The following is a 41,921-nucleotide window of genomic DNA, read 5'->3' as shown; positions in this document are numbered from 1 at the left end:
TACAGCGCAAGTACAATAATGCTAAAACTCAACAACATGATCATATATATTTGAGGTTCAATGGCTAGCTCTCCTCAATAATCAACCTATTTTTTAAGTTATGATGATCACCGAAGTGCAATCCACTTCGGCTTAAATGTGATTTATTTCTTTACTTGGTAAGCCTTAAATTTAGCACGTTGCTCATTCAAGCTATCTGCCGCATCTTGTTTAATATCATCAATTCCAATCATGGCAACATCATATAAAACATCTTTCTGAGCCTTAGAGGTACGTTCAGCATCATAAGTCATCCAGTTATCTGCTGTAGAATATACAGTGACATCTTGCTCCAAATACTCATTCGCCAGTAAACGAATGGATGTTGAAGCAGAAGTTTGATGGGGTGTAATTTGGTAAGCATACTGAATATCAATCGTGGCATTGGCTGCTTTCAACAATGCACATGTCTTGTCGTAATCTTCGAGCTCAAGCCCTCTATCTATAATCATATTGTCCAGTTCTTGATTAGTAATGTAGGCAATTTGACACTCTTCTTGCGCAAATACATGCGTTGAAATGAATAAAGCTGGCAAAATTGCCAAGGTACTTTTGATTAAGCCTTTCATGAAACCACCCCCTGAGATAAAAACAAAAAGCCAATAAATCGGCTAAAAAACATCATTGTATAGATAGTTTCACATTTGTAAAAATCAAAAATTATGACGGGTTAGACCATCTCCCCCATAGATGCTTATTTGAGCATTTTTGAAATTGACGCTCAGTCAGCAACACGTTATGGTTGGACTTCATACTCTGCAGGGCTCTTATCTTTTATTAGATTGAATAAATGTAAGAGATGACTTAGCAAAAAACATGGAGGATTCTGTCACGGCGCTAAGGCAACAAAGGAGAAAAATGATGATCAGATGATGACAAGAATCACAAATATAACAAGTACACCTAGATTGGTGCCATGAATAAGGACTGTAGAACACCCCTTCCCTAAATAATTACTTCATCGCTTTCAGAATGGTATAAGGAATTACAATGCCTGAAATTATAGATCAAGACAGAATTACAGCTTTAAACTCAATTACATGGGCAAAATCATTTGAAGAGAATGATTTCTTATATTTAAAACATGTAATTAATGGATTAATAGACAGTAGTAGTAATGACTCTATATCGGTTCAAGTCGATCGAAATAAAAAAATAATACATATCTTTGAACCCTTTGCTGCACTCAATGACTTAGGTTATGGCTCCCCATCCGTTGTTTCAATCGATGTCGCTACCGAAGGAAAAGTTAAATTTCTAGGCGGTGATGACAATGGCATAGAAATCAATTCTGCCCGATTATTTGACATCACCATTGTCAACAAGCCACAAAACCTCACGGCAGATATATGTTTCTGGCATTTTGTCGATGCGATAGGCTGTGCATGTACAGAACTTTGCGAGTCATGAGTATTTTAAGGCTCTCATTGAGAGCCTTTGCCATAAAATGCTCTTCCCTTAATTTCTAATGTAACTGCTTTGAGCCATTGCCTTACATAAAAAGATTCAGTTTGCGAATAGTCTCGCATAAATTCTCATTCTCCTTTGCATGTTGACCTGAGTCTTACTCCATGGTTTTTAATCTAGGGACTGACTTTAGAATGAGAAATCACGATGGAAAAATACCTGAAAGCGACTCCCTTATTGGACTTTGATCATCCACGAATAAAAGAGCTTATTGATCAAAAAGATTGGAATCGACTGAATGAGGTGGAGAAAGTCAAACAGATTTACAACTTTGTACGGGATAAGATTAAGTTCGGCTACAACACCAGTGATGTAATCAACGCATCCGAAGTATTAACGGATGGCTATGGACAATGTAATACCAAAGCCACCCTACTGATGGCACTATTAAGAGCTGTAGGCATTCCTAATCGTCTACACGGCTTCACGATCGATAAGAAATTACAAAAAGGTGCGCTTGATGGGATCTGGTACGCACTATCGCCAGATAATATTTTGCATAGCTGGGTCGAAGTCTTCGTGCATGACAATTGGTACATTCTAGAAGGTATCATTCTAGATCAGCCATACTTAGCACAACTTCAAAAAATGAATAAAAGTACTTCAAACGTATTTTGTGGTTTTGGAGTTTTCACAGAGAATTTTGATCATCCACCTATCGACTGGAATCTCAACAATACCTACATTCAAGACAAAGGGATTAATCAAGATTTTGGATTGTTTGATAGCCCTGATGATTTCTACAAAACGCATCAGCAACAACTGAGTTACCTAAAGGGCGTACTTTTTAGGAATTGGATCAGGCATTCTATGAATAAAAATGTTAATACGATTCGATCGACAAAAATGTCTTAACAGAGGATTTACATTATAAAAACGACCCGTCGACATGAAACAGCATTCATGATCATTACTGATCTAGATGGTTCATTACTCGATCATCGTCATTATGATTGGGTTGCAGCAGAACCCTGTTTGAGTCAGTTAAAAAATAAAGCCATTCCAATTGTGTTTTGTACCAGTAAAACCCAATCCGAGATTGAAACCTTGCAAAGGCAAATTGGCTTACTGGGTCAACCCTATATTGCTGAAAATGGTGCAATATTGTCTGTAAATCATGAGATCCAGATTATTTCTGAGGCAGCTTCTGGTCTAAGCTATCCTCAAATTACAGAAATATTAACTCAGATTAGAACATCTTATGGCTTTCAATTCCTTGGATTTCATGATGTTAACACTACTCAAGTTGTACAGTTAACAGGGTTAAGCCTTGAACAGGCACGATTTTCGCAAGAACGTATCGCATCTGAACCAATTTTATGGAAAGACACCACTGAGAATTTAGCGCTTTTTCAGCAATTATTGGCTTCTAAGCAACTAGATTTGATTCAAGGTGGTCGCTTTTGGCATGTGATGAATGCTGGCAGTAATAAAGGCGCAGCATTCAACGCATTTATGCAACACGAACTACAACAACAGAGAGCGTGGAAAACAATCGGTCTAGGTGACAGTCCGAATGACTTATCTTTTTTAGAACTAACTGATTATGCAGTCATTATTCGTTCTGCCTTAGACAAAACGATGCACTTAAAACGTAAAGACATGCACAATATTTATCACAGTCAATATCAAGGTCCCCAAGGATGGTGTGAAGGTATTCGACATTTTTTACTATAGCAATGTACTTTAAAAAAGGAGGGCGATATGTCTGATTTCCATCAAAATGGAATGTTCACTAACTTTCACAATCTTACCCGTCGACCTGTAGAAGACTTAGAAAAAGAATTACTGACTTTTTCTAAACGCCGAAAAATGGGCTTAATTTTACCTTCCTTATTTAGCGAACTTGAAGGACCCGCTTTAAATCGCATTATTAATGAACTCACCAAAGTCCCTTATTTAGAAGAAATTGTGATTGGGCTTGATCGGGCGGATCGGGAGCAATTTTTATATGCAAAAGAGTTTTTTGGACGACTACCGCAACGCCATCGCATTTTATGGAATGATGGTCCTCGTTTAAAAGCCATTGATGAAAAATTAAAGGAGAAAGGACTTGCTCCATTAGAAGCAGGTAAAGGGCGTAATGTCTGGTTTTGTATGGGTTACAACTTAGCATCAGATCGAACCGACTGCGTCGCTTTGCATGACTGTGACATTTTAACCTATGACCGCTCATTACTTGCACGGCTGATCTACCCTGTTGCCAATCCCTCTTTCCAATACATTTTTTGCAAGGGTTATTATTCTCGTATAGCTCAAGATAAACTCAATGGCCGTGTTTGCCGACTGCTTGTGGGTCCTTTATTACACTCTTTGCAACTGGTATATGGTCATCATGATTTCCTAGCGTATTTGTCCCATTTTCGCTATGCGTTATCTGGGGAGTTCGCAATGCGCACCCGCGTCCTAAACAACATTAAAATCCCTTCAGACTGGGGGCTAGAAATTGGAATATTGTCGGAAATCTATCGAAACTACAGCCCGAAACGCAGCTGCCAAATCGAAATTTTAGATAACTATGAACATAAACATCAACTCTTAACACAGGAGGACGGAACTGGCGGCTTAAAACGTATGAGTCAGGACATCATTTTATCGTTATTACGTAAATTGGCGATATTGGGTGTAAATGTAACCAGCGACTCCTTTAGAGTCTTGAAAGCAACCTATTATCGTAGTGCGCTAGATATGATCGAAATTTATCATCATGATGCCGTCATGAATGGGCTAAAATTCGATCAAAATGTTGAAGAGATTGCCGTTGAGTTATTTACCCAGTCCATTTTAGAAGCTGGTCAAGCATTTATAGACAGACCGAACGATCAACCCTTTATTCCAAGTTGGAATAGAGTGCAGTCCGCATTCCCAAATATCTTTGAGGAAATCTATCAGGCTGTTGAACAGGACAATCTCGGAAGCATCTAAAGCTTTTAATCTTAAAAAGTGTAAACAAATACAGTGAAGAGCCAGTGACTTTATAAAAAGCACAACAATGATTATTTTATTCTGATGCTCTCTCCTAAGACTCCTTAAACCTACCAATCTGACCTATTTATAGATAAATTTTTATGTGGTATATCAAAAAGAAAGGCCTATATTTATCGAGTCGAAACGTGGTCTATCAGCATGATTATTGGGAGCCTTCAGAGATTGAGACTCAATTTATGACACGTTATACATGGATGAAAGATCATGCGCATGCTATGACATTTATTGATCGAGTCAGTGCTCAAGGCTATTTGGCAAGAAATCATGGGAAATTTTGGCGGGATGCTGAGGTTTTTGAAGAATAAAGTTGTTAATATAAACAATTATATAATTACAACGAGAACATCATGTCAGTAGAGACGTATTCCAAACAAGAACTTGCAGAAACAACCTTAGCTGCTCTTGTAAATTTATTAAAATTAGATGGTTATGATCTGGATCAGCTTTTACTCCATTATGTCGATCATATTTTAGATAATAAATTTTCCAATGCAGATGCCAGTGTAAAACTAGCAAGTATTGATCACCTCAAAGCGTGCATTGATGATGCAAAACAAAATCCATTACTTGAAACCAATCCTAGAAATCTGAAGTAATCCGTTTTCGATCATTTTTCAATTGATGCAATTTTATGCTATAAGGTTGGCGCTTTTTTTACTTTTTTGCCATCTGGGCTTTTTATGAAAAATACATCATCTTCTAATGACACTGAATCAACCGTATTGGGTTGGAAATTTGTTGTTATTGTCGGAATTATCACGACCATCTTTTTTACTTTTTTATATTTGGCGATGTCTAGCGATCCAGAGTATATGCCTAACCGTGAACCAAAAGTTGCAACGCAGCCAGCGGCAGTGTCCCCAGCACAGCCTACCACAGAATCTCATGCAGTTACTCCTGACGGTGAAGACGGCAAAGCGCATTAATTGATTGAACAAAAGCCCTCACCTGAGGGCTTTTGTTCAGATGTACTTCATTCTTATCAATAATATGAAACTAATCAAAATATGAGAGATGAACTAAAACAAATTTTTATTCGCGGCTGCAATGAAAAGATTGAGAAAAAAGGCGACAACGTGGGTTTATCTTTTTATGCTTTTTTTAAAAATAAAAATGACAATCCTGAACTGTTGATGGAAGCAGCACATTGGTGGATCATGCAGCATAAACTAGATCACTTTGAAAAAGCCGTGAAGATTAAGCAGCTTGTTTTAAATGAGTCATAGCCTATTGTCTAGTAAGTCATGATACAAAGCTCTTCAGCATTTTGATATGCGTTTACGATTCGGATCAACATTATTCTTAGTTAAGGGCTTATCTCTTTATGTATTTACAAAGATGCTCAACGTAGAACCTAAAACTTGGTACTCGTTTTAAAGAAGGAAGATATACAAAACCATTTGAGGATTATAGAAAGAATTTTTGACTACTTATGCTGCATTTGTAGAATATCTTTCACAATGCAAATAAATATAAGCGACCAAAAAAATTAAACTTTTATAATTCTACAGATCAAAAAAAGGGATGATTGATGATCATCCCTTCGATAATAGTTTTATTCAAAACTATTATGCACGTTCTAAGTATTCACCCGTACGAGTATCTACACGAACGCTTTCTTCTTGCTGAACGAATAATGGAACACGTACAACAGCACCTGTTTCCAACTTCGCAGGCTTGCCGCCACCGCCAGAAGTATCACCACGAACACCTGGATCAGTCTCAACGATCTTTAATACAACGAAGTTCGGAGCGTTTACATTCAAAGGCACGCCATTGAACAACATGATTGTGCAAAGTTCGTTAGAATCGTCTTTTAACCATTTTGCAGCATCGCCCATTGCATTTTTGTCTGCCGCGATTTGCTCAAAAGTTACAGGATCCATAAAGTTCCACAACTCACCGTCGTTGTACAAGTAGTTCATTTCTACTTCTACAATGTCAGCACCCTCAAGAGAGTCACCAGACTTGAAGGTTTTTTCTAATACTTTACCTGTTTTAAGGTTACGTAATTTAACACGGTTAAACGCTTGACCTTTACCAGGTTTAACGTATTCGTTTTCCATGATTGAACATGGGTTACCGTCAAGCATTACCTTAAGGCCTTGCTTGAAATCATTTGTAGAATAATTGGCCATGACTGGCACACTCCAAACTTGCTAACTTAAAATCTGTTAATGCTAGAATAGTCGATTAATGCTAGACTAGCACTATTTTTAACACGTGGCATGATAAACTATTTGTATCAAGAGCAAAACTGGCAATCTCAACTGAGTGACTTAATAACAGACCCTTTAGAGTTGCTTGAAACGCTCCAGTTATCACCAGAGCAATTATTATCAGGGGCAATCTTGGCTTCTGAACAGTTCAAATTGCGTGTTCCACGTGCGTTCGTCGGAAAAATGAACATTGGCGATAGCTTTGACCCGCTTTTATTGCAAGTTTTACCGCATCATCTCGAATTAAATGATCATCCTGAATTTGTGACTGACCCCTTGGGTGAAGAGCAAGCCAACCAGCAACCTGGTGTATTACATAAATACAAATCTCGTTTTTTACTGACGCTGACGGGTGCCTGTGCCGTACATTGTCGTTATTGTTTCCGCCGTCATTTTCCGTATCAAGAAAACTTACCGAAAAATGAAGATTGGCTCAATATTCGAGACTATATTGAAAGTCAACCAGAGGTAAATGAGGTGATTTTAAGTGGTGGAGATCCACTGACCCTCACCAACCGCAAGTTAAAACTCTGGATTGAACGATTAGAATCATTACCGCAAATTAAATTTTTGAGAATTCATTCACGGGTTCCTATCGTAATCCCCAACCGTGTCGATGAAGAGCTTGTTTCTTTATTAAAAAACAGTAGGCTACGCATTATTCTGGTGGTACACTCAAATCACGCAGCAGAATTGGATGATTTTACTTGTGCCAAACTTGCAACTTTGGTTCAAAATCAAATCACCGTTTTAAATCAGTCAGTCTTATTAAATGGGGTTAATAATTCTGCACAAGTTTTAGTCGATCTAAGTTATCGACTGTTTGAAGCTGGTGTCATGCCTTACTATTTGCATGTTCTCGACAAGGTTAAAGGTGCACAGCACTTTGATTTGGCTTCAAATGAAATTGATGAAATTTACAAAGAGGTTTTAGCGAACTTGCCAGGATATTTGGTACCTAAACTTGTCAGGGAAATTGCGGGCGAAAAAAACAAAACACCGCTTTTTGGAGTTTCAACTTTCTGAGTTAAATAACAATTATGAATATGAGCACCGCAGAAATGTTTCAAACACCAACTGAATTAAAGTTGGATAAATTGAGCTTTTGCCAAAGCACGGTGACGGACATTCAGGATTGGGTGTCCAATTTATCTATTTTGCAATTAGGTGATTCTTCCCGCGCGCTTTTCAATGCCCTACTCGAAATTTCTGAATTGCAATGCAGTGAAACTTTACGTTTTGATCTTATTCATGCCATTCATCCGACCATTGAAAATGTATTAACCAGCTTAGAAAAACATTTTTTCAATCAGGGACTCATTACCACTGACCGTAATGATCATATTATTGAATTGGCGATGTTGTTGCGTAGCTGCTTTGCCAAAACGTATATTGATATTGCAAAACGATGCGATCAGTTACTCAATCAGCAGAAGTTTTCAATCTTTGCCTTTAATCAAAAGAAAAATCTGCAAACTGCTCGTATTCTGGCAAGTTACTATGGATTGCAACAACTTTCTCAACTGTTATATCAACAGCAAATCCTATATACCAATCCCTTATCAGGTCAATGGCTAGTAACCCACCAGCTGATGCAAAGTGCCATACAGCAAAACTTCAGCCAAACCAATATCAATCAATTGCAAGGCACACAACACCAACTTCAGACAATCAGTCAGGTCTATGCACAAATTATTTTGTTGGATATTTTGAACCCTCATCAGATTCGACCTTCCGAAATTCAAGGGCTGTTTCTATGTAGCAATGATTGGGCAAAACTGATTCAAATTCTGCCTAAAGAAACCACTTTATCACGCTATGTTGTAGATACTTCTTTGGATTTACCACCTGTATTTAATGCGCATCAGAATAGTAGTTTTAAGCCATCGATTTATATCTCCACCCAAAATTTATTAGACCATCTTACTGAAGCACAAGGTAAACATGGCGAATACCTGTCTCGCAATGAGAAAATTTTCCTAACGCCTGCCTTACACTTCCATATTCATAGCCTACTGACCAGTAATGCAGAACGTCGTCATGAACGTTATGAATACTCGGCTCAATTGCATATTTGCTTTGGTCTAAGCGTGGCTCACTTTTATTTGTCCAAGGGACGGAACTTTAACGAGACCTTAGCGCTAGATGCCCACTATGGTTTGCAGTCTGAGAGTAATATTTTTAGCTCTATGAGTGACAATAATTTACTCAGTACCAATAACATTAAAACCCTAGATCGAGAAGCGAAGCAAATTTATCCTGCTGAAGTACTCGATATCAGTGTCAATGGTTATCGTATTAAGTGGTCAGGCAATACGCCGAAACATTTAAAAACGGGCGAATTTATTCTGGTGCAAGAAAATGCACAAAGCGAATGGCGTGGTGGCGTAGTCCGTTGGATCAAGCAATCTACCGAAAAAAGTCTCGAACTTGGTTTGGAAATGCTCGCTCAGGATATTTTCCCTTGTGCAGTTTATGTCAAAAATGACCGTAATACAGGCAATTACTACCCTGCTTTACTGGTTCAGACTTCGGAACTCAATGAGGTATCAACAACGCTGATCCTGCCAGGCTCACATTTATTTAGAGAAAAACAAACCATCCATTTACGTTTAGGACAAGACGAACTAAAAGTTTATCTACTAAAAGCACATTTAATAACACAAAGTTTTATGCGATTTGATTTTGAATTATTGAATGATCAGCAAGAGCATCTGGTCGAAAACTATATTCAGAAACAATCCAATGAAATAAAAAATCATGATTTATGGGAAGCATTGAAGTGAGAAATCCACTATTGTCCAAAAAGTTAAAACGTACGGAAACTCGTTTACTCATTATCGATGATAACCAAATTCGTTTTAATAAAATTTGTGAGCTTTTAACCGCAAGCGAACATCAAGTCCATGCATTTTTGCTAGATGATCTTCAGACCTTCGAAAAACAATTACATTTAAATTGGGATCTTGTGATTTTTGGTCGTGCATACGATTTAAAGTATGAGCAAGCATTAAGTCTAATTCGCTTATCTAAACAACCTGAACTGCCACTGATTTTGCTCAAACCTGATGATTATGAACCAGATCAATATGTGACGTATATTCGCAAAGGAATTTACGATGTCACTAACTTAGATTATCCTGACCGCTTCTATCTATCTTTATTACGTGCACTTTCCTTTAGCCGCCTAAACCAAGGGCAACAGCATTTAATGCAGGAATTGGAAAATGTACAAACGCAAGCGCAGGCTCTAGTTGCTGAAAGCAATAAAGCGGTTGCGATTATCCAAGAAGGTATTCATATTGAAGCCAATCAGGATTATCTCGACCTATTTGGTTTAAAAAGTGAAGATGAGATTATTGGCTTGCCTTTACTCGATCTCTTACAACCCAAAGATTTGAATGATTTTAAAATACGCTTCAAAAAGATCTCGCAAGGTCAATTTGATCAAGCACGTTTAGAAATTACGACGCTGAATGATCATGTAAAACTGAATCCACTCAAGATTGAATTTTTACCAGCAAGTGAAGATGATGCTTTACAAATCACCATTGAGTTAGCAGCAAATGAAGTCATTGCCACTCCATTAGTCAGCACACCAGTGGCCGAAACAACTCCTCAAAAACCCAATACCTATCAACAAATCAACCGCACTATTACAAAACAACCTTCTGATTTTAATGCCTTGGTTTTGTTCTCTCTCGCTGCTTGCCCTGAATCAGTCTTTCAGCAAGATTGGTCTACGTCAAATGCCTATTTTGCGAATATTCAAAACTTCCTTAAAGAACAAACCAATGTTCCATTATTTAAAATCAATCATGCCTTGTATGTGGGGCTATTCCAAGGTGCAAGCGAAGATGTGCTTCAGTCTAAACTGATCGGCTTAAGCCCATTAAGTAAACCGCAATTATTAGGTGTCAATCAGCAAACGTTTCCATTAAATTTGCGCATTGGCTACACCCTCATCAATAAAGAAATTAAAGATGAGCAGCAATTTGAGCAATATACGGAACGTGCATACAACACACCTTTACCTGAACAGCAAGAAAATAGTATTGAACTAGCTGCATCTTCAGCGGGCAAGATCGAGCTAGTTGATCATAGTCTAGACCTTTCCCCTCAAGGAGAGACTAGCCTGCTCAATGCCTTACAGAAAAGCCTGGAACGTGGTGAGATTCATCTGAAATATCAACAGCTCTATGACAAGCAAGATAGCAACTTATACACTTACGAAGTTACCAGCGGCTTCATTTACAAGAATACATGGCAAGATATTACAGCGATTCGAGAGTTAGCTGATGATCCTGAGTTTTCAATTAAACTGGATCGTTGGATTTTGGTTGAAGCATGCAAACAATTGCATAACTTTATTACTCAATATCCAGATGCCAAAATTATAGTCAATTTGAACAAAGAAATGCTCTTCTCTGACCGTAGCTTCCCTGAGTTTATTGCCAAATTAATTACGATTGTAGGCAGTAAGCAAGCTCATCCTTTAGTGCTCCAGTTCTCGGAAGAAGATATTTCCAAGAATCTGAATGATGCGCAGAAATTTACCGCTCAATTAATTCAAAGTGGTGCAGAAATTTCATTACGTGATTTTGGTCATTCGATCTATAGCGAATCTATTTTGAATCAAATGAACGTCCACCAAGTCACCCTGCACTCACAACTAGCAAAAATGCTGGATTCAGACAAATCGACGGAAGATTTACAGGAACGAATTAATCACTTCCATGAAATCAAGCCAATGCAGATGCTGTTACGTGAACTGAACAATATGACCATGTTTGCGAATGCTTGGAACGTTGAAGCGCGCTATCTTCAAGGGGATTATTTCCAGAAGAAACTGGATCATTTGATTGATGTACAAGACCAATAGGTCTTGTACACTGCAATAAATTGCTACTTTTAAGCATCTACAGATATAAAAAAACGAGCCAATGGCTCGTTTTTTAACAACTGGGGTATTAGTCGCGTTTGATAGAACGAGACATACCAGAGAAACGTTGTTTGAATTTGTCGATACGACCACCAGTGTCAACGTTCTTTTGCTTACCAGTGTAAAATGGGTGGCATGCAGAACATACGTCTAAGTAAAGAGTTTCTTTACCAACAGCTGAACGAGTTTCGATTACGTTACCGCAAGAACAAGTAGCTACTAATTTTTCATATTTTGGGTGAATATCGGCGCGCATCGTCGATTACTCCTAAGTGTAAGAAGGGCTTATGCTGTCATCGCAATTGACCACTCTTGCAAATTGCAAGGAACGCTACTAAGCAGGTCAACACCACAACAGACCATTCTTTTGGCCCACCGAGACGGATACCGTCAGAGCTAAGCACAACAAGTGGGCGTTATTATACGTCAAATAAATCAAGATAGCGAACTATTCTGTTCATTCCTCTGGATTTTGTTTCGACCAACGATTTGCAATGATGCCACACACCATCAACTGGATTTGGTGGAAGATCATAATCGGTAAAACAATCATTCCTAAAGGCTGACCAATAAACAAAATCTGTGCCATTGGAACACCACTGGCAAGTGTTTTCTTAGAACTACAGAAAAAAATCGCGATTTGATCTTTGCGGTTAAAACCAAATAGCTTCGGAAGATAATAGGCCAACAACATAATTACGGTTAAAAAGACCGAACATGCCAGCACCAAAAGCAATAAGGTCTGCCAACTCACTTCGTTCCACAACCCCGCAACAACGGCGCTACTAAAAGCACCATAAACCACCATCAAAATAGAGCCTTGATCAAAACTTTTAACCAAGCGTGGCACTTTCATCATGTGTGGGTAAACCAGCGGACGAAACAATTGCCCTAACACAAACGGCAACAATAACAGCAAGGTAATTTGAATAATCGAGGATGTCGGATCAAACTCATGTTCCGACTTACCCAAAATAAATATACTTACCAAGACTGGGGTAATAAACATCCCAATGATATTGGAGAATGAGGCACTACACACCGCACTAGCAACATTACCCTTGGCAACTGAGGTAAATGCAATGGAAGATTGTACTGTGGAAGGTAAAAAACACATGAACAAGAAACCCCAATAAAGTTCTTGCCCCAGCATGGGTAACAGTACAGGTTTTGCCAACAAGCCTAAAATTGGAAATACTGCAAAGGTAAAGGCAAAGACCAGTACATGAAATTTCCAGTGCGTAATCCCCTGAACAATTGCTTCACGAGACAGTTTCGCACCGTGTAAAAAGAAGAGAATGGCAATCGCAATGGTGGTGATGACATTGAAGGCATGTGCAGCAGAACCAGATACAGGGAGAAAAGATGCCAAGAGAACCATGGCAACCAAGAGTAAAGTAAAGCGATCCAAGGCAAGAAGCTTGAGCATGTTCATTGCTTAACATCCTGTTATATATATTTTAAAAAAGTAAAGATGAAATAAAACCCAGTAGAGAAATTTTACCCGCAGGTCAACTTCATCTTACTGGGCTGTTCAAATATTGCTAGCTTTTCAAGGGCTATATTCAATATTTAGTTAATCAATAACACGAATCTTAGTTATTACGTGCATTTGAATCTTGCTGAATCAACTCAACTTTATAACCATCTGGGTCTTCTACAAAAGCAATAACGGTGACACCACCCTTCATAGGACCTGCTTCACGTACCACCTTACCCCCACGTGCTTTAATCTCTTCACAAGCTTTGTAGGCATCTTCTACCCCAATCGCGATATGACCGTAAGCATTGCCTAAATCATACTGATCTGTATCCCAGTTATGCGTCAATTCAAGCACTGTGGTGCTATCTTCATCACCATAACCAACAAAAGCCAATGTAAAACGACCTTCTTCATAATCACGTTTACGAAGCAAAGTCATACCCAGCACTTCGGTATAGAACTTTAAAGATTGTTCTAAATTGCCTACACGTATCATGGTATGGAGCATTCGCATATTATTCATCCTTCTGTTGAAGTTGTGTGTGTTGATGATCACGGAGTAATTTCGCGACCCAAACCACCAAAATTAAAATCGGAATTCCAATTAAAGTGGTCATGAGGAAAAAGTTTGGATAACCAATATTGGTCACTATCGTACCCGAATAACCCCCTAAAATTTTAGGTGTCAGGGTCATCAATGAACTAAAAATAGCATACTGCACTGCGGTAAATGAAACGCTAGTCAGACTCGACAAGAACGCAATAAATGCCGCACCTGCCAAACCTGATGCCAAATTATCCACAATAATCGCAAAATATAACCACAAAGAACTATATGGTTTAATCACCTTACCTGTAATCAATACCTCTTGTTGAGCATCAGTAGGTGCGCTAATTGGATCAACCATCAACTCCAAAGCAGACTGTTGGTCAGATACCTGATACACATGGCTGACCTTGAGCGATGAATCCGCATGCAGTTCATTTAATTGGGCTGTAAGTTGTTTATTTTTTGCATTTTGCAATAATTTCCCATCTATCGCAGCACTAAAAATGCCCTGTGCATCAAGTTTAGCTGGAAAAGATTGACCATCTAACCAAACGCTGACAGGCTGATCTGCTTGTAATTGAGCAACATCAACACCCTGAACTTGACCTTTGACAACCACCGATTGCTGCGCTTCTTTAGGACTTAAGGCATTATCTGCGGTCAAAGGGAATAAGATCATCGACTTAGCAGTAGAACCCGTTAAATAAGGCATATCCACCGATGATTTATCTGTAGGATTGTCCGTATACGCAACCGAAGCCTGAACTTGATTGGACTGATGCAGCACCTGAGCGGGAACATGCAGCTTCCAATACCCTACTTCATCCGCCTGTACCTGATAGTGCTGTGTCCCAATAGCGACGTCAACAGACTGCAAAGGCTGACCAGATTTCACCAAGCCAATGAAGATCAAGTTAGTCGAACTTGCAAGAATGGCACCGACAAACATCAGTTTCATGATGTTCATGCGCTGCGCCAGCAAACCACCTAAGAATCCACCTAAAAGACTAAAAATCACCCCGTAAATTTTGACAGCTTCTGCAATCTGCTCTTTGGTGAAGTTTAAGTCCTGATAGAAAACATTAGAGATCACACCCGCGATGATGTCAGAAATACGATAAAATCCAATCAACAACAACAGCACTAAAGCCAGCTTCACTCCATAGCGTTTAAAGAAATCTGCAATTGGATTAACCCAAGTCTCAAACGCCATTTGCTTATTCACAGCACCCATTTTTACCAACAGCGTACCCATCAACAGAGCAGCCGCAGCTGAAGCAATAAAGCGCAATGCTTCAAAGCAAAACAGCAAAAATGAGTCTTTTATGGCTAAGGATGCTTTTAAAGCGTCGATTAAGGTCCCTGAATAGATATACGACAGTACAAAACTGATCACCGCAACAAAGAACACCATGACTAAACGGTAGTAATCCGAACGTTGATAATCTTTGTAGACCCGATTGACCTTCGGCTCCCGAATGATCAAGGTAGTAACAATACCCACCAACATCACTGCCGCCATTGCGAGATAAGTGGTTTTCCATGCAGTGTAAATATAATTGCCTTTTGCTGTGCCTAATGAGGCTGCCAGAAAAAGTGCCCCTGCACCCGCCACAATCATGCCGATCCGATAGCCTGCATTATAGGTGGATGCCAAAACAGTTTGCATTTCGGTTTCCGCCAATTCAATCCGGTAGGCATCAATCACAATATCTTGCGTTGCGGCAGAGAAACCCAACAACACCGCCCCTGCTGCCATTTGATATAAATAGCTCTGACCTAAAGCAGGATCTGAAAATGCCATGATACAAATGGCACAAATAATCAGACACTGCGCGATCAACAACCACGCACGACGACGTCCCAAACGCTGAGTCAAAATGGGAACGGGCAATTCATCAATTAAAGGCGCCCAAACAAACTTAAAGGAATAGCCAAGTGCTGCCCAGCTAAAAAAAGTCACCGCACTTTTATCAATACCCGCTTCACCTAACCACAATGAAAGGCTGGAAAAGATGAGCAAGATTGGGATACCCGCAGAAAAACCGAGGAACAGCATAATTGCCGCTCGCCGATCTAGAAATGCCTGAAATGCAGCTTTCCATCCATTTGCTTGAGTTGTCATTCGGTTATTATTTTCTACAAAAAAATCATGTGTGCTATTCAACCGTTTAAGTACTCGGGTTTCAACAGTATTTATGAAATCATTGCGCTATTTTGATGAGAAAAACAGCGGCATTGCTTGAATTTTTATGTCAAACCTGTATACCTTAAATCTCTACCGCAATATTTTGTTTTGGATTTCACAGTGACCCAAAAACTTGAACAGATGAATTCTTCTTTATCCACCAACCTTTCAAATAATAATTCACGAGATCCGCAAAACCACTTGATTACCGCCTTCGAACAAACAGAAATTCAAAATACGCTGAATCAAACACGTCTAAAACCAGAACAACTCACGCATATCCCGAATTTAACCAATATTCCAACATCGACCAAACGCATTAAACCGCTGAATAATTTTCTGGGTCAAGACCGTGCCCGTGCTTCCGTTGAAGCTGGGATTGCCTTACCTTATTCTGGCTATAATATTTTTGCGGTTGGAACCGCGGGCTTAGGTAAACGCACCATGGTCAAACGCTTGTTACAACAACATGCCAAGACCATGCCGACACCAAATGACTGGATTTATGTCAATAATTTTAAGTCACCACGCCAACCGATTGCACTGCAACTCCCTGCGGGACAAGCACCAAAATTCCAAACCATGTTGCATCAAACATGGCAAACCATCTTGAAGCAACTGGAACGTCGCTTTACGGCGGAAACCTATCACAATCGTATTGAACTGATTCAGCAACAAACAGGTGATGAACAGCAACAAGCCTTGGTCGACTTAACCAAAGAAGGTGCAGAACTCGACCTTAAGCTGGTGACGCGTAACGATGAGCACTGCTTTATTCCTGTTCATATCAAAGATGATCAACTGGTAGAGATGTCCCAACAAGACATTGATGCCTTGAGCAGTAAGCAACGCGCTGAAATTGTCTCCCATATGCGCTATATGGATAAAAAACTTGAGCGTTTAGGATTGCATTTGGGCGATCTGGAAGATGATGCGCGTGACAAAGTTCAAGAACTGAATCGCGAAATCGCCAATCAAGTGGTCATGCCACGCATTGATCTGCTTTTGAATAAGTTTTCAAAAGTTGAAGGCCTGGCAGATTACCTGAAATATTATGCCGAAGACATTATTAACAATGTCGAAATTGTGCTTGAACAAGAAGAAGATGATTTCAGCCCAGGTCTGTTCAGTCGAGTGCCTGCACGCTATCAAGCCAATATTATTGTCACCTACAAACCGAACAGTGGTGCCCCTGTTATTTTTGAAGACTTCCCTACCCATTACAACCTGTTGGGACATGTGGAACAACTGACACAAAATGGCACCATCACCACAGACTTCACCCTGATTCGCCCAGGTGCACTGCATAAAGCCAATGGTGGCTTCTTGATGCTAGAAGCGGAACAGTTACTTGAGCAGCCTTATGCATGGCAAGGTTTGAAACGTGCGCTGAAATCTGGAAAACTCAAACTCTCCTCTTTAGAACATATGTTGACCCTCACGGGCAGCATTTCGATTGAGCCTGAATCAATTCCGCTGAATATCAAGGTCATTTTACTGGCTGAACCAGAAGTCTATTACGAAATTCTGGAACTCGAGCCAGAACTGGGCAGCGTGTTTAAAATTCGTGCCGACTTTACCGATACATTGCAACGCAATGACGACAATGAACAAGCCTATATGCAGCTCATTGCCGACTACGTGCAAGCCGACAAGTTGTTGCCATTTGACCGCTCTGCCTTAGCTGCGCTACTCACGGATTCTAGCCGCCAAGCGGAAGACCAGAGTTCATTGTCTCTACATGCCTTAACTTTGGGTGACTTGATCCGCGAAGCACATCATCATGCTGCACAAGCAGGTGACAAAATGGTGGCAGACCAGCACATTAATACTGCGCTACAGCATCGCCAATATCGTTTGGGGTATTTGCGTGAATTGTATTGGCAAGATCTTTCACGTGGTACACAGCTGATTGAAACTCGCGGTCATCGTCTCGGACAGATTAATGCCCTGTCTGTCATTCACTATGCCGATGTCGAGTTTGGTTTGCCATCTCGCCTGACTGCCTCTGTATATCAAGGCGGTGGTGATATTCTCGATATTGAACGTAGCGTAGAACTTGGCGGTTCATTACATGCCAAAGGCGTATTGTTAATGTCGAGCTTCTTAAAAGCACATTTTGGTCGTGAACAGATTCTGCATTTCTCTGCAGCACTTGCCTTTGAACAAAGCTATGGTCAGGTCGATGGTGACAGTGCAACGGTGGCAGAACTCTCTGCACTCATTTCTGCGATTAGCCAATTACCAATCGATCAGTCATGGGCCATTACAGGTTCGATGAACCAATTGGGTCAGGTACAACCGATTGGTGGTGTAAACGCCAAAATTGAAGGCTTCTTCGATGCCTGTAAATTACAGGGTCTTACAGGCAAGCAAGGGGTTATTATTCCGCGCCAAAACATGCAACATTTGATGTTACGTCAAGATGTGCGTGAAGCTGTAGAACAAGGTCAATTCCACATTCATGCGATTGAAACCATTGATCAAGCGCTTGAAATCTTAATGGCACGCCCAGTTGGAATACTGGATAAAAAAGGTCGTTATAGCAAAGGCTCTATTTACGCTGGCGTCATGGAACAACTTGAATACTGGCAAGCCATCGAAGATGGCGCGGAAATTGAAGAAGAGCCAAAGAAGAAAAAGAAAAAATCCAAAAAGGACAAGAAAAAAGTCAAAGCACCCGCGGAATTAACCGATGAACTCTTGAAAGAAGGGAGTGAAGCAGTCGAAGTGTCGGCAAGTCAACCCAATCTGAATCGCTAATTCTCTACCATGTTGAATATGAAACCAGCCCTCGTGGCTGGTTTTGTGTTTTTAAACACACGACTACAAAATATGCAAACAAGCAATATACAATCGATAAGCTATTTTTTTTAAACATTTTTTTGTTATTGTAGAATGCGAAAAAATTCAAATGAAACTTGAAAATAAAATGTGCATGAATACGGCTAACAATGCACATCACCAACATATGACTGCATAAAATGGGGCAAGGATGCGCGAAACTGATCACGAAATTATTCAATTATTCAAACAACATATGCATCCTCTATCCTCCAAACTGACGGATATGTTGAATGAACATTTTTCCCATCAAACGGAGCGCAGAGGTTGTGGCTATACTCAAGCGACCCGCGTACTGGCTGACTATATCAATACGGCCAGACTCCCTCAGGATTTTAGCGATTTAAAATTATTTGACCAGTTTGATAGCAAAACCCTGAAAACTCTTCTAGAACAATCACAGTTCCAGATCTCAGATTGGCATAATCTCGATCAAAACCCTGCAGCTCAAGCACTGCCTGACTCAACGACCTCAGAACTTAAATCTGAAGTCCAACAGCACATTGTACTACAGCAACAACTACGTAATATTTCTGCACATGCACAACTGGAAGAAAGCAAACTGCTGTGCGACCTGATTAGCGACATTATTTTGCCAAGAAGTACCACGCAGACAGGCTTGGTTGCATTAACCGCCTTACCCGAGAAGCCGAAGGTTGGTTCATGCCCGATGGCGGAAAATTTTTTCCTGAAAATTGCCCATGGTCGTATGCTCAGACAAGGTGAAATCAATATTTTTGTCGATGAACAACAGCAGCCTATTTTATTGGAAAAACTGAATATGGGGGATAACCACTCCTGTATCAGTTTAAAACCTGTATTAATGAATGGCGTGTGTTTACCTGCGGGTTCTTTGTTTTCTGTGGATTACGACCGTGACTTGATTACAGACAAGACACCAAACCAGAAGTTTAAAGGTTTTGTAATGCCCTATTCTGCGATTAATGGTTTCTGGTTTTTACGCCTGACCACGCTTGCAATATCTCCAGAAAATCGTGCACGCGCATTTACCACACATTATCAACAACAAGTCGACAATGGATTGTTTAGCCCAGGAACAACCCAACTTCAACAATTACAGGATATTGCTTTAATGCAAATCCAAGGTTAACCCCATGCTTCAGGTCTGTTACTCTCCTCAGTACTATGCACAAACTCATACCAACAGTATGGAAAAATTAACTGCGGTTGCTGAAGCATTAAAACCTTTGGGCATTGCACAGTTTCATGTCCCTGAGCATTTACCGTTAGAGATTTTTAAGCAGTTGCATGCCCCTGAATATGTCGATGCCTTTCATACGGGTACACCTGAAAAAATGGCAACTTTTCAAGGCTTCAAACCTTGGAATACGCAACTCCGTGATGCAGTTTATCAAATCAATTCGGGGCAAATTCTTGCCGCAGAACTGGCGTGGAAACACCAAATTTCTGCCAATATTGCTCAAGGATTTCATCATGCCGTGTATGAGTTTGGCAGCTCATTTTGCACCTTTAATGGTTTAGCCCTGATTGCAGAGCAATTCCCAGACAAACGCATCTTTGTCTTGGATTGTGATCAGCACGGCGGAAATGGTACGGCGGAATTCACCAAACGCTATGACAATCTATTTAACTACAGTATTTATGGGCTTGCCTTTGGTTGCCCGACCTATGAACGTGCCGAGACAAGTCACGTACATAAACATAGAGGGAACTTTAGCCAGTATATTTTAGCGATTCATGATGCGTTCAAACGCGCTATGGAATGGAATGCAGATCTGATTGTCTATCAGGCGGGCATGGATTGTCATCAGGATGATCCTTGTGGATCTTCTTGGTTTAGTACTGAACTGATTGAAAAACGCGATGAAATGATTTTTCGGCTGGCAAAAAAGAACAATATTCCCTTGATGTTTGTCTTAGCGGGTGGCTATCAGGCTTTGCCCGAGTTGGTCGAACTGCATGTCAGTACCTTTAAAACAGCATATGAAACCTACTATTCCAAAACCTAAGCTACAAATAAAAATGCCAATGTGAAATCACATTGGCATTTAAAAAGTTCAGATTCTATTAAGAAAAATCTAGGCCTTTTTCAAAACCTTTTAATTCATAACGCGCCATCGCCAAGTTTGATTTAGAGCGATCAAGAACCAAATACAAGAATAAAGTCTCATTGGTATCTAATGGACGGATCAAGTGGTATTGCTTGCCTAAAGTAATCAAAATATCTTCAATATCATCATTCAGTTGCAAAGCTTTCGCTACTTTACGCTTAGAACGAATTACTTCTGTATTACCAGCCGCAGCAAGTTCTAAATCTACGCCATTCCCCTGAGTAGCTAAAGCAAGACCACTGTCGCTGTCTACCAGCGCTGCTGCTACAAAACCATCTAAACTTGTTAAAGCATCTAGACTAACACGTGCCATTTCTTGCTTCCTCTTGATATGGGAATTACCCCGTTAAAATTATTGCTAGGCGCAGATTTTTTATAGGCCAAGTTTTTTTCGTAATTTTCCAATAAAACTACGCAATTTGTGACGTTGACCAGATTCTACTTGTTTTGTATCTTCCTGAAACTTCACTTCATTTTGATCTACAAAACGCCCCAATTGCAGTAGAACAGCACAAGATACAAAATTCAATATCCGATCATGACTTAAATCTAAAAACTGTTTTACATCGCTTATTTTTGCACCATGCGAGAAACAAGCTGCCATTTTTAGGTATTCTTTACGCTTCAAATCACGTTCAAATTGTGGCCAAATCTCCAGTTTAAAATTTTGCTTCAGCGCTACATGAGGTAATTCCAAAGCGTTAGATTGATTGACCACTTTCCATAACCACGCTCTTAAATCATGCACCTCTTTGTTCAGCGTGACTTCTTGCACAAATTGAGCGGTCGCATAAGTCTGATTCAGCGTTGCATTAAATTGAATGCTTTTACCCGCTTCTACCCAAACACGCTCAGTCCGCGTATCAATCAGTGCCAGAAAACCTTGTGCATCATACAACTGAATAAATCCATTTCGAGGTGTGAAAATTTCAGTCATCACCCGTTCAAGCGAAACTTCAGCTTGAGGCTTATAGGACGGTGATATGACTGTTTTTCTCGGCTCCATCATCGGCATGGCAAACTTCATAGCACCTTCAGGCAATAACTTATCAGACAACCACTCATGTAAATGTTCTAAATCTGAAAAGGGGTAAAATAACTGATCACCAATAATACGCCCCGCATGTTCAACTTTTTTGACGAGACGCAAATACGCAATGCGCTGATCATTGAGCACCTTTTGAATGCCAGGTGCATTGAAGAACACATCATTGACCAGCAATAAATCAATTTTATTTTCTGCCAGATTGACCCATTTCACCTGAATCGAAGAAGGAAGTGCGAGTAATACCTGCGTTTTAATCTGATCTAATGTACTTAGACTTAATCCGAATACTGCAATATTTAAGATGTTCTTCATTGCCAATTAACCATAATTTTCAAGATTTAAAAACACATCCATGCACTACTGAACCCATCTTTGGGTACATCATTCATCTCATTCAAATAGATGCCACAGCGAAATCCATTTGAGCCAACGCTTCACTTAATTTTTGGAAGTGATAGCGCATTTGCCCAATTAACAAATCATTGTCCGTCACTGCAATTAACACCATTGGAAATTGAGGATGGTTCACCGCAGAAAGGAACACTTTTCCATTTTCTGCATCCAGTGTGATGGCTTGACAACCGACCAATTTAATTTCGGAAATAAACGCTGTAACCATCGCCATAATCGAACTACTGACTGCCGCAATTTTGCCGTGATTATCCAAATTCTTTTTTGAAGCTGTTGCCAACTCAAAGCCATCGGAAGAACACAGCATGACAAATTCAATTCCACTTATTTCATGCAAGAAGTTTTGCACTTGCACACGGCATTGCTCTTTAATTGCTTGCGGTATTTCACGTGCAAAGGACATGACTACTCCCCTTAATTCACAGCCAGCGTTTGGCATTCAAGCATGGCAATCAAGGATTCGATTAGCAGTAAAACATCATCTTTTACACGTGCATCTACAGCAAAAACAGGATAGTTTTTATGATGAATTTGCATCCAGTCACGATAAACCTTGAGCTTTAAGTCATCTACCTGATCCATATGAGTAATACCAATCACAATATTGGAACCATATTTTTCAAATGCACTTAAATAGAATTCGAGATCTAGCAATCGTTCTGCTCGACTATGATCGATTAACACCACAATGCCAATCGCACCTTTACAGACAATTGACCACATAAAATCGAAACGGTCTTGCCCTGGGGTGCCATAGAGACCTATCAGGGTGCCATCCTCTAAAGCAATTTCGCCATAATCGATGCCGACCGTCGTCAAAAGCTTAGAGTGTGCTTCAATATCGGTATTGACCGCTTCAGTACTAATGACATTTACGTCAGAGATCGCCTTAATTGCAGCCGACTTCCCTGCTCCCATCGTCCCACCAAAAACAATTTTGTACTGTTGCAAGATCATGAATCAGCTCAATTATTAAAATGTGATTTACCTCACATTATATATAAAATAACTTGCATAAAACATCAACAATCCAACATTTATTAAATTTTTTGTTACATATTCCCTTATTTTTTATAGGGTTTTTATCTTTACTATTTGAAGAAAAATTCTTCAAAAATTTAATAACCATCTGTTTTTAATAAAATTTTAATTTAAGAAATCTATTCCATAAATTTTATATTGGATTGGCATTTTTGTTCACCCTAAAGAAACACCATTTTTTCGACATAAATCACTGTATTCATTAGATTAATTTAATTTTAAAAAGGTTTATTTAATCCTATTTAATAATCATTTAACTGTATGATCGACTTTTATTACATCATATCGAATCAAGACCATCATTGAGCCTTATTATAAATAGGTTGGAATACTCATATTTTCCTACTTTTAACGATCAAGTCTAATTTGCATTTTCTTATATTTTTTTACTAACAATTACATATACTTAACATTTTTAGATCATTATTTCGTCATTTTTACTTTATATTTTGTCTATCCCTATGCGGATAAAACAACTAAAAGGAAACTTCTTATGAATAAATTACTTGTTGCTTTAGGTCTTGCTGCTGCTGTTACTTTGGTTGGATGTAGTAAAGAAAAACCACCTGAAACGGGTGCCACCACAGGTGAACATTTAGAAAATGCCGCTGAACAAGCAGGTCATGACATGCAAAATGCTGCAAGTGAGGCTGCTGCACAGACTGAAGCTGCGGCAAATGATGCTGCAAACAAAATTGATGCCGCAACAGACGAAGCTGCTGCTAAAACTGAAGCTGCTGCGAATGATGTAAAAGATGCTGCCAAAGATGCAACCGCTCATGTAGCGGGTGCAGTTGAACAAGGTGCTGGTGATGTGAAAGAGAAAGCACAACAGTAAGCTGACTGAACTCAAAAAACACCCTTTTATAGGGTGTTTTTTTATGATGAATCGTTAATACTTACAGAAGAATAATCAAAAGAAACCTAAGCCAGAACAAACTCATCATGCGTATATTAATTGCCTTAATTCATATTTCTCGATTAAATAATGAATATTATTTGCATATTTTTAAGCGCTTAGGCACAGTGAAATAAACATAAGGAGCCTAAGCATGTCATTATTAGAACGACTAGAAATTAAACATCCCATTTTTTTAGCCCCTATGGCAGGCGTTTCCACACCGGCACTCGCAGCTGAAGTTTCTAATCAAGGTGGATTGGGTTCTTTAGGCTTAGGTGCGAGTAGCATTTCTGCTGCACGCGCGCAAATACTCGCCACTCAAGCTTTGACTGATGCACCTTTCCAAGTCAATTTTTTCTGTCATCACAGTGAAAAACTAAATCCTGAGATTACAGCACAATGGCTCAACTACTTAGCGCCACAATTTGAGCACTTCAATGTGCCTGTTCCAGAAAAACTAGAATGTATATATCCAAGTTTTTTAGACCATGATGATTTTTTAAATCTTGTACTGGAAACTCGCCCCAAAGCGGTGAGTTTCCATTTTGGAATTCCGCATGCACATCAAATTGCTGCTTTAAAAGCGGCAGGTATTCTGACCATGGTCTCTGCCACCAACTTACCTGAAGCACAAGCCATTGAAGCTGCTGGTATAGACATGATTATTGCCCAAGGCATTGAGGCAGGTGGGCATCGTGGGATATTCAATCAGCATATTGATAGTGCAATTAAAACTTCCGATCTGGTTCAATTGCTCAGCAAAAATTGTGGTATTCCCATTATTGCCGCGGGTGGCATCATGAAAGGGCAACAAGCCCGCCAAATGCTACAACTCGGTGCCCAAGCCGTACAACTGGGCACGGCCTTTGTACAATGTAAAAGCTCAAATGCCAATACTGTGTATCGCAAGGCTTTATTTGACTCACCAATTACCCAAATCACGGACAGTATTTCGGGTCGTCCCGCACGTGGCCTAATTAATCAATGGCATACCGAAATTGATCTACCACTACGCCCTACTGTTCCTGCCTATCCCTATACTTATGATCTCGCTAAGCAATTACATGCTGCTGCCAGCCAACATGGCGAACATGGCTATGGCGCATTTTGGGCAGGCTCTAATGTGGCGCAAATTCGTGAACTGGAAGCGGCTGATCTCATCAACCAACTGGTCTTAGAATTGAGCCAAACTTTATAAAGAAAAGCCCAGCGAACGCTGGGCTTTGAATATGTGATGACTTTTAAACATCAAGTAAGTTAATTTGCTCGACTTGCACATCATGCATGGTTTGTCCTTCGTTTAAGAGCAAATTGAAATACTCTTCAACCACTTTAGCCTGTGCTGCTGTGGTTTCAACTTTATACATATTTTGACGGAACTCATTGCTTGCGCGTAGACCTTTGGTGTACCAAGCAATGTGTTTGCGCGCGATTCGGCACCCCGAATATTCACCATAAAATTGATACAACTCAGTAAGATGTCCGAGTAGAACCTCTTTCACTTCAGCAATTTGTGGCGCAGCCATGTGCTGTCCAGTTTTTAAATAATGTGCAATTTCTCTAAAAATCCAAGGTCGTCCTTGCGCGGCACGTCCAATCATAATCGCATCGGCACCAGTATAGTCCAACACGTATTGTGCTTTCTCTGGGCTATCAATATCACCATTAGCAATTACTGGAATACTAAGTAGTTGTTTAACTTCCTTAATTAAGCCATAACGTGCAGTATTTAAATACATATCTTCACGGGTACGCCCATGCAACGCCAATGCTGCAATTCCCGCCTGCTCAGCTCTTTGTGCCACGCGCATAATATTTTCATGACCGTTTAAGAAACCTAAACGTGTTTTCAGCGTGACAGGCACATCAACTGCTGCAACAACTTCATCTAAAATCCGTGCCACCAAATCTTCATCTTGCAGCAACGCCGAACCAGCGAGCTTATTACAGACTTTCTTGGCAGGACAGCCCATATTAATATCAACAATTTGCGCCCCATTGGCGACTTGATATCGTGCTGCTTCAGCCAAATCTTTCGGATCTGAGCCCGCGATTTGTGCCGATATTGGTGCCAGTTCCCCATCAAAATTCGCCCGATACAAGCTTTTTTTGCTCATACGCAAGGTTTTATCTGCCGTCATCATTTCACTGACCGCGTGTCCTGCGCCAAAGTATTTACACAGAGTACGAAATGGACGATCCGTCACACCTGCCATCGGGGCAACAAAAATAGGGGAATGCTTTGATTTATCAAACAATTCTTCAATTACGTTGTTTTTACTCAATTTTCACTTTCCCATATTCTCAAAGGTTTTACATCATTTTCAATCATTCTTAACTATTCTTTACGCCTTATTTGCGCCATAATCACCATCGTGGCGTAAATCTAACTTTATGGCGTAAATATGGGAACAATTGCAGAACGAACTACAGCTGATGGTAAAACTCGATACAGAGCTCAAATACGAATAACTCGTAAAGGCTTACCACCATTTATTAAAACAAGAACTTTTGCAAAAGAGTCGTTAGCCAAAGAATGGATTAAACGACTTGAAGCAGAGATTCTGGTCAATCCTGCTATTCTAAATCCAGAAGCTAAGGTTGTGTCAAAAACTTTAGAACAATTCATCATTCAATATTTAGATGAAATTAGTGATGAATTTGCCGATACCAAGTCTGCAGCACTTAAAAATATCTGTAATTATGATATTGCCCATAAAGATGCTTACACCCTTTCACGTCAAGATTTTTCATCATTTGCCATTGAACGACGCAAAGGCAATCCAATTGAAATGATAGATGGCGTTGCCCCAGCAACTGCATTAAAAGATTTATCCCATATTTCATCAGTCTTAAATCATGCAGAACTTGTATGGGGTGAAGATGTTGCTCATGCTAAGAATGAATTATCTCACTCACTTATCGGTCTAAAAAAAGCACGTATTGTTACTAAATCAAAGGAACGTGATCGTTTAATCACATCAGAAGAACTTCATATTCTGACCAATCACTTTTATAAAGGCTGGAAGCGAGTTCGCAATGCCATTCCTATGCACCTGGTCATGTGGCTTGCGATCTATACAGGTCGTCGTGAAGGCGAACTATGTGAAATGCGTTTAGATGATTTTGACAAAAAAAATAGTCAATGGAAGATCAGGGACGTTAAAAATCCAGATGGATCCAAAGGAAATCATAAGTTTGCACATTTAGAACCTAATGCCCTCCTCATTATTGAGGAATTACTTGAACCTTCTACTCGAAAAAGAATGCTCGAGCTGGGTTATAGTGATGAACTTTTATTGCCTGTCAATGTGCAGACAGTCAGTGATTATTTTCGTAGAGCATGTCGTTTAAATGGAATTGAAGATTTAAGGTTCCATGATTTACGCCATGAAGCTGCTACACGCTATGCAGAGGATGGCTTTACGATACCGCAACTACAAACGATTACATTACATTCATCATGGAATAGTCTTAAACGGTATGTAAATCTAAGAAAACGTGGCGAACGTTTAGATTACCAGACAGCTATTCAATTTGCTCGACAACAATATGACGATAATTATTCTAAATTTGCTTTAAAGCAAAGGTATGTATCAGCAGCTGATATTGCGGATGCAGAGGAAGCTTATTCTCAAGTTCAAACACCTGACGTTATAAATACTGAATTTTCTTTTATTAAAGAACAGTTGGAAAGATTTATGAAATCATTCCGCCCGACTAAAAGTGTTAAAGATATGTATAAAGAAAAATCCAATATACAGAACATATTTGCATGGAATGATGTGCAACAGTCTTTTGTGGTCCCATACATACAAAATGCTTGGGAAAATTGGTTTAATGATAATGGGACTATTGATTGGAAACAGCTTCCAAATGATACGACTCACTTTAGCATCAAAGGGTTAGACGTATTAAAAATTGAAGATGAGCGTGTGTACAAATGGGAAAAAGAAATAGAAAAATGGTTTGATATTACTAAATATTTTGATGCTGATATTTCAAATCTTATCAAAAAATAAACCCTCAATTGAGGGTTCCATTTTGTTCTGGCCAACTTTCATTTAATCGCCTGACATCAATGACGTGTCCATCAGCTTTTTCTGCCAAAAGCCTATATTCTGTTGTGCAACTTTCGAGTAATTCTGAGTTGGCAATGGTGTAGTTAATGATGGTTTGCTTGGGAGCACTGGACAAACGTTTGTTGGCTTCACTGAGTTGCTTTGACATGCTATCAGCTGAAAACTGAGCATTACGAGCATCAATATTGGCAGCTTGGATTTGTTTAATTGCATTTTGTTCAACCTCTATAATCTTAGCTGACCATGTTTGCATTATGGTTGCTTTTTCCACTTGAGCCTGATCAATTGCATCTTGATAAGGCTTAATAGCATCTGCTACTGCTTTAATTTTAACTTTTTCAGCATTTGCCAGTTTTCCAGCAAGAGAATTGGCATAAAAAGCATATCCAAAAATAAAGATCATCAAGACTAAAATGATGTATTTGTAAAATTTACCTAGCACGGCATCAATCATTTAAACCACCCCTTAATCATGGAAAGTTTATTTTTACGATCTTCAAAGCCGTTGTATCCACCATTGATGCGGCGCGTAATAGTTCTTAAATCATCTTGATCTGCCAATACGTTCAGCCCATTGTCAGCCCAGAACTTGCAAGCGACCATCAACCCGATGCTTGGGATTGCCACAATTTCAGGATTGTTCTCAAAGTCGATGCCAAGCTGTTGACCGTATTTGCGGTAGTTTGCACGGCCAGTCAATTGAATTGGTCCTCGACCTTTATAACGCACACCGTCGCCTTTGTTTACATTACCTAAGTCTTTTCGACCTTCATAAGCTGCACCTGAAGCAATTTCTTCCATATAGCGAAAATTTCCGCTTTCATGAGCAAGTTGAGCAAAGAAATGACAAAAGCGTAACTGCGTCTTGATTGAATATGTCTCTAAGTGCACATTTGCTGCTAATGCTAATTCAGTAGCTCGTGCAGGATTAGCACCAAGTTTTTGAAATACAGCTGTTAAAGTATTACGCCCAAGAATTCCATCAGCTTTCACGCCAACGGCTTTTTGAAGTTGTGTAATATCAAGAGTATTCATCAATTTTTCCCACCTTTACCATTACTAAGTATTGAAATAAAGGCAGCTTTGACCTCACTAATAACCTCGGATAAAGGCTTACCCTGCATCAGTGCAATGGACTGATAAAGAATGCCAATCCCTAATAATCCAAAAACTGCAAACATAAGCATCACAAAGCCTTGAGCCATGTGAGAATATTTTGATAATTCGTAATATTCAATAAATGCTGAACCGCCATAAAGGCTGACTGAAACGCTGAATAAAAACTTGCCTATAACACCCAAAGAAACTTGAATTTTTCCGTTTTTATCAATGTCACCACTTAATACCAGGGCAAGAATAGCCCCCACTACGGCAGGCACAACTTTGATGATCCATGGAATTGTGTTTTCTTGCATAACTTGCCCCGAAATAAAACTCTACTTTATTTCGTAGAGTTTTATTTAAAGGTGGTTATTTAGCGAACCTTACAGGGGGTTGATACTGCTCTAAAATTAATCTATCGTAATTTCATATAATTATTATCTTTGAGATGCGCATGAGTGTATTAAAAATTACAACATTTATTTTACTGTGTATTCCAGTAAATCTATATGCAGGGGTTTACAAATGGGTTGATGCAAAAGGTAATGTTACCTATTCAAGTAAGCCACCACCTAAGGGTGCTAAGCAACAGAATATAGAAACTTTACGATCGTTGGGTACAACCAGTACACCAGCACCTAAACAAACTTATCGCTCTAATTCATCCATTCCTGACACGTATGTAAATCACTATCAGGGCACTCGTCAAAATACTTATACTGTGCCTCGTCAGCCTACACGCTCTGCTGAAGATGAAGCATTAAGACAAAAAATTATTCAGGAAGCCAGCACACCTTATAAAGGAGCTGGTGGTAGATTAACGGCTAATCAGCAACGAACTTTAGCAGCAATGAATGGTGTAAATGTATCGAGTGGTGATAGTTATTCAAACTCAAATAGCTCCTACTCAGCACCAATGCCTCAACGTCAACCATCCACAATAACCAACTGTGATGGCGCAGGATGTTGGGGTTCAGATGGCACACGCTATAATCGTGGTGCAGGTGACACTTATTTCCCTTCTACTGGTGGCTCATGCCAAAATGTCGGCGGACAAATGCAGTGTAATTAAATTTTCTTATAATTAAAGCCGACTTAATGTCGGCTTTTTTTACTTTTGTGCTTTGTAATTAGTGGCTTTAACAAGCTCATCAATATAATTATCTATATCGGGTGGTAATTCTAACTCGACCCCCTTGTTTGATTTAATAATCGAAAAAAGCATATTCATAGCTAAAGCAAATGCACGGTCATTACTAGGTTGATCTTGCTCAAAACTTTTCTCAAGGCGAGCGACAATCTCCGCATTAAGGGAACGGTTCATATCTTTAGCAGAAGCAAACAATTTTTCTTTTAATTCTGGTGGCATACGCAACTTGTGTTGTGTCCCAGTATCTCTTGTTTCCATTGTTTTAAGACCTTTAAAAATATTTTTATATGATAGTCACCCAAATGGTTATTGACAAGTCACCAAAAGGGTGACAACATCAAGTCACCCAAATGGTGACTTGTGAGGTGTATAGTGGGTGACATTACAACAGAATGCTTAAAGAGAGAGCCAAGAGGTGAGCAAGCGATAAAAATTCGTTTCCCACCAGAAATTCATCAGTGGCTTAAAGAAACTGCTAAAAAAAATGATCGTTCAATGACTTACTTAGTACAAAGAGCAGTCAAGCTAATGAAACAGGAAATGGAGCTTTAAAAATGAATGCTTTAGTAAAACCAGTAGTACAAGTTGCAGAAAAGCAAACTGCAATTATTGAATATAACTCTATGCCAGTAATGCTAACTGAGCAATTAGCAAATGTTTATGGGACGGATGTTAAGAATATTCAAATGAATTATTCTCGTAACAGTGACCGATTTGTTGATGGAAAACACTTCTATAAAGTTGAGGGTAATGAACTTAGAGAGCTTAAAAAATCACTAACCCACTCTGAGTTGGTCAGTCCTAATGCACGCTCTATAATGCTTTGGACAGAAAAAGGGGCTGCACGTCATGCCAAAATTCTTGATACAGATACGGCTTGGAACGTATTTGAGCAACTTGAAGATTGTTACTTTGCTGTTAAATCATTTATAGAGTCACCAATCAATACCACTGACAAGAAATCAAATGTCCGTGAAGTTAGTAGTGCACTTAAATGTTGTTTGAGCATGGCAAAAATGATAGGACTAGAAGGTAATCAGGCAATTTTATCTGCCGATCGAGCTGTTCAAAAGATAACTGGTGAATCACCCTTGCAATTGTTAGATGCCACACATTTACATGCACCAGTGCAAGAACAGGTATTTACGCCAACCCAAATTGGTAAAATGTTAGAACCTAAATTAAGTGGTCAAAAAGTTAATAAAGTGCTTGTTGATTTAGGTTGTCAAGTAAAAGAAGGTGATATTTGGTTAATGACTGAAAAAGCCCAAGGCTTAGGTGAATTGTTTGATACAGGTAAAAAACATAATGATGGTGTACCAGTCAAGCAACTCAAATGGTATCAATCTGTGGTGCAGTTGGTCAAAGAATCCATGGTTTAAGTTTTATGATTTGGAATTAAACAATGATTAATTTTGACAACAAAAAAGCCCAGAACTTTGGTCGGTCGGGCTTGGATGTTAGTCATAACAGTGAGAAATGAACTATGAATAATATAACCCAATTCACCCAAGACAAGCAAGTTCAAGTCAGTGAGCAACAATTACGAAGTTTGCTTGAATTTGTACGTATCGCAAATAATCGTTTTGATGAAATTTCAGCATTAACAACTGTAATTGCTGAAAAGTCAGAACTATCTCCAACAATTAAAACTTTGGCACATTTAGCTTCATCAATAGCAAATAACTTTCAAGATATTTGTGTTGAAGAATTTGATAACTTCAAAGAACGCTCACCAGATTTGGTAAAGTTTTTTGCAGAGGAGTTGGCAGCATGAATGCGATTGTTCCTGTACAAATTAAAACGATGACAAGTTTGGAAATTGCTGAACTTGTTGAAAAACGCCATGACAATGTTAAGCGTACTATTGAAACGCTTGTAAACACTAGCGTTATTGTTCAACCTCAAATTGAGGATGAACAATCTACTGATAAAATGGGTCGTACTCGTACTACTCAAGTTTATGTATTCACAGGTGAACAAGGTAAGCGTGATTCTATTATCGTGGTTGCCCAACTTTGCCCAGAATTTACAGCTCGCTTGGTAGATCGTTGGCAAGAACTTGAAGCTCAAGTTGCTCAACCAGTATTTGATATTTCAAATCCTTATCACCTACTACAAGCAATTGAAACTCAGGCAAAACAAAATATCGAGCTGACCCAAAAAGTTGAAAAACTTGAGCCCAAAGCGCAAGCACTCGATACCATTGCTGAAACAGTACATACCTACTGTATCCGTGAATGTGCCAAAACAATTGGAATAAAAGAAAAGGATCTCATTAATCTTTTACTTCAAAAAAAATGGTGTTATCGAGATGCTGAAAAGAAATTACAACCACATGCACAGTATGTGTTGAATGGTGTTTTTACCAATAAAGCATCACCAGTAATCAAAAATCAAAATGATGGTCAAGAGCGTGTATTTTTACACATGCGAGTGACAGCATTTGGCTTGACTAGGATTACAGGTTTAGTAAATAAGGAAAAACTCAAATAAAATCCAATAAAGAAGCCACCGCAAGGTGGCTTTTCCCTTTAACGATTAAACGCAAACCCACCTTGCTCCTCAGCACCTTTCTGCCGTTTAGTAAGGTATACACCTCCATCACCAGTTTCTTTTGCTTTACGCTCAGTAGCTTTATAGCTTTGCATAAGGTTCATGCGACTAATTCGCATCTTTGGATTTTTCTCGGCAGTTTTTGCATTAAATTCCAAAATTTCAGTCCATACTTTATTCATGCCATCACTGTCATCTTCTTGTCGAGCCACCACCCACTTGCGCATCAACTCACGTCGATGATCTTCCAGCTTAGTTCTATATTGGAAAATCGCAGACCGCCCCTCGTATGAGGTTCTTACCGATGCCGGTGAAAAACCAATGGCTTGAGAAAATAACTCAACCCCTGTCACATCCTCAGGGTGAATCACATCCTTATTTTTAGTTAATACACCTTCATCAGCATAACGGTAAGACTTCATCGCATTTTTAAGAAAAATCGGCAGCATAGTCTCTATACCACGACCGTAATCACCTTCTTGAATTTGTTGCAAGCCTTTTACTGTACTTGTGCTAATACCTACGACTGGTCCAAGTAATGCAGATTGCATTGCAGTTGCCCAATCTGCACCTTCAAGTCCTTCCTGTACGTCAGGAATAATTAAGTTGTTTAGACCGACTCGACCTGATAAATCCACTGGGCTGAATACGCGAGGTACACCACCAAATACCAAATCAGCAAACTTAGGATGAATATCTGCCAACCAGTTTCGGATTACAATTTCCAACTCATAAGGGTCTTCCTCGTCGCCATCCGCAGCACCAAAGAACGCCACAGCCCAAGCCGCAAAAAATGCAGCAGAACCGAGTTTACTTTTCTTTGCGATTAAAATAGAGGCAGTGAAAAGCATTCCTGTAATTGGTAATCCAATTGCACCAGCTGCCAAAGTCGTCATACCCAAAATACCAGCCAAAGCACGACGAGCCTCTTTTTGTTCCTTAGGATCGAGCGCATAAATTGACTGATGGGCATTGCGTACCAAGGTATAAATCATATTCTGAGCATATTGTTTAAATAGTAATACCACTTTTGCAATATTACCTTGCATAAAACGTGCTCGGTTTCCTGTTGAATAATCAAAATGACCTTTATATACAGCATCGATTGCTTGTTCAAAAGCTTCACTGTGTGTTGCCTTTGAACCATTAGTATTAACATGCTGACGTGCTAGACGATAGGCTGCAATGAAAGTTACTTCACGGTTAAACCGTTCTGCATGATGAAACATGCCACTTGCCAAACGCATAGCTGGTCGGAAATACCACATCACCTTACTATCTTCACCTTGAGCAATACCTGCTAAATCATGAGCCTGCGTAACATCAATCACACCACGCTTTACAGCTTCTTCATACGCAACTAGTTCATCACCTTTTAATATTGATGCAATATCTGGGTTATAGATATCACCAACACTATTTTTAAAGCCCTCTAAGCTTGAAAAGTCTGGCGTTTTATATCCACTTTTTAAACCAATTCCAAAGTCTTGTGATGCTTTTAATAATTCCTTTCCAGCTTTATCAAAACCCCATTTCGCACCCATGATTGGATAAGCAATCAAAGCTGTCTGAGATAAATTGACCATGGCAGCAGCGGGAGATAATCCCATGTAATACATGAAACCGACACTTGTAAGAAAACTTGATAATGGATTCCCTTTAGGATTCATTAAAAGTTCATGTCTTTTTTCCATTTCATCAATAACATCATTAGCAGAATTCTGGTCATAGCCAACACCTTTTTTAAATTGATCTTCAGAATACTTTTTCATTTCATCAAGTTGTTGAGCCAATTGATCGCCATAACGCAACTTCCCTAAATAATTTGCACCACTAAACATATGTTGTGCAAATGCCCGACGTGCATCATTGCTAAAGCCTGCTGTACCCTTACGGTGAATCCCATGTTTTGCCCAGGATAAATCAGGCATAGATGATAGATATAATTGACTTAGAGTATCTTCAAAATCAGCTTGTGATTTTGCATCCAAACCCAAATTTCCCACCTCATCAAAAAGATCAGACATGAATCCACGACCAACGCTGTCACGACTTGCATTGAACTCCGCATCTTTTTTTACGTCATCAGCCTTATATTGTGGATATTTTTTTATTAACTCTGCACGAACCGATTCAGCTTCATTTTTAGTTTCAGCACGACTAACAACCTCAGCCTCACCATTTTGGTTACGCAGTACCACCACGTATTTACCAAAACGAGCTAAAGGAAAATAAACACCTTTAATTTGACCAAAAGAACCCTCTATTTTCTGCAATAAATCTGCTTTTTTCTGGCTGCTTAAAGCTGATCGCAAAATGCGTTCTCTAATCGCTTCACGAACTTTGGCATAATGCCCACTATAGGCATTTCGAGCCTTTTTATACATTGCCTGTGCTTCAGGGGATAAATTATTATACGCATGGAGTAATTGTTGATATTTAACTTTATTATCGCCCTGTTGGTATGGTTTAGCAGGGTCAATTTGAGCTAAAGTTGCATCATGCATTACATTTGCTAAAGCTTCTTCATCCTTTAATTTAGACCACTCACGTACAATATTATCCGCTTCAGCAGCAATATCATTCTTATCAGCATCCATCTGAGCTGCAAGTTCATTATATTTATTTAGTGGTGGTAATAATTTTCCATAAATCTCAGTTAAATGTCGGCGACTTAAAGCTTGTAAGCCGAATTTCAACCAATCGACACCTTTTTTATTAATCCAGTCACCTGTTTTGGGCAAATTTTTAAACCCATTAGCGATACGATTGGTAATATCATCATAGTTAGAACTACGGCTAAATCTAATATCTGAACTTTCACTATTAAATGTGCCTTTATTCCCCTCAGCCATTTTTACTTGATTAGGCTCTAACGCAACAATATATTCTTGATTTTCAAACTGATGAACAATTCCCTGATATTTCCCAGAAGTTGTCGCTTCTACAACTTCATCACGTGAAACATTACCTGTAGTTTTGAACGCATTCCGAATGTTTACAAATAATGGAAGTACAAAGCCATTTTCCCCACGGATATTGGCGTATACATCTGCTGTATCAAAACTATCAGTTAAGTAAATACCATCACCTAATATGCCATGGCCTTGTTTAAATTCATTAAACTCAGATGCTGTACCATGATATACAACTTTAGGTTCTCCATTTTCATCTAATACCTGTGAAGCATTTGCTGCATCATTTTCCCAATCACCAAACCATTTCTTAAATTCTGGTGTGCGGACTTGTAACCATTGTTGTTCTGAAAGATTGGTCTTAGCACCGTTTGGTGCTGTCATCCATTGATTTGTACCATGATATTTTTGACGAATTAAATCCAATGATGATTGATGTTTAATTTGCCCAATCATACGCTCTGATAATGCAAGCATATCATCAGGATTCAAATTAAGATTGATACCAAAATTATCAAACACCCATGCTTTTACATGCGAAACAATATTGTTAATCAACTTTTGCAGTGCATTCCGTTGAATCACATTCCGTTGTTGCATAGTGGATGAAAGAGTTAATAAATATGGTAAGTATTCAAGCTGCTGACGTTCAGAGCCTTGTTCACGTTCTGCAAGCATCTTTGCAGCTAAAGCAACAGGATTACCCTGCTCGACCAATTTATTAAATTGATTCATCAATTCATTATATTGTTTTTGGTTCATCATGTTTTGAAAACCAGCATGACCACCCAACTCATGTAAGAATGTTGGTACTGTGCTTTCAGCAGTCAGATTCGATGCAACGAGTACCGCTTTACCGTTGTAATAGAAGCCCTCAACACCTTCAACCTGATAATCCTGAATAATCTCAAGCTTACCTTGTCGTTCAAGCTCATCAATGGTCTCTTTACCAAAACGATCAATCAACACGTCTCGTACTTGTTGAGTTGTAGAACCTGAATTACTTTTAGTGCGACGGCTATAAAGTGGAGTATCAGAATTGTTCTTAGATGAAAATTCTTGATTTTTATATTTACCAAAATAGCTTCGATCAACTACAGCCTTACGAGCTTCTGACAAAAACATCATCAAATCGGCATCATTGTAACGTGAAAGGAATTTATCAAAGCCACGATCACGGAACCACTGACGAATATATCCAATAACTTCTTTTAGTTTTTGACGTACAAAAGGACGTGACTTGGCATTTTGTGCAACAAAAGCAAATAGCTCAGAAACCAAAGCTTGCTGAACATCTGATTCGGTATAAATTTCATCTTTAACACCTTGAGTGTATGGTTCAATATATGCACTTTCAAATTGCTGCATATCCACGCCATTATCTTTTGCTATTTTACGAATACCCTCAAGCTTACCCAGAGCATTAAATAGCTGTTGAAATTTGGTCTTATACTCATTTCCAAATAGCTTTTGAACACCAAAATGCCCAACAATTTCATGGGTTAATAATTCCTCATAAGCATCAAATGTAGTAAGCTGTTTATTGCTATCCCCATAAACCTGATCAGCAACCACATAGAGCGTGCCATCATGCCAAACACCGCTTACATCATAATTTTGGGTTTTGCCATTTTCATCTTTGTAGGTTGCATCATTTTGTATGACTTTCGGAAGATCGCTAAAACTAGAAATAACCTGAACACTAAACCCATTGGAATTCACATTCCCGACTTTGTTGACCCCGATCCTATTATTAAGACTGACATTGATACGCCCCCTAGAAGACGCATCTTGTGTAGCGGACATTTTGAGATGTTGAAGAATAGAAAGGACTCTACGAGTAGCACTGACAACGGATAAGGGAGTAAAGGTCGTGTCTAATGGTGAAGCACCTCTACGCTCGTTATCAGGTTTTAATTTGTCACGACTATAAAGTTTAATCCCTGTTTCTGTTTCTTCTGTTTTTAGTGTATCAACCAAATCAGAAAACTTTGCATTGATTGCTTTGCGTTCTGTACCAGTAGGAAATGGTCGCTTAAAACCCCATGGGGTAAAAATCGCAGCACTCTCAGGGCCAAAATTCAGAAACGGACTGTAGCCACTATTTTGAGAAATTTTATCTTCTACATACCCTTGGAATGCACGTGCTGTCATTTCAGGAGTAGTAATCCAATAATCTGTACCGCGTCCCTGATCTAACTCTTTTGCGTTCATAGCAAAATCCGTTGGTATCATTTTCGCTTTCTCTGTACCATTTTGAGCTTCTGCCAATAGTTTGAGGCGTTGGGCATAGGTATTCATGTATTGACGTAATCGGTCTAGTACACCCTTTTGTTCAGCATTAAACCCTGATCTACCACGGACAGATTTATAAATCACACTTAATTTATCTAGGGCATCATTAGACCAACGTGCACCACTAAATATATTTCGACTATTCTTATTATTGTTGTGACGTATTTCCGTAGTAAGTGCCGTACCTGTAAGCAATAACTCAGCAACCGTATCAAACTCAGCCAGCTGTTCAGCTGAGGCAGCTTTGTTAAAGCGCTTGTAATATTTAGGATCAAGCTCACGATTAAGATCAGCACGTAACTTATCTAATTGATCTTTTAAGTTGTTTCTCGCAGAACTAACGAAGCTTTCAACCTTAACAGTATCTTCAATATAGTTTTCAGATTTTCTAAAAATTGTCTGTACCAATTGTTTATAGGCTTCTTGCACATCTTCACGAACATTTGATTTATAAGAGAATCCAGAAGTGACGCTCATATCTTCAAAGTGTTTTGCAATCTTTAATGATCGACTGCCATCCGCGTTCGTTACCCATTCAGATGGGGCTTTGCCATCTTGTCGACCAAAATAGTGATCTAATGCATGCCACCATTCATGAGCTAATGAACCTGCGCCATTCAATTTGGTCAAGTTAATCACAGCACGTTCGGGTTCATAGTGCGCCTTTGCACCACTTAATCCTTGCCCTCTGGCACCAAACGCTAAAGCGAGTTCCCCATTTAGGCTAATTGCTGCAGGTGGGATATTTAAAATCTCAGCCAAGTCCATGAGACCATCAAAGGCATCATTTAATAGCTCTTGGCGTTCTGACTGATTATTCCAGTTCCCAAATTCAACACCACGGAAACCAAACACACGAATAAAATCAGCATCTTTAGCATCACCTTTACGGCGATCTAGTCCTTTTCTTACCGTATTTTCAGGTCGAGGAAGATCAATTTCCCCAAAAGTTGTATTGGTTTCTAGAATTTCAATCGCATGGATTGCCATATATTTCATAGCATCTTCACGTGTTTGAAATTCTTGTTCAACAACTTTAACGCGCTTCCGATCACTAATTTCACGATAGATAGAAAAGCTATCTTTTCCAGCAGCCCACACACGATGCTTTTGAGCTACAGCTAGAATTGGTAGTGCAAGTTCAGCATCTTTTTGGGAATCAAAAAATTGTTTGCCTAGTTGCTTGGCATTCCCCTTCCAATCCTTTTTTCTTGTATCCGTGATAATCCATTTACCAACTTCATTTGGATTACTTGAGGCAGCAATTTCAGTAATCTCAAATCGCTTGGCCCAAGTTGGACGATTGTCCTTTGTAGTAGTGCCAGAGGTTTTGGGGCCAGTCTTCACTGAAGTATCTTTACGAGCACCACCAATTTTTTCACCAAAATCTTGAATCGTTTCTTTTTCAGATGTTGGAGCTGTCTTCTTTAAGGCTTTTGTAGGCTCTGATTGTTCTTGCGCTGTTTCACTTCCTGCAATAGCTCCTCGTCCTGATCGTCCACCGCCAACTGTGCCAGTGTCTGGTTCATTAGGTTGCGGGCTAGTGAAGATGTCTTGTTGCTTTTCGGTTTCTTGTCGTCTGACTTGTTCATGTGTAGTCCTTAAAATTTCTGCGCCAGTAGGGTCATTCTCACCAAACAAGTTGACACCCGACTTAGTGGAAAGTGCATTATCAATATAATATTTAAGTGCAGTAGCAACTTTCTCACGGCTTCTTGCACGAGTCAGTTTATCACCTGAGTAAAAGATTCTTAGAAAGTCTTGTGTAACTTGATCAATTTCACCTGAAAAAATATCACTTTGATTCATTAAATCAAAAACAGATCGACCTTCTCTGCGGGCCTTTTTAATAAGATTTACAGCTTCCAATAAGTTAGCTGTAATATCCACATCTTTCGAGATGACGCCCTGATCAATCATTTCAAGCATATTTGCCCAAAACCCTGAAACATCCATTAAGGCACCACCAATCGCCTTAATATTACTGTCAGAACTTTCAAACAAATCAGAAATTAGAGTTTGATCACCATAGGCACGCGCAACCAAGGATGCTTGAATACGACGTAAACCTTTTTGGGTCAAAACACCATCTGCACCTAATAAGCTACCTCGCTCATTCGATGATGCAATTCCATTGACATAGGATTTAACAAAGTTTCTATTCTGTGCAGAGTCAATTTCCCCACCATAAAACTGATGCAAAATAGAACCTAATTTTGCAGCATCGGATTTCGCCTGTTCAGTATCGCTCAACTCAAGTGTGGAGCGTTGGTTCGCCTCACCTGTATAAGCAATGCGTTCTGCAGAAGTCATTGGTGTAATACGCTCACGTACCAATACAGGCGCTGTCATACCATCAGTGTTATAACCCTGCTCTTTCAACCACTGTCGATAATGCTCTGCCTTACCTTCCATATATGCCTTAGTAATCGCCATAGAACGACCATTACCACTTTCAACAATGTTTTCCACTGAAACAATTGGTGCTCCATCAGAAGCGTTCGGGTTTTCACCAAGCAATAATGGATTTAGCTGATTCGCAATTTCCGTAATTTGCAATTGTGATGCAGCACGAGTACGGTCTCTTGGTTGTAACTCTTGAGGATAATTAGGATTAATCTGTCCATTAGGATTATTTGATGTGATTAAATCTGCAGCTTCGACTAACTTATGCTGCACCTCAAAAGAACGTCCAGTTGCTGTAGTCACAACTTCCTTTTTATCAGCAATACGATCTGATTTAGGTTGAACTTTTTCACTGACTGGACGCACGGTATCATCATTATCCAACCAGCTTTTAAACTCATCTTTTGATAATGAACGAATAGGACCAACTTTCCATCCTGGATCAAAATTAGATTTATACGCTTGCTCAGCCTCTTCTAGACTTTGATACCCAAGCATAATTTTATGCTCATCAAATTGATCATTATCTTGATTTAATTGATCAACGATAAAGACACGTTCTGATTCAGGGTTCTTGCCTACATACACATCTAACTGTTCTTGGTCTGCCCCTTTGGTTTTTTTGATATAACCATAATGGTCACTCATCGTGTGCGACCAGTCACTACCATCAGGGTTTTTACCACTACGTGTGGAGCCACGTGGGTTTTCTACAGCAATATCTAAACCATGAACCTTAATGTGGCCTTTTTTATAATTGCCCGCTTCAATTTGTGCTTGTGTAGGTTCTGGTAAATTATTGCCAGAACTGGTTGCAGCTTCATTTGCTGAAATGTCAATTTGCTGCTTTTTCTGCTCATTCAGCTGAAGCATTTCAACTCGATTTAACTCACTATTTAAGTTGGTTAACTCACGTCTTAATTGGGCTTTTTGGGCCACGCTTGTTTCTGCATCAAACTTTTGTTGGGCCTCTTGAATACGTGTATTTAAATCAAGTTTTTCGGTCTCAATATCAGATGCTGTGGCTGTACTTGTATTATTGCTAACTGCACCACTGTTGCTATTTTCCTGAGATTGTAAAGAACTCAATAAATCAGGTTGCGTCGCAGCCTGTTGGCTTTCACCCAAAAAAGTACGGTAATCTGTAGGTACAGAACTTAATTGCTGACCATCTTCCTGCTCAGCTGAGTAAGTTAATAATC

General features: G+C 39.3%; 38 protein-coding genes (1 of these 38 cut by a window edge). 22 read left to right on the top strand and 16 right to left on the bottom strand.

What is annotated here, in order from left to right:
• Positions 1-143 precede the first annotated feature (143 nt).
• Positions 144-608 (bottom strand): hypothetical protein, encoded by a 465-nt coding sequence (locus ACWQ4X_RS03050; RefSeq protein WP_457902668.1) that lies wholly within the window; start codon positions 606-608, stop codon positions 144-146.
• Between the two features lie 421 nt (positions 609-1,029).
• Here ACWQ4X_RS03050 and ACWQ4X_RS03045 point away from each other — a divergent pair, with 421 nt between their 5' ends.
• The 8 genes from ACWQ4X_RS03045 to ACWQ4X_RS03010 all read left to right on the top strand — a co-directional run bounded on the left by ACWQ4X_RS03045 (position 1,030) and on the right by ACWQ4X_RS03010 (position 5,720).
• Positions 1,030-1,449, top strand: a complete 420-nt coding sequence (locus ACWQ4X_RS03045; protein ID WP_142768280.1) for a hypothetical protein — start codon at positions 1,030-1,032, stop codon at positions 1,447-1,449.
• A 204-nt stretch (positions 1,450-1,653) separates the two neighbouring features.
• Positions 1,654-2,361: a transglutaminase-like domain-containing protein gene (locus ACWQ4X_RS03040; RefSeq protein ID WP_457902667.1), complete on the top strand. Its 708-nt coding sequence runs from the start codon at positions 1,654-1,656 to the stop codon at positions 2,359-2,361.
• Positions 2,362-2,409: 48 nt separating this feature from the next.
• Positions 2,410-3,183, top strand: coding sequence for an HAD-IIB family hydrolase (locus ACWQ4X_RS03035; RefSeq protein WP_457902666.1), 774 nt, complete (start codon positions 2,410-2,412; stop codon positions 3,181-3,183).
• Between the two features lie 27 nt (positions 3,184-3,210).
• The gene (locus ACWQ4X_RS03030; RefSeq protein ID WP_457902665.1) at positions 3,211-4,431 is read left to right on the top strand and encodes a glycosyl transferase; all 1,221 of its coding nucleotides are present in this window, start codon (positions 3,211-3,213) and stop codon (positions 4,429-4,431) included.
• A gap of 143 nt (positions 4,432-4,574) precedes the next feature.
• Positions 4,575-4,799 (top strand): hypothetical protein, encoded by a 225-nt coding sequence (locus tag ACWQ4X_RS03025; protein ID WP_457902664.1) that lies wholly within the window; start codon positions 4,575-4,577, stop codon positions 4,797-4,799.
• Between the two features lie 42 nt (positions 4,800-4,841).
• A complete protein-coding gene (locus ACWQ4X_RS03020) occupies positions 4,842-5,090 on the top strand; it encodes a hypothetical protein (RefSeq protein WP_161933363.1) in 249 nt (82 codons plus the stop codon).
• Between the two features lie 84 nt (positions 5,091-5,174).
• Positions 5,175-5,420, top strand: a complete 246-nt coding sequence (locus ACWQ4X_RS03015) for a hypothetical protein (protein ID WP_457902663.1) — start codon at positions 5,175-5,177, stop codon at positions 5,418-5,420.
• 81 nt (positions 5,421-5,501) lie between these two features.
• Positions 5,502-5,720: a DUF6500 family protein gene (locus ACWQ4X_RS03010; protein ID WP_161933364.1), complete on the top strand. Its 219-nt coding sequence runs from the start codon at positions 5,502-5,504 to the stop codon at positions 5,718-5,720.
• A gap of 342 nt (positions 5,721-6,062) precedes the next feature.
• Here the strand turns inward: ACWQ4X_RS03010 and efp are convergent, their stop codons facing one another.
• Positions 6,063-6,632: an elongation factor P gene (gene efp / locus ACWQ4X_RS03005; RefSeq protein WP_100242892.1), complete on the bottom strand. Its 570-nt coding sequence runs from the start codon at positions 6,630-6,632 to the stop codon at positions 6,063-6,065.
• A gap of 90 nt (positions 6,633-6,722) precedes the next feature.
• Here efp and epmB point away from each other — a divergent pair, with 90 nt between their 5' ends.
• The 3 genes from epmB to ACWQ4X_RS02990 are packed head-to-tail and all read left to right on the top strand — an operon-like array spanning position 6,723 to position 11,595.
• Positions 6,723-7,739: an EF-P beta-lysylation protein EpmB gene (epmB, locus tag ACWQ4X_RS03000; protein WP_100242893.1), complete on the top strand. Its 1,017-nt coding sequence runs from the start codon at positions 6,723-6,725 to the stop codon at positions 7,737-7,739.
• Positions 7,740-7,753: 14 nt separating this feature from the next.
• Positions 7,754-9,499 (top strand): GTPase, encoded by a 1,746-nt coding sequence (locus ACWQ4X_RS02995; RefSeq protein ID WP_457902662.1) that lies wholly within the window; start codon positions 7,754-7,756, stop codon positions 9,497-9,499.
• Positions 9,481-11,595: an EAL domain-containing protein gene (locus ACWQ4X_RS02990; RefSeq protein ID WP_457902661.1), complete on the top strand. Its 2,115-nt coding sequence runs from the start codon at positions 9,481-9,483 to the stop codon at positions 11,593-11,595. The genes ACWQ4X_RS02995 and ACWQ4X_RS02990 overlap by 19 nt, the downstream gene beginning before the upstream one ends.
• A gap of 88 nt (positions 11,596-11,683) precedes the next feature.
• Here ACWQ4X_RS02990 and rpmE read toward each other — a convergent pair whose 3' ends face one another.
• From rpmE to ACWQ4X_RS02970, 4 genes are all read right to left on the bottom strand, one after another.
• A complete protein-coding gene (gene rpmE, locus ACWQ4X_RS02985) occupies positions 11,684-11,911 on the bottom strand; it encodes a 50S ribosomal protein L31 (protein WP_100242896.1) in 228 nt (75 codons plus the stop codon).
• Between the two features lie 201 nt (positions 11,912-12,112).
• Positions 12,113-13,090, bottom strand: a complete 978-nt coding sequence (locus ACWQ4X_RS02980; protein WP_457902660.1) for a bile acid:sodium symporter family protein — start codon at positions 13,088-13,090, stop codon at positions 12,113-12,115.
• 160 nt (positions 13,091-13,250) lie between these two features.
• Positions 13,251-13,652: a lactoylglutathione lyase gene (gloA, locus tag ACWQ4X_RS02975; RefSeq protein WP_457902659.1), complete on the bottom strand. Its 402-nt coding sequence runs from the start codon at positions 13,650-13,652 to the stop codon at positions 13,251-13,253.
• A gap of 1 nt (position 13,653) precedes the next feature.
• Positions 13,654-15,813, bottom strand: coding sequence for an AmpG family muropeptide MFS transporter (locus ACWQ4X_RS02970; RefSeq protein WP_457902658.1), 2,160 nt, complete (start codon positions 15,811-15,813; stop codon positions 13,654-13,656).
• A gap of 183 nt (positions 15,814-15,996) precedes the next feature.
• Between ACWQ4X_RS02970 and ACWQ4X_RS02965 the strand changes: the two genes are divergently transcribed.
• From ACWQ4X_RS02965 to ACWQ4X_RS02955, 3 genes are all read left to right on the top strand, one after another.
• Complete coding sequence (locus ACWQ4X_RS02965) at positions 15,997-18,639, top strand: Lon protease family protein (RefSeq protein ID WP_457902657.1); 2,643 nt, start codon at positions 15,997-15,999, stop codon at positions 18,637-18,639.
• A 232-nt stretch (positions 18,640-18,871) separates the two neighbouring features.
• The gene (locus ACWQ4X_RS02960) at positions 18,872-19,831 is read left to right on the top strand and encodes a hypothetical protein (protein ID WP_457902656.1); all 960 of its coding nucleotides are present in this window, start codon (positions 18,872-18,874) and stop codon (positions 19,829-19,831) included.
• Between the two features lie 4 nt (positions 19,832-19,835).
• Positions 19,836-20,711 (top strand): histone deacetylase, encoded by an 876-nt coding sequence (locus ACWQ4X_RS02955; protein ID WP_457902655.1) that lies wholly within the window; start codon positions 19,836-19,838, stop codon positions 20,709-20,711.
• Positions 20,712-20,769: 58 nt separating this feature from the next.
• Here ACWQ4X_RS02955 and ACWQ4X_RS02950 read toward each other — a convergent pair whose 3' ends face one another.
• The 4 genes from ACWQ4X_RS02950 to ACWQ4X_RS02935 form a co-directional block, all read right to left on the bottom strand.
• Positions 20,770-21,126: a roadblock/LC7 domain-containing protein gene (locus ACWQ4X_RS02950; RefSeq protein ID WP_100242903.1), complete on the bottom strand. Its 357-nt coding sequence runs from the start codon at positions 21,124-21,126 to the stop codon at positions 20,770-20,772.
• 60 nt (positions 21,127-21,186) lie between these two features.
• Positions 21,187-22,173 carry a hypothetical protein gene (locus ACWQ4X_RS02945; RefSeq protein WP_457902654.1) on the bottom strand — a complete coding sequence of 329 codons (987 nt, stop codon included), beginning with the start codon at positions 22,171-22,173 and terminating at the stop codon, positions 21,187-21,189.
• Between the two features lie 82 nt (positions 22,174-22,255).
• Positions 22,256-22,675 (bottom strand): roadblock/LC7 domain-containing protein, encoded by a 420-nt coding sequence (locus ACWQ4X_RS02940; protein WP_457902653.1) that lies wholly within the window; start codon positions 22,673-22,675, stop codon positions 22,256-22,258.
• 11 nt (positions 22,676-22,686) lie between these two features.
• Positions 22,687-23,229 carry a GTP-binding protein gene (locus ACWQ4X_RS02935; protein WP_142768263.1) on the bottom strand — a complete coding sequence of 181 codons (543 nt, stop codon included), beginning with the start codon at positions 23,227-23,229 and terminating at the stop codon, positions 22,687-22,689.
• Between the two features lie 577 nt (positions 23,230-23,806).
• Between ACWQ4X_RS02935 and ACWQ4X_RS02930 the strand changes: the two genes are divergently transcribed.
• Together ACWQ4X_RS02930 and ACWQ4X_RS02925 are read left to right on the top strand one after the other, a co-directional pair.
• A complete protein-coding gene (locus ACWQ4X_RS02930; protein WP_100242907.1) occupies positions 23,807-24,151 on the top strand; it encodes a hypothetical protein in 345 nt (114 codons plus the stop codon).
• Between the two features lie 214 nt (positions 24,152-24,365).
• Positions 24,366-25,412, top strand: coding sequence for an NAD(P)H-dependent flavin oxidoreductase (locus ACWQ4X_RS02925; protein ID WP_457902652.1), 1,047 nt, complete (start codon positions 24,366-24,368; stop codon positions 25,410-25,412).
• Between the two features lie 43 nt (positions 25,413-25,455).
• On the opposite strand, the gene dusB is transcribed toward ACWQ4X_RS02925, so the two are convergent.
• Positions 25,456-26,472: a tRNA dihydrouridine synthase DusB gene (gene dusB, locus ACWQ4X_RS02920; protein WP_457902676.1), complete on the bottom strand. Its 1,017-nt coding sequence runs from the start codon at positions 26,470-26,472 to the stop codon at positions 25,456-25,458.
• 147 nt (positions 26,473-26,619) lie between these two features.
• On the opposite strand from dusB, the gene ACWQ4X_RS02915 reads away from it, so the two are divergent.
• The gene (locus tag ACWQ4X_RS02915) at positions 26,620-28,236 is read left to right on the top strand and encodes a tyrosine-type recombinase/integrase (RefSeq protein WP_457902651.1); all 1,617 of its coding nucleotides are present in this window, start codon (positions 26,620-26,622) and stop codon (positions 28,234-28,236) included.
• 4 nt (positions 28,237-28,240) lie between these two features.
• On the opposite strand, the gene ACWQ4X_RS02910 is transcribed toward ACWQ4X_RS02915, so the two are convergent.
• Genes ACWQ4X_RS02910 through ACWQ4X_RS02900 form a run of 3 tightly spaced genes read right to left on the bottom strand, consistent with a single transcriptional unit; the run spans position 28,241 to position 29,711 of the window.
• The gene (locus tag ACWQ4X_RS02910) at positions 28,241-28,750 is read right to left on the bottom strand and encodes a hypothetical protein (RefSeq protein WP_457902650.1); all 510 of its coding nucleotides are present in this window, start codon (positions 28,748-28,750) and stop codon (positions 28,241-28,243) included.
• The gene (locus tag ACWQ4X_RS02905; RefSeq protein WP_457902649.1) at positions 28,747-29,331 is read right to left on the bottom strand and encodes a glycoside hydrolase family 19 protein; all 585 of its coding nucleotides are present in this window, start codon (positions 29,329-29,331) and stop codon (positions 28,747-28,749) included. Before ACWQ4X_RS02905 ends, ACWQ4X_RS02910 begins: the two co-directional genes overlap by 4 nt.
• Complete coding sequence (locus tag ACWQ4X_RS02900; protein WP_042890510.1) at positions 29,331-29,711, bottom strand: SLAC1 family transporter; 381 nt, start codon at positions 29,709-29,711, stop codon at positions 29,331-29,333. The genes ACWQ4X_RS02905 and ACWQ4X_RS02900 overlap by 1 nt, the downstream gene beginning before the upstream one ends.
• Before the next feature lie 140 nt (positions 29,712-29,851).
• Between ACWQ4X_RS02900 and ACWQ4X_RS02895 the strand changes: the two genes are divergently transcribed.
• Positions 29,852-30,469 carry a DUF4124 domain-containing protein gene (locus ACWQ4X_RS02895; protein ID WP_457902648.1) on the top strand — a complete coding sequence of 206 codons (618 nt, stop codon included), beginning with the start codon at positions 29,852-29,854 and terminating at the stop codon, positions 30,467-30,469.
• Positions 30,470-30,508: 39 nt separating this feature from the next.
• Here ACWQ4X_RS02895 and ACWQ4X_RS02890 read toward each other — a convergent pair whose 3' ends face one another.
• Entirely contained in the window at positions 30,509-30,805 is a 297-nt protein-coding gene (locus ACWQ4X_RS02890) for an Arc family DNA-binding protein (protein ID WP_151835261.1), read from the bottom strand.
• A 114-nt stretch (positions 30,806-30,919) separates the two neighbouring features.
• On the opposite strand from ACWQ4X_RS02890, the gene ACWQ4X_RS02885 reads away from it, so the two are divergent.
• The 4 genes from ACWQ4X_RS02885 (at position 30,920) to ACWQ4X_RS02870 (ending at position 33,043) form a co-directional block, all read left to right on the top strand.
• On the top strand, positions 30,920-31,099 hold the full coding sequence (locus tag ACWQ4X_RS02885; RefSeq protein ID WP_151835262.1) for a hypothetical protein: 180 nt from the start codon (positions 30,920-30,922) through the stop codon (positions 31,097-31,099).
• Positions 31,100-31,101: 2 nt separating this feature from the next.
• Complete coding sequence (locus tag ACWQ4X_RS02880) at positions 31,102-31,929, top strand: ORF6N domain-containing protein (RefSeq protein ID WP_457902647.1); 828 nt, start codon at positions 31,102-31,104, stop codon at positions 31,927-31,929.
• A 104-nt stretch (positions 31,930-32,033) separates the two neighbouring features.
• Entirely contained in the window at positions 32,034-32,324 is a 291-nt protein-coding gene (locus ACWQ4X_RS02875; protein WP_065992604.1) for a hypothetical protein, read from the top strand.
• Positions 32,321-33,043, top strand: coding sequence for a phage antirepressor KilAC domain-containing protein (locus ACWQ4X_RS02870; RefSeq protein WP_457902646.1), 723 nt, complete (start codon positions 32,321-32,323; stop codon positions 33,041-33,043). The genes ACWQ4X_RS02875 and ACWQ4X_RS02870 overlap by 4 nt, the downstream gene beginning before the upstream one ends.
• A 38-nt stretch (positions 33,044-33,081) precedes the next feature.
• Here the strand turns inward: ACWQ4X_RS02870 and ACWQ4X_RS02865 are convergent, their stop codons facing one another.
• A protein-coding gene (locus ACWQ4X_RS02865) for a PLxRFG domain-containing protein (RefSeq protein WP_457902645.1) crosses the window boundary here: on the bottom strand, positions 33,082-41,921 show its 3' portion. It continues 1,435 nt past the right edge of the window; the window shows 8,840 of its 10,275 coding nt (coding positions 1,436-10,275); its start codon lies beyond the right edge, outside the window; it ends in the stop codon at positions 33,082-33,084.

Source organism: Acinetobacter sp. NigerLNRRAM0016 (assembly GCF_054112845.1).
The sequence above is the reverse complement of the archived record's forward strand: the minus strand, read 5'-3'. Positions and strand labels throughout refer to the sequence as shown.

Excerpts from the sequence above, each read along its gene's own strand:
- ACWQ4X_RS03050 (WP_457902668.1), bottom strand. The coding sequence starts at position 608 with ATGAAAGGCTTAATCAAAAGTACCTTGGCAATTTTGCCAGCTTTATTC.
- ACWQ4X_RS03045 (WP_142768280.1), top strand. The coding sequence starts at position 1,030 with ATGCCTGAAATTATAGATCAAGACAGAATTACAGCTTTAAACTCAATT.
- ACWQ4X_RS03040 (WP_457902667.1), top strand. The coding sequence starts at position 1,654 with ATGGAAAAATACCTGAAAGCGACTCCCTTATTGGACTTTGATCATCCA.
- ACWQ4X_RS03035 (WP_457902666.1), top strand. The coding sequence starts at position 2,410 with ATGATCATTACTGATCTAGATGGTTCATTACTCGATCATCGTCATTAT.
- ACWQ4X_RS03030 (WP_457902665.1), top strand. The coding sequence starts at position 3,211 with ATGTCTGATTTCCATCAAAATGGAATGTTCACTAACTTTCACAATCTT.
- ACWQ4X_RS03025 (WP_457902664.1), top strand. The coding sequence starts at position 4,575 with ATGTGGTATATCAAAAAGAAAGGCCTATATTTATCGAGTCGAAACGTG.
- ACWQ4X_RS03020 (WP_161933363.1), top strand. The coding sequence starts at position 4,842 with ATGTCAGTAGAGACGTATTCCAAACAAGAACTTGCAGAAACAACCTTA.
- ACWQ4X_RS03015 (WP_457902663.1), top strand. The coding sequence starts at position 5,175 with ATGAAAAATACATCATCTTCTAATGACACTGAATCAACCGTATTGGGT.
- ACWQ4X_RS03010 (WP_161933364.1), top strand. The coding sequence starts at position 5,502 with ATGAGAGATGAACTAAAACAAATTTTTATTCGCGGCTGCAATGAAAAG.
- efp (WP_100242892.1), bottom strand. The coding sequence starts at position 6,632 with ATGGCCAATTATTCTACAAATGATTTCAAGCAAGGCCTTAAGGTAATG.
- epmB (WP_100242893.1), top strand. The coding sequence starts at position 6,723 with ATGATAAACTATTTGTATCAAGAGCAAAACTGGCAATCTCAACTGAGT.
- ACWQ4X_RS02995 (WP_457902662.1), top strand. The coding sequence starts at position 7,754 with ATGAATATGAGCACCGCAGAAATGTTTCAAACACCAACTGAATTAAAG.
- ACWQ4X_RS02990 (WP_457902661.1), top strand. The coding sequence starts at position 9,481 with ATGGGAAGCATTGAAGTGAGAAATCCACTATTGTCCAAAAAGTTAAAA.
- rpmE (WP_100242896.1), bottom strand. The coding sequence starts at position 11,911 with ATGCGCGCCGATATTCACCCAAAATATGAAAAATTAGTAGCTACTTGT.
- ACWQ4X_RS02980 (WP_457902660.1), bottom strand. The coding sequence starts at position 13,090 with ATGAACATGCTCAAGCTTCTTGCCTTGGATCGCTTTACTTTACTCTTG.
- gloA (WP_457902659.1), bottom strand. The coding sequence starts at position 13,652 with ATGCGAATGCTCCATACCATGATACGTGTAGGCAATTTAGAACAATCT.
- ACWQ4X_RS02970 (WP_457902658.1), bottom strand. The coding sequence starts at position 15,813 with ATGACAACTCAAGCAAATGGATGGAAAGCTGCATTTCAGGCATTTCTA.
- ACWQ4X_RS02960 (WP_457902656.1), top strand. The coding sequence starts at position 18,872 with ATGCGCGAAACTGATCACGAAATTATTCAATTATTCAAACAACATATG.
- ACWQ4X_RS02955 (WP_457902655.1), top strand. The coding sequence starts at position 19,836 with ATGCTTCAGGTCTGTTACTCTCCTCAGTACTATGCACAAACTCATACC.
- ACWQ4X_RS02950 (WP_100242903.1), bottom strand. The coding sequence starts at position 21,126 with ATGGCACGTGTTAGTCTAGATGCTTTAACAAGTTTAGATGGTTTTGTA.
- ACWQ4X_RS02945 (WP_457902654.1), bottom strand. The coding sequence starts at position 22,173 with ATGAAGAACATCTTAAATATTGCAGTATTCGGATTAAGTCTAAGTACA.
- ACWQ4X_RS02940 (WP_457902653.1), bottom strand. The coding sequence starts at position 22,675 with ATGTCCTTTGCACGTGAAATACCGCAAGCAATTAAAGAGCAATGCCGT.
- ACWQ4X_RS02935 (WP_142768263.1), bottom strand. The coding sequence starts at position 23,229 with ATGATCTTGCAACAGTACAAAATTGTTTTTGGTGGGACGATGGGAGCA.
- ACWQ4X_RS02930 (WP_100242907.1), top strand. The coding sequence starts at position 23,807 with ATGAATAAATTACTTGTTGCTTTAGGTCTTGCTGCTGCTGTTACTTTG.
- ACWQ4X_RS02925 (WP_457902652.1), top strand. The coding sequence starts at position 24,366 with ATGTCATTATTAGAACGACTAGAAATTAAACATCCCATTTTTTTAGCC.
- ACWQ4X_RS02915 (WP_457902651.1), top strand. The coding sequence starts at position 26,620 with ATGGGAACAATTGCAGAACGAACTACAGCTGATGGTAAAACTCGATAC.
- ACWQ4X_RS02910 (WP_457902650.1), bottom strand. The coding sequence starts at position 28,750 with ATGATTGATGCCGTGCTAGGTAAATTTTACAAATACATCATTTTAGTC.
- ACWQ4X_RS02905 (WP_457902649.1), bottom strand. The coding sequence starts at position 29,331 with ATGAATACTCTTGATATTACACAACTTCAAAAAGCCGTTGGCGTGAAA.
- ACWQ4X_RS02900 (WP_042890510.1), bottom strand. The coding sequence starts at position 29,711 with ATGCAAGAAAACACAATTCCATGGATCATCAAAGTTGTGCCTGCCGTA.
- ACWQ4X_RS02895 (WP_457902648.1), top strand. The coding sequence starts at position 29,852 with ATGAGTGTATTAAAAATTACAACATTTATTTTACTGTGTATTCCAGTA.
- ACWQ4X_RS02890 (WP_151835261.1), bottom strand. The coding sequence starts at position 30,805 with ATGGAAACAAGAGATACTGGGACACAACACAAGTTGCGTATGCCACCA.
- ACWQ4X_RS02880 (WP_457902647.1), top strand. The coding sequence starts at position 31,102 with ATGAATGCTTTAGTAAAACCAGTAGTACAAGTTGCAGAAAAGCAAACT.
- ACWQ4X_RS02875 (WP_065992604.1), top strand. The coding sequence starts at position 32,034 with ATGAATAATATAACCCAATTCACCCAAGACAAGCAAGTTCAAGTCAGT.
- ACWQ4X_RS02870 (WP_457902646.1), top strand. The coding sequence starts at position 32,321 with ATGAATGCGATTGTTCCTGTACAAATTAAAACGATGACAAGTTTGGAA.